Annotated in this window: 56 protein-coding genes and 1 pseudogene (1 of these 57 cut by a window edge); 41 read left to right on the top strand and 16 right to left on the bottom strand. The window is 56.6% G+C overall.

All coding sequences use genetic code 11. The features are described 5' to 3' along the window. From BN871_RS07980 to BN871_RS07945, 8 genes and pseudogenes are all read left to right on the top strand, one after another. Positions 1-183, top strand: the 3' end of a protein-coding gene (locus BN871_RS07980) for a DUF4385 domain-containing protein (protein WP_048745283.1). The gene continues 294 nt to the left of window position 1, outside the view; the window shows 183 of its 477 coding nt (coding positions 295-477); its start codon lies beyond the left edge, outside the window; its stop codon occupies positions 181-183. A 34-nt stretch (positions 184-217) separates the two neighbouring features. Continuing rightward, positions 218-541, top strand: a complete 324-nt coding sequence (locus BN871_RS07975; RefSeq protein WP_048745282.1) for a thioredoxin family protein — start codon at positions 218-220, stop codon at positions 539-541. A 236-nt stretch (positions 542-777) separates the two neighbouring features. Next, positions 778-1,506, top strand: coding sequence for an amino acid ABC transporter ATP-binding protein (locus BN871_RS07970; protein ID WP_021878449.1), 729 nt, complete (start codon positions 778-780; stop codon positions 1,504-1,506). 28 nt (positions 1,507-1,534) lie between these two features. Next, positions 1,535-2,392 (top strand): glutamate ABC transporter substrate-binding protein, encoded by an 858-nt coding sequence (locus BN871_RS07965; protein ID WP_021878450.1) that lies wholly within the window; start codon positions 1,535-1,537, stop codon positions 2,390-2,392. Between the two features lie 4 nt (positions 2,393-2,396). Further along, positions 2,397-3,050, top strand: coding sequence for an amino acid ABC transporter permease (locus BN871_RS07960; protein ID WP_048745281.1), 654 nt, complete (start codon positions 2,397-2,399; stop codon positions 3,048-3,050). A 21-nt stretch (positions 3,051-3,071) separates the two neighbouring features. Continuing rightward, a pseudogene (locus BN871_RS07955) lies at positions 3,072-3,710 on the top strand (amino acid ABC transporter permease); the annotation flags it as partial. A gap of 171 nt (positions 3,711-3,881) precedes the next feature. Next, positions 3,882-4,643, top strand: coding sequence for a TSUP family transporter (locus BN871_RS07950; RefSeq protein ID WP_021878454.1), 762 nt, complete (start codon positions 3,882-3,884; stop codon positions 4,641-4,643). 25 nt (positions 4,644-4,668) lie between these two features. Then, entirely contained in the window at positions 4,669-5,466 is a 798-nt protein-coding gene (locus tag BN871_RS07945; protein ID WP_048745280.1) for an alpha/beta hydrolase family protein, read from the top strand. A 202-nt stretch (positions 5,467-5,668) separates the two neighbouring features. Here the strand turns inward: BN871_RS07945 and BN871_RS07940 are convergent, their stop codons facing one another. The 4 genes from BN871_RS07940 to BN871_RS07925 all read right to left on the bottom strand — a co-directional run bounded on the left by BN871_RS07940 (position 5,669) and on the right by BN871_RS07925 (position 9,060). Then, a complete protein-coding gene (locus tag BN871_RS07940) occupies positions 5,669-6,157 on the bottom strand; it encodes a C40 family peptidase (protein WP_048745279.1) in 489 nt (162 codons plus the stop codon). A gap of 265 nt (positions 6,158-6,422) precedes the next feature. Further along, positions 6,423-7,463 carry an ATP-binding cassette domain-containing protein gene (locus BN871_RS07935; RefSeq protein ID WP_048745278.1) on the bottom strand — a complete coding sequence of 347 codons (1,041 nt, stop codon included), beginning with the start codon at positions 7,461-7,463 and terminating at the stop codon, positions 6,423-6,425. 17 nt (positions 7,464-7,480) lie between these two features. After that, positions 7,481-8,290: an ABC transporter permease gene (locus tag BN871_RS07930; RefSeq protein WP_048745277.1), complete on the bottom strand. Its 810-nt coding sequence runs from the start codon at positions 8,288-8,290 to the stop codon at positions 7,481-7,483. Next, complete coding sequence (locus tag BN871_RS07925; protein ID WP_021878458.1) at positions 8,287-9,060, bottom strand: ABC-2 family transporter protein; 774 nt, start codon at positions 9,058-9,060, stop codon at positions 8,287-8,289. The genes BN871_RS07930 and BN871_RS07925 overlap by 4 nt, the downstream gene beginning before the upstream one ends. Positions 9,061-9,231: 171 nt before the next feature. Here BN871_RS07925 and BN871_RS07920 point away from each other — a divergent pair, with 171 nt between their 5' ends. Then, positions 9,232-10,095, top strand: coding sequence for a DUF421 domain-containing protein (locus BN871_RS07920; protein ID WP_048745276.1), 864 nt, complete (start codon positions 9,232-9,234; stop codon positions 10,093-10,095). A 37-nt stretch (positions 10,096-10,132) separates the two neighbouring features. Here BN871_RS07920 and BN871_RS07915 read toward each other — a convergent pair whose 3' ends face one another. Then, positions 10,133-10,948 carry a YhcN/YlaJ family sporulation lipoprotein gene (locus tag BN871_RS07915; protein WP_069202510.1) on the bottom strand — a complete coding sequence of 272 codons (816 nt, stop codon included), beginning with the start codon at positions 10,946-10,948 and terminating at the stop codon, positions 10,133-10,135. Positions 10,949-11,404: 456 nt separating this feature from the next. On the opposite strand from BN871_RS07915, the gene coxB reads away from it, so the two are divergent. The 7 genes from coxB (at position 11,405) to BN871_RS07880 (ending at position 17,947) form a co-directional block, all read left to right on the top strand. Further along, positions 11,405-12,445 carry a cytochrome c oxidase subunit II gene (gene coxB, locus BN871_RS07910; RefSeq protein ID WP_048745275.1) on the top strand — a complete coding sequence of 347 codons (1,041 nt, stop codon included), beginning with the start codon at positions 11,405-11,407 and terminating at the stop codon, positions 12,443-12,445. A 34-nt stretch (positions 12,446-12,479) separates the two neighbouring features. Beyond that, positions 12,480-14,369 (top strand): cytochrome c oxidase subunit I, encoded by a 1,890-nt coding sequence (gene ctaD / locus BN871_RS07905; RefSeq protein WP_048745274.1) that lies wholly within the window; start codon positions 12,480-12,482, stop codon positions 14,367-14,369. Next, a complete protein-coding gene (locus BN871_RS07900; protein ID WP_021878464.1) occupies positions 14,366-14,986 on the top strand; it encodes a cytochrome (ubi)quinol oxidase subunit III in 621 nt (206 codons plus the stop codon). Before ctaD ends, BN871_RS07900 begins: the two co-directional genes overlap by 4 nt. 3 nt (positions 14,987-14,989) lie before the next feature. Beyond that, positions 14,990-15,307 (top strand): cytochrome C oxidase subunit IV family protein, encoded by a 318-nt coding sequence (locus BN871_RS07895; RefSeq protein WP_021878465.1) that lies wholly within the window; start codon positions 14,990-14,992, stop codon positions 15,305-15,307. A gap of 237 nt (positions 15,308-15,544) precedes the next feature. After that, the gene (ctaG, locus tag BN871_RS07890; protein WP_048745273.1) at positions 15,545-16,450 is read left to right on the top strand and encodes a cytochrome c oxidase assembly factor CtaG; all 906 of its coding nucleotides are present in this window, start codon (positions 15,545-15,547) and stop codon (positions 16,448-16,450) included. A 48-nt stretch (positions 16,451-16,498) separates the two neighbouring features. Then, positions 16,499-16,963, top strand: a complete 465-nt coding sequence (locus tag BN871_RS07885; RefSeq protein WP_048745272.1) for a DUF420 domain-containing protein — start codon at positions 16,499-16,501, stop codon at positions 16,961-16,963. A gap of 24 nt (positions 16,964-16,987) precedes the next feature. Further along, complete coding sequence (locus tag BN871_RS07880) at positions 16,988-17,947, top strand: carbohydrate kinase (RefSeq protein ID WP_048745271.1); 960 nt, start codon at positions 16,988-16,990, stop codon at positions 17,945-17,947. A 142-nt stretch (positions 17,948-18,089) separates the two neighbouring features. Here BN871_RS07880 and BN871_RS07875 read toward each other — a convergent pair whose 3' ends face one another. Further along, positions 18,090-19,751: an alpha-keto acid decarboxylase family protein gene (locus BN871_RS07875; RefSeq protein WP_021878469.1), complete on the bottom strand. Its 1,662-nt coding sequence runs from the start codon at positions 19,749-19,751 to the stop codon at positions 18,090-18,092. 219 nt (positions 19,752-19,970) lie between these two features. Here BN871_RS07875 and BN871_RS07870 point away from each other — a divergent pair, with 219 nt between their 5' ends. The 7 genes from BN871_RS07870 to BN871_RS07840 all read left to right on the top strand — a co-directional run bounded on the left by BN871_RS07870 (position 19,971) and on the right by BN871_RS07840 (position 28,272). After that, positions 19,971-20,687 carry a hypothetical protein gene (locus BN871_RS07870; RefSeq protein WP_021878470.1) on the top strand — a complete coding sequence of 239 codons (717 nt, stop codon included), beginning with the start codon at positions 19,971-19,973 and terminating at the stop codon, positions 20,685-20,687. 38 nt (positions 20,688-20,725) lie between these two features. Continuing rightward, a complete protein-coding gene (locus tag BN871_RS07865; RefSeq protein WP_021878471.1) occupies positions 20,726-21,115 on the top strand; it encodes a GntR family transcriptional regulator in 390 nt (129 codons plus the stop codon). After that, complete coding sequence (locus tag BN871_RS07860) at positions 21,112-22,113, top strand: ABC transporter ATP-binding protein (protein ID WP_083436313.1); 1,002 nt, start codon at positions 21,112-21,114, stop codon at positions 22,111-22,113. The genes BN871_RS07865 and BN871_RS07860 overlap by 4 nt, the downstream gene beginning before the upstream one ends. Positions 22,114-22,248: 135 nt before the next feature. Continuing rightward, positions 22,249-23,151 (top strand): ABC transporter ATP-binding protein, encoded by a 903-nt coding sequence (locus tag BN871_RS07855; protein WP_021878473.1) that lies wholly within the window; start codon positions 22,249-22,251, stop codon positions 23,149-23,151. Beyond that, positions 23,144-24,463, top strand: coding sequence for an ABC transporter permease (locus BN871_RS07850; RefSeq protein ID WP_048745270.1), 1,320 nt, complete (start codon positions 23,144-23,146; stop codon positions 24,461-24,463). Before BN871_RS07855 ends, BN871_RS07850 begins: the two co-directional genes overlap by 8 nt. A 35-nt stretch (positions 24,464-24,498) precedes the next feature. Continuing rightward, on the top strand, positions 24,499-24,711 hold the full coding sequence (locus BN871_RS07845; RefSeq protein ID WP_021878475.1) for a hypothetical protein: 213 nt from the start codon (positions 24,499-24,501) through the stop codon (positions 24,709-24,711). A gap of 453 nt (positions 24,712-25,164) precedes the next feature. Beyond that, positions 25,165-28,272 (top strand): S-layer homology domain-containing protein, encoded by a 3,108-nt coding sequence (locus BN871_RS07840; protein WP_048745268.1) that lies wholly within the window; start codon positions 25,165-25,167, stop codon positions 28,270-28,272. A gap of 145 nt (positions 28,273-28,417) precedes the next feature. Here the strand turns inward: BN871_RS07840 and BN871_RS07835 are convergent, their stop codons facing one another. Continuing rightward, a complete protein-coding gene (locus BN871_RS07835; RefSeq protein WP_048745267.1) occupies positions 28,418-30,049 on the bottom strand; it encodes a sensor domain-containing diguanylate cyclase in 1,632 nt (543 codons plus the stop codon). 337 nt (positions 30,050-30,386) lie between these two features. On the opposite strand from BN871_RS07835, the gene BN871_RS07830 reads away from it, so the two are divergent. From BN871_RS07830 to BN871_RS07785, 10 genes are all read left to right on the top strand, one after another. After that, positions 30,387-32,030 carry an AraC family transcriptional regulator gene (locus BN871_RS07830; RefSeq protein WP_232312901.1) on the top strand — a complete coding sequence of 548 codons (1,644 nt, stop codon included), beginning with the start codon at positions 30,387-30,389 and terminating at the stop codon, positions 32,028-32,030. A gap of 168 nt (positions 32,031-32,198) precedes the next feature. Beyond that, entirely contained in the window at positions 32,199-33,140 is a 942-nt protein-coding gene (locus BN871_RS07825) for an iron-hydroxamate ABC transporter substrate-binding protein (RefSeq protein ID WP_021880143.1), read from the top strand. Positions 33,141-33,437: 297 nt separating this feature from the next. Next, positions 33,438-34,670: a methyl-accepting chemotaxis protein gene (locus BN871_RS07820; protein ID WP_198158023.1), complete on the top strand. Its 1,233-nt coding sequence runs from the start codon at positions 33,438-33,440 to the stop codon at positions 34,668-34,670. 184 nt (positions 34,671-34,854) lie between these two features. Next, a complete protein-coding gene (locus tag BN871_RS07815) occupies positions 34,855-36,483 on the top strand; it encodes a thiamine pyrophosphate-binding protein (RefSeq protein WP_048745266.1) in 1,629 nt (542 codons plus the stop codon). A 36-nt stretch (positions 36,484-36,519) separates the two neighbouring features. Next, positions 36,520-36,861 (top strand): hypothetical protein, encoded by a 342-nt coding sequence (locus tag BN871_RS07810; RefSeq protein WP_048745265.1) that lies wholly within the window; start codon positions 36,520-36,522, stop codon positions 36,859-36,861. Positions 36,862-36,886: 25 nt separating this feature from the next. Next, on the top strand, positions 36,887-37,870 hold the full coding sequence (locus tag BN871_RS07805; RefSeq protein ID WP_021880137.1) for a 3-oxoacyl-[acyl-carrier-protein] synthase III C-terminal domain-containing protein: 984 nt from the start codon (positions 36,887-36,889) through the stop codon (positions 37,868-37,870). A 275-nt stretch (positions 37,871-38,145) separates the two neighbouring features. Then, positions 38,146-38,985 carry a DUF6345 domain-containing protein gene (locus BN871_RS07800; RefSeq protein WP_127510289.1) on the top strand — a complete coding sequence of 280 codons (840 nt, stop codon included), beginning with the start codon at positions 38,146-38,148 and terminating at the stop codon, positions 38,983-38,985. Between the two features lie 16 nt (positions 38,986-39,001). Then, the gene (locus BN871_RS07795; RefSeq protein ID WP_048745263.1) at positions 39,002-40,003 is read left to right on the top strand and encodes a hypothetical protein; all 1,002 of its coding nucleotides are present in this window, start codon (positions 39,002-39,004) and stop codon (positions 40,001-40,003) included. A gap of 85 nt (positions 40,004-40,088) precedes the next feature. Further along, a complete protein-coding gene (locus BN871_RS07790; RefSeq protein ID WP_048745262.1) occupies positions 40,089-40,421 on the top strand; it encodes a hypothetical protein in 333 nt (110 codons plus the stop codon). Between the two features lie 31 nt (positions 40,422-40,452). Beyond that, positions 40,453-40,941 carry a TlpA disulfide reductase family protein gene (locus BN871_RS07785; protein ID WP_048745261.1) on the top strand — a complete coding sequence of 163 codons (489 nt, stop codon included), beginning with the start codon at positions 40,453-40,455 and terminating at the stop codon, positions 40,939-40,941. Positions 40,942-41,226: 285 nt separating this feature from the next. Here the strand turns inward: BN871_RS07785 and BN871_RS28280 are convergent, their stop codons facing one another. From BN871_RS28280 to BN871_RS07775, 3 genes are all read right to left on the bottom strand, one after another. Continuing rightward, on the bottom strand, positions 41,227-41,379 hold the full coding sequence (locus BN871_RS28280) for a hypothetical protein (RefSeq protein ID WP_021880133.1): 153 nt from the start codon (positions 41,377-41,379) through the stop codon (positions 41,227-41,229). 98 nt (positions 41,380-41,477) lie between these two features. Further along, on the bottom strand, positions 41,478-41,888 hold the full coding sequence (locus BN871_RS07780; RefSeq protein WP_021880132.1) for a GNAT family N-acetyltransferase: 411 nt from the start codon (positions 41,886-41,888) through the stop codon (positions 41,478-41,480). A gap of 36 nt (positions 41,889-41,924) precedes the next feature. After that, positions 41,925-42,410, bottom strand: a complete 486-nt coding sequence (locus BN871_RS07775; RefSeq protein WP_048745260.1) for a tetratricopeptide repeat protein — start codon at positions 42,408-42,410, stop codon at positions 41,925-41,927. Between the two features lie 187 nt (positions 42,411-42,597). On the opposite strand from BN871_RS07775, the gene BN871_RS07770 reads away from it, so the two are divergent. The 4 genes from BN871_RS07770 to BN871_RS07755 all read left to right on the top strand — a co-directional run bounded on the left by BN871_RS07770 (position 42,598) and on the right by BN871_RS07755 (position 47,004). Then, positions 42,598-43,518, top strand: a complete 921-nt coding sequence (locus BN871_RS07770; protein WP_083436311.1) for a M15 family metallopeptidase — start codon at positions 42,598-42,600, stop codon at positions 43,516-43,518. A 267-nt stretch (positions 43,519-43,785) separates the two neighbouring features. Next, the gene (locus tag BN871_RS07765) at positions 43,786-44,901 is read left to right on the top strand and encodes an extracellular solute-binding protein (RefSeq protein ID WP_048745259.1); all 1,116 of its coding nucleotides are present in this window, start codon (positions 43,786-43,788) and stop codon (positions 44,899-44,901) included. A 4-nt stretch (positions 44,902-44,905) separates the two neighbouring features. Continuing rightward, a complete protein-coding gene (locus BN871_RS07760; protein WP_048745258.1) occupies positions 44,906-46,597 on the top strand; it encodes an iron ABC transporter permease in 1,692 nt (563 codons plus the stop codon). After that, a complete protein-coding gene (locus BN871_RS07755) occupies positions 46,594-47,004 on the top strand; it encodes an ABC transporter ATP-binding protein (protein ID WP_053086955.1) in 411 nt (136 codons plus the stop codon). Before BN871_RS07760 ends, BN871_RS07755 begins: the two co-directional genes overlap by 4 nt. A 73-nt stretch (positions 47,005-47,077) precedes the next feature. Here the strand turns inward: BN871_RS07755 and BN871_RS07750 are convergent, their stop codons facing one another. From BN871_RS07750 to BN871_RS29605, 5 genes are all read right to left on the bottom strand, one after another. Continuing rightward, positions 47,078-49,063, bottom strand: a complete 1,986-nt coding sequence (locus BN871_RS07750; protein ID WP_048745257.1) for a hypothetical protein — start codon at positions 49,061-49,063, stop codon at positions 47,078-47,080. Between the two features lie 115 nt (positions 49,064-49,178). Continuing rightward, on the bottom strand, positions 49,179-50,021 hold the full coding sequence (locus tag BN871_RS07745; protein ID WP_048745256.1) for a sugar ABC transporter permease: 843 nt from the start codon (positions 50,019-50,021) through the stop codon (positions 49,179-49,181). Continuing rightward, positions 50,021-51,310, bottom strand: coding sequence for a sugar ABC transporter permease (locus BN871_RS07740; RefSeq protein WP_048745255.1), 1,290 nt, complete (start codon positions 51,308-51,310; stop codon positions 50,021-50,023). The genes BN871_RS07745 and BN871_RS07740 overlap by 1 nt, the downstream gene beginning before the upstream one ends. A gap of 191 nt (positions 51,311-51,501) precedes the next feature. Next, positions 51,502-51,993 (bottom strand): extracellular solute-binding protein, encoded by a 492-nt coding sequence (locus BN871_RS29610; protein ID WP_269745409.1) that lies wholly within the window; start codon positions 51,991-51,993, stop codon positions 51,502-51,504. A gap of 28 nt (positions 51,994-52,021) precedes the next feature. Then, the gene (locus BN871_RS29605; protein WP_053086953.1) at positions 52,022-52,861 is read right to left on the bottom strand and encodes an extracellular solute-binding protein; all 840 of its coding nucleotides are present in this window, start codon (positions 52,859-52,861) and stop codon (positions 52,022-52,024) included. Positions 52,862-53,253: 392 nt separating this feature from the next. Here BN871_RS29605 and BN871_RS30190 point away from each other — a divergent pair, with 392 nt between their 5' ends. Then, on the top strand, positions 53,254-53,523 hold the full coding sequence (locus tag BN871_RS30190) for a helix-turn-helix transcriptional regulator (RefSeq protein WP_021880791.1): 270 nt from the start codon (positions 53,254-53,256) through the stop codon (positions 53,521-53,523). A 24-nt stretch (positions 53,524-53,547) separates the two neighbouring features. On the opposite strand, the gene BN871_RS07730 is transcribed toward BN871_RS30190, so the two are convergent. After that, entirely contained in the window at positions 53,548-54,432 is an 885-nt protein-coding gene (locus BN871_RS07730; RefSeq protein WP_048745254.1) for an AraC family transcriptional regulator, read from the bottom strand. Between the two features lie 174 nt (positions 54,433-54,606). Here BN871_RS07730 and BN871_RS07725 point away from each other — a divergent pair, with 174 nt between their 5' ends. From BN871_RS07725 to BN871_RS30185, 3 genes are all read left to right on the top strand, one after another. Then, entirely contained in the window at positions 54,607-55,485 is an 879-nt protein-coding gene (locus tag BN871_RS07725) for a sugar phosphate isomerase/epimerase (RefSeq protein ID WP_232312900.1), read from the top strand. After that, on the top strand, positions 55,485-56,318 hold the full coding sequence (locus BN871_RS07720; protein WP_232312898.1) for a phytanoyl-CoA dioxygenase family protein: 834 nt from the start codon (positions 55,485-55,487) through the stop codon (positions 56,316-56,318). Before BN871_RS07725 ends, BN871_RS07720 begins: the two co-directional genes overlap by 1 nt. 334 nt (positions 56,319-56,652) lie before the next feature. Beyond that, positions 56,653-56,946 (top strand): transposase, encoded by a 294-nt coding sequence (locus BN871_RS30185; RefSeq protein ID WP_021880794.1) that lies wholly within the window; start codon positions 56,653-56,655, stop codon positions 56,944-56,946. Positions 56,947-57,439 lie beyond the last annotated feature (493 nt).

Below are 57,439 nucleotides of genomic sequence, written 5' to 3'. Positions count from 1 at the left end.
GCCAATCATCGGAGCGGCCGCAAGTACGACCCGGAGACGGGAAAGGAATTGCCGCGGGAAATCGACGAGGTTAAGGCCCGTTCCGCAGCTATTTTCAAGGAAGCCTGGGATTCAGCCCGGAAAGACCCGGATTATATTCGAATGAAGCAGGAGCATATAATCAATTACGAGCAGGAAGGTTAGGCTTTCTGTCCCAAAGGAAGGCAGGAAAGAACGGATGGCTTTGACGGAAATGAACGAAAACACCTTCCTCGCGCTTGGGCGCATCCACCGCAGGGAGGCTCTTTTCTTTTCGACGCCCTTATGCGGAACATGCCGGGTGGCGGAGAGGCTGCTGGAAGCTGCCGCTTCCATCGGCGGCACGGTGCCGGTGAGCAAAATCAATATCAACTTCGCTCCGAAGCTGCGCGAGAAGTGGCAAATCCGAAGCGTGCCCGCGCTTGTCATTCTGGAGAACGGCCAGCCGGTCGAGACCGTCTATGCGATGCAATCGGCGGCAGCGCTGTTTATGAGGCTGAAGAAACCGGGTATAGAGGCTTAATGGAAGAACCTGGGCCTAAAGGGCTAAAATCTTTTCTTATTCATGGGAAAATATCTTTCATGAGTAAGAATTCATTTCTTTTTGTAACCGCTTGCTATGACATGGAGGAGAAAATTTTCGGCATATAGTTCAAAATGAGCAGATTATAAGTTATGATAGTTAACATATTCTTATTGAAAAAAGCGTAACAGCACGATCAGCCTCTTACTTTCACTTTATCGGAACGGAGGTATGCCATGATTTCTTTCCGGCAGGTCAACAAGCACTTCGGGAATTTTCATGTCCTTCAGGACATCAGCCTCGATATCGCCGAAGGCGAGGTCGTCGTCATCATCGGGCCTTCCGGATCGGGCAAAAGCACGCTTCTGCGCTGCATCAACCGGCTGGAGGACATCTCGGACGGCGTGCTTGAGGTGGACGGCGCGGCCGTGCATGACAAGGGGACGGACATCAACGCTCTCCGCCGCCGCATCGGCATGGTTTTTCAGCATTTCAACCTGTATCCGCATCTCAAGGTCATCGACAATATTACGCTCGCTCCGGTGAATGCCGGAGGGGTAAGCAAGGAAGAAGCGCGCAAGACCGCCAAGATGTATCTCGAAAAGGTCGGAATTCCCGACAAGGCGGAATCGTACCCGTCCGAGCTGTCGGGCGGCCAGCAGCAGCGGGTTGCCATTGCCAGAGGCCTGGCCATGAAGCCCAAGATCATGCTGTTCGACGAGCCGACCTCGGCGCTGGATCCGGAGGTCATCGGAGAGGTGCTCAGCGTCATGAAGCTGCTTGCCAAGGAAGGCATGACAATGGTCGTCGTTACCCATGAGATGGGCTTTGCCCGCGAAGTGGCGGACCGGGTCGTGTTCATGGACGGCGGACGGATCGTCGAGGAAGCGAAGCCGGCGGACTTCTTCGAACGTCCGCAGCAGCCTCGCGCCCGCGACTTCCTGAGCCGGGTCATCAACCACTAAACCAGACAAAGAAAAGGGGAAACGGACAATGAAGAAAAACAAGCTTTGGGGCGCAGGCGCGTCTCTGCTGCTGGCAGTTGCCCTCGTGGTTTCCGGATGCGGCGCGAAAAACGACAACAATGGAGGCGGCTCCGCAAGCAACGGTTCCGCTGGAGGCAGCGAGGAATCAGGCGTCATCAAGGATATCAAGGACCGCGGCAAGCTCATCGTCGGCGTCAAATACGACACGAAGCTGTTCGGCCTCAAGGATACGGCTTCCGGCAACGTCGAAGGCTTCGACATCGACATCTCCAAGGCGATCGCCAAGAAGATCTTCGGCGACGAGAGCAAGATCGAGCTCAAGGAAGTAACGAGCAAGACCCGCATCCAGATGCTCGACAACGGCGACATCGATCTCATCGTCGCGACGATGACGATTACCGACGAGCGCAAGAAGCAGGTCGACTTCTCCGACGTGTACTTCAAAGCCGGCCAGTCGCTGCTCGTCAAGCAAGGCAGCCCGATCACAGGCCTGAAGGACATCACGAAGGATTCCAAGGTGCTTGGCGTCAAAGGAGCGACTTCAATCAAGAACATCGAAGACAAGGTCCCGGGCTTGCGCGTGATGCAGTTCGAGAATTACCAGGAAGCTTTCGCCGCTCTGAAGGCGGGCAAAGGAGATACGCTCACGACCGACAACGCCATTCTGTACGGCATGGCCAAGCAAGATCCGGGCTACACGGTCGTAGGCGGCACGTTCACGGATGAGCCTTATGGCATCGCCGCCAAGAAAGGCAATACCGACCTTGTCGCTCTGGTCAACGAAACGCTGAAAGAAATGAAGGACAGCGGCGAATACGCCACCATCTATGAAAAATGGATAGGCGAGAAGCCTCCGACGGAGTAGGCCTATGCTGGACTTCTCGGTACTGACCAACAACATGGACGATTACCTCGAAGGATTCAAGTATACGATCTATGCCAGCCTGCTTGGGCTGGCAGGCAGTTTCGTGCTCGGCACGCTGATCGCTGTGTTCCGCATTTCGCCTTTTGCGGCTCTTCGCGGCTTCGGCACGGCTTATGTGGAATTTTTCCGCAATATTCCACTGCTTCTGGTCGTTTTCCTTTTCTATTACGGTCTGTCTTCGTTTGGGCTTCAACTGGATGGGTTTACCTCCGGAACTCTGGGACTTATGGTATACACGTCTTCCTTCATTGCCGAAGCGATCCGTGCCGGAATCCAGTCCGTACCGGCAGGGCAGATGGAGGCAGCCCGCTCGACGGGATTGACGTACGTTCAGGCCATGAGATTCATCATTCTGCCTCAGGCAGTCCGTATCGTAATTCCGCCGATCAGCAACCAGTTCCTGAACTTGGTCAAAAACTCCTCCATCCTGGGAGTATTCGCCGGATTGGATCTCATGTATTTCGGCGATCAAGTAAATCTGGACACTTACGATGCGGTCAGCACGTACTTGTTCGTAGGAATGTTTTATCTTATTTTGACTTTTCCGCTTGCCTATGCGACCCGCGTATTGGAGCGGCGGATGGCCAATGCGGCTTAGGTCGGGAGGAGGACGCGACATATGGACTTTGGAGGCGCCTATTCCTGGCATAATCTGCGATTTATACTGGAAGGCTTCGGCTATACGCTGAAACTTGCCTTTGTTGCTATAATATTGAGCTTTGTTCTGGGCGTTGCGAGCGGAGTCATCCGTTACGCGCGAATTCCGGTTTTGTCGGCTATCGTCGGCGCGATTGTAGAGACACTCCGCAATTTGCCGCTGCTGCTGCTCATTTTGTTTGCCTATATCGCGCTTCCCCAGATGGGCATCAAACTATCGATTTTCTGGGCGTCTGTATTGGCACTGACGGCATTCGAGGCTGCGATGATTTCCGAAATTGTCCGCAGCGGGCTGGCGTCTGTCCATAAAGGACTGATTGAAGCAGCGCGCTCCTCGGGTCTCACGTACATCCAGACCCTCCGGCATATCATTTTGCCGATAGGTCTTCGCCGGATGGTTCCGCCTACAGTCAGCCAGTTCATCTCGCTGCTGAAGGACACGTCACTGGCCGTCATTATTTCCGCGCCGGAGCTCATGCACAATGTAGGCATTGTGAGAGGCCAGCAGGAATCATACTTCTTCCCGGTTATCTTCCTCGCCGCCCTCCTCTACTTCCTCGTCAACTACGGCCTCTCCCTGCTTTCCAAGCGATTGGAAGTGAACGAGGGAGCGCGCCGCAAGCCGACCGGAAAGAAGGCGGGGCCGGGAGCGGGAACCAAAGCAGCTGCAGAAGCCTGAACATCCCGACGGGGCATGGACATCCATGCCCCGTTCGCTTTACAATGAACTCACTTGCCGTCCACTTTATGACAAACGGGGTCGAAAACATTCATGACAGGGGACATCTTCGCTTTAGTGGCGGCCGGGGGTTTTCTGGCCGCATTTGTCGATTCTGTCGTCGGAGGCGGAGGCCTCGTCTCCGTGCCCGTCCTGCTGACGGCCGGACTGCCGCCGCATCTGGCGCTCGGGACGAACAAGCTTGCCGGCACGATGGGCTCGCTTACGAGCACGCTTGCTTTCATGCGATCCGGCAAGGTGGAGATGAGTGTCGTCAAGCGGCTGTTCCCGCTGACACTCATCGGCTCAGCATGCGGCACGCTGCTCTTGCAAGCGGTGCCATCCGCATGGCTGAAGCCGCTTGTCGTGGTGCTGCTGCTGGCCATCACCGTATATACGCTGCTCAAGCGCAGCTGGGGCGGCGAAGGCGTTTACCGCGGCAGCCTGACACGCCGGGCGGGCCTGCTGCTGGCTGCAGCGGCTCTGCTCATCGGCGGCTACGACGGCTTTTTCGGACCCGGAACGGGATCGTTCCTCATCTTCGCCTTCCTTATGGCAGGGTTCGACTTCGTCCGAGCGGCGGGAAATGCCAAGGTGCTCAACTTCGGCAGCAACATCGCCAGCCTCATTACGTTCGCAGGCCTGGGAAGCATCGATTGGACAATCGGCCTGACGATGGGCGTCTTCATGGTCGCCGGCTCGCTCGCCGGATCCCGGCTCGCCATCCGCCAGGGAGCCAAGTACGTTCGGCCCCTGTTCATTGCCGTCAGCTCGTTGTTGATCCTCAAGCAGATCTGGGATCTCGCATCCCGCTAATCTATCGATGAAGGGAAGTCTTTCGATGGCACTTATCCAATGCGATTTTTTCTCCGACGTTCTCGGCTTGTCCTGTTCCATGAACGTAATCCTGCCGCAGCAGACGACCCGTCAGATCGGGATGGAAGGAAAGGCGGGAGAAGGCGGCCGCTACCCGGTGCTGTACCTTCTCCATGGCCTTTCGGACGACCATTCCATCTGGCTGAGGCGCACATCCATTGAACGGTATGCAGCCGGACTCGGCCTTGCCGTCGTCATGCCGGCCGTGCATCGCGGCTTCTACACGGACATGCATCGCGGCGGGCGGTACTGGACCTTCGTAAGCGAGGAGCTGCCGGAGCTCGCCTGCCAGTTCTTCCCGATCTCGCGACAGCGGGAAGACAGCTTTGCAGCCGGCCTGTCTATGGGCGGATACGGAGCGATGAAGCTGGGCCTTGCGCGCCCGGACCGTTTCGCGGCCGTCGCCAGCTTGTCAGGGGCGATGGACACCCGCCGCCGATACGATCAGGGCGTGACGGAACGTCAGGAGATCGAGAATATATTCGGTCCGGAGGAGCAGCTTCCCGGCAGCATCAATGATCTGTTCCACTTGGCGGAGCAGACGGCGGCGCTCCCGGCGGAGCGGCAGCCGATGCTGTATCAATGCTGCGGAACCGAGGACTTCTTGTATGAAGAGAACGTCGAGTTCAAGGAGCATGCTCTTCGTCTCGGCCTGCCGCTTCATTATGAGGAAGGACCGGGCGAGCATGAATGGGGATATTGGGATGCGGCGATCCAGCGCGTGCTGGCGTGGCTCCCGCTCAAGGAAGAAGCGCGCTCGTAGGAGCGCGCTTTTTTTCATGGGAAGCCGGCTTCCACGGATTGCCTGCAACCGTAGAGCCCGGAGATGCGTCAAAGGTAACATAGAGGAAAAAGACAATGGGCAGACTGCTTCTGTGCGCATTGTGATCCCGCAGCATTTCCTCGGGAAGACGAAAAAAGCTCCCCGAAGGGAGCTGATCGATCCGGCAGCGGCCGAGCTTGTCCTAGAGGACGCGGCGAGCCGTGTTGTAGTGGTCTTTCCACCAGCCGGAGTTGATGGTACTGGTCGTGACGCCCGGCTTGCCGTAGGTGTGAACGATTTTGCCGCCGCCGATGTACATGCCGACATGCGTTACAGGAGAGTAGAAGAAGACGAGATCCCCGGGCTTGAGATTGCTCTTGGAGACGTAGGTGCCGACCTTGGATTGCGCTTTGGACGTACGCGGAAGCGTGATGCCTGCTTTCTTGTAGGCGTACTTCATCAAGCTGGAGCAGTCGAAGTACTTGGTCGTGCTGGTCGAAGCGCCGAATTTGTAAGGAGTGCCCATCTGCGCTTTGGCGGCATTGATGACGGTCGTGGCTTTCGAGGAAGCCGATGCGGTTGCCGCCTCTGCTTTCGGTGCCGACAGGAGAGCGCCTCCGGAAATGGCGATGCTAAGTGCAATCGCAGCGGCTGCGATTTTTTTTGTAAGTTGGTTGAGGTTGTATTTCATGATGTATGATTCCTCTCTTCTTGTGGAAGTATTGGAGCGGCTGATCAATTCCGCATAAACACCATAACACAGCTGAAAGCTGCCAACCCTTTCCTCTGAGACCTAAGAACTAGATTTCATGCGGCTTTCTGGCCTTTTGTGAGAATAAAATGAGAAACCTCTCATATCGGTTTAAGCCTTCTTTCAGCTGGCTTTAAGCCCGAAAAGGCGCCAAGCAGACCGGTTTCCGGTTTGCTTGGCGCCTTTGTCATCCTTTCCTTCCGCGTTAGTAGAGCTTATGGACGACATCCTCGAATTCCGGCTCCCTCATCCGGATATCTTCCAGCTCCCCGTACTTTTCAAGCTCACGAAGCACCTGGACGCTGCTGGAGGTTTTCAGATCGCATTCAAGGACGAGCGTACGGTCTTCAAGGGATTTCAGGCGGATGCCGGCAGCAGCTGGGGAGAGCGGCTCCGGACCATGAAGTCCGCCTGCCGCCTCCGTGGCGCTATCGCCCAGGCTTTGAAGCTCGCCGGCCGCGGCCGCGGCGCTCTCCGCCTGCCGGAAGGTCACCTCCATGACGGCGGGCAGCCCGATGCGGGCCCGCAGCTGCGCGATGCCGCCATCATAGTCGAGCTTGCCTTTGCTGATGACGAGCACCCGGCCGCACAGCTGCTCGATATCGTCCATATCATGCGTCGTAAGAAGGATGGTCGTCCGCATCCTCTCATTAATATCGCGCAGGAGAGAACGGATATCCCGCTTGGATGCGGCATCGAGGCCGATCGTCGGTTCATCCAGAATGAGAATGGACGGCTCATGCAGCATCGCCGCCGCCAGATCGCCTCTCATCCGCTGGCCGAGCGACAGCTTGCGGACCGGCGTGTCCATGAAATCCGACAGGCGCAGCAGGTTCTCAAGCTCTTCGATCCGGTCTTTTTTCCGTTCGGGGGTCAAGCCGTACATAGCGGCCAGAATATCGTAGGAATCGCGCAGCGGCAAATCCCACCACAGCTGGGTGCGCTGGCCGAACAGCACGCCGAGCGTGCGCGCGGCTTCCTTGCGCTTGCGGTGGGGATTGATTCCCCCCAGCCTGACTTCTCCTTGGGTGGGATGCAGAATTCCGGACAGCATTTTGATGGTCGTGGATTTGCCGGCTCCGTTCGGACCGATGAATCCGGCGAATTCGCCTTCAGGAATCGTAAAGCTGATGTCCGAAACGGCCTGTTTCGGAATGGAGCGGCGGCTGAACAAGCCGCGCCGCTTGGCCGATGCATCCGGGTCCGGCACCCGGAATTCCTTTGTAAGTCCGATCGCCTCGATCATTTCCATTCTCCTTTTCTTCATGAGCCGGTGCTTTGATAGCGCGACAGGCCGAATTTCCACAGCTTCAGGGACAGGAGGAGCATCGCTCCCGATACGGCGACGCTGAGTCCGAGCGTCCAGGCGCCATGGGTGCCGCGAATGATATAGAGAGCGGGCATATAATTAATGAAGGCGACCGGAATAAGTCCGGTAAGCAGCCCCTGCAGCCAGCCTGGATAAATGGTGAGCGGATATTGGGCGGCAGTTCGGGCAGCGTCTTCGGTGAGCACCTGAAGCGCATCGATCCGGGTCAGCCAGAACCCGGACGAGGCTGTCAGCAGTCCAATTCCGAACATAAGGACGGCTCCCGATGCGATAGCGAGTACCGTCAGCGGGATTGCGGTCCAGATGGCGGGATCGTCTTCAAAGATCGCTCCGAGAGAGATGGCGAGCATGGACGCGCCGAGCAGCGTCTCGCCGAATCTGGGAGAGAAGTTTTGCGTCATCAAGATCAGCAGCACGGGCGCCGGGCGCAGCAGCAGTCCGTCGAGATCGCCGCTGACGAGGTATTTCTCCAGATGATGGACATCCGATGCGAAGCTGCGGTACATGGCTTTGGACAAAGTGATTACGGCATACAAATAGCCGGATTCTGCGATGCTCCAGCCCTGAATCGTGCCGAACCGGTGAAGCACGACAGCAAGCAGCGCGAACTCGACCGCATTGATCATCGCCGCGGCGGCAGTGCCGACCCAGAAGTTGAATGTATACTGCATCCGGCTTCGGAAGCTGGAGCGGATCAGAATGCGGTACATAGTCATGAATCGGCTCCATTCGGCTCGGTTCATCCGCCTTGCACCTCCACCCTGCGCCGCATGAAGCCGGTGACGGCCAGGCAGGCGAAAGTGAGCACGACGGACCAGATCAGCGACGGATAGATGGCGGCGATGCCGTCGTAGCCAAGGTAGATCCGGCTCGGTATGTAACTCAGGCTGGGGTAGAAAGACCAGCGGCTGATCCATCCCAGCCAGCCGGGCAGCCACTCGATCGGGATCAGGAAGCCGGACAAGAGAGTGGAAAAAGCGTAGTTCAGCCACTGGAACCAAGAGGATTCCGTCGTCCAGAGCGCAGCTGCGCCGATGAGATAGTGAACGCAGATGGAGAGATAGGCGGCGCAGACTACGGCAGCCGCCGAGGCAGCGGCGGCAGGCAGGGCAGGGAGCCGCAGCGGAACGGCGAACAGGTAGACGATGTAGATCGGCAAGCTTTTGTACATGGCCTGGTAAGCGATCTGTCCCCATTCCCTGCACATCAGCTGGTAGAACAAATGCACCGGCCTGGCGAGCTCGGTCGCGATCGCTCCGGTACGTACGAGCTGCGGAATTCCGAGGCCGTTGGAGGTGAAGGAAGTCACCCATAGGAGGCACTGGTTGAGGGCTACATAGGACACAAGACCGGAAAGCCCGTAAATTCCGAGATCCTTGGTCTCGCCGATTCCGGTCCATATCGACAGGTAGATGAAGCCGAACAAGGCGCTGGCAACGTTGTGAAGCAGATGGGATGCGCGGTATTGCAGGTTGCGGTTGAAGCTGGCGCGAGACAGCGCATAGAAAAGCATGAGTCACCTCAGTTCTTCAGATAAGGGGATATCCTCCAAATTAGGTGAAATGCGTAAGAGAGCGGAAGAAGATCATATACCAATACATGCTTTCGGCGCAATCCCTTTTTGACGCATTTTTCCGTATTCTCTGGACAACATAGGAAAGATACGGAAGGGAGGAGTCCAACAATGCCGCAATGGCTGGAAATCGTGTTTCGAACGCTCAGCTCGGTGGTGGTCATGTTTATCGTAACGAAGCTGCTCGGCAAACGCCAAATCTCCCAGCTTTCGTTGTTTGAGTACATAACGGGCATATCCATCGGCAATATCGCCGGCTATATCTCCATGGACACCGATACGCAATGGTATCTGGGGTTTGTCGCGATCGGCACTTGGTCGCTTATGTCGATCGGCATGGAATATGCCACAATGAAAAGCCGGGCTGTCGGCGGTTTTGTCGACGGAAAAGGAACCGTGCTCATCAAGAACGGCTCCATTCTCGAGAAGAACCTATTCAAGGAAAAGCTGACGCTCGACGAGCTTCTCGAACAGCTGCGAAAAAAGAGCGTGTTCAAGGTTTCTGAAATCGAATTTGCCGTGATGGAAAAAAGCGGGGAGATCAACTTGCTGCTCAAAAAGGAAAACCAGCCGCTGACGCCTTCCATGCTAGGCTGGAAAATGTCGAGGGAGCAGGAGACGCAAACCGTCATGATGGACGGTCAAGTGCTGCAGGAGCCGCTCAAGGAGACGGGGCTGGACGAGGATTGGTTGCGCCATGAGCTGGCCAAGCTCAAGGTGAAGCCGGAAAACGTGTTTCTGGCGCAGGTCGACGCCAAGAAGCAGCTGACGGTACAAACGGGTTCACTGGACGGCTCGCTCGAACCGAACAGCCTGACGCCCAGACAGCAGCTGCTCGCAACGCTGCAGCAGGCCAAGGCGGATCTGGATCAGTTCGGCCACTTCGCCCGCACCGACGAAGAAAGGGAGGCCCTTCTGTCCGGATCGCGCCAGCTGGATCAAGTCATCCGCCTCGCGCAGCCGGAGCTGAAGTGACGCTCCCCGTGTTGTTTCTATATTATATAGAAGCTTGTCAGCGATTCTGGCTGGCGCCGCCGGCGTCGCCGGGATTGCCGAAGCTTCCGGTCTCCGGATCGGAGCCGCTGTATTTGCCGATGATCGCCTTGCCGCCGTTTTTATCGGCCTTTTGCTTGATGATCTGCAGAGGAACGGGCATTTCGTTGCCGCCGGCAAAATGCTTCTGCACCAAAATGTTGAACGGCTCCACATAAGGGCTCAGATCGCTGCCGGCCCAGGATTCGCGGGAGTACTCGACGAATTGGTTCACCAGATCGCGATTGGCCGTAATGTGAACCTCCTGAACCGCAGGAGCGAGCTTGCGGACGCGCACGGCGATCGTCTGCTTCAGCTTGCTCGAGAGCTCGTTGTGGTCGTTAACCGAGAAATACGAATTGTAGGGTGTGACAAGCTGGCGGTTGTCCCACTTGTCGCTGCCGGTCTGATGGTTGTAAACGCCCTCCATCCAGCCGCCGTTGTTCTGCTCGCGGATGACCTTGCTGCCGCTGCGGACCGCATGGGTGGCTGTGCCGTCGAGCACGATCCCGACATAGGCGTTCTTGTCGGTCAGCATGACGATGGCTTGTCCGATCCCGTTGAGGCGGGTGACGTCGCGGGAGAGCTGAGAGCTGTATTCGAAGAAGCGGTTATGGTGCTGGGTGGAATCGGTGCCGAGCGTTCCGTACATCCGGCTTCCTTGCATTTTGGGATCGTTCTTCTGGCGGGTGCCGTAATTCTGGTCGCTGTTCTGGACATGCTGCTTGTAGCTGCAGCCTCCGAGCAGCAAGGATAAGATCAGGGCGGAAGCAAGTACACGTGATGGCTGTCTCATGAAGTGGGCCTCCCCTTTCGTTTGTGGCGAGTGCCTATAGGATTCGCCCCGGAGGAGTAAATATGCGGTCCCGGACCTATACATAATTGACCATGGGTTTGGTGAACAATGATAAGGAGGACAGGCGTTCAAACCATGAATTGGAAGCCTTTTTCGGTGTCCGAAGCTCTTTTTGACAGCTTTGAGAACAATTTGTGAACTCTCTGTGGAACATTGACAATTAGGGGCTTCAACTTTATATTTAATAAAGTAATTGACATGCAGGAGTTGCCATTTTTACAGCTGTGCATGAAGCATTTGCCTCAAGACGTACATAAGGAAGAGAAAGCGTTTCACCGGTTGAATCCGGGTGGTTTTCCAACTCCTACAATCGTTCCGTAAACGGATGACTGCCTTCCGGCGGTTCTCCGTTTTTGCTTGGGCAAATGCCGAAAACGTCAAAAGTGGGGTTGATGAATGATGAAACGGTGGCATCTTGCACGACGTCTCCTGCCGTTGCTCGCAGGAATGGCTCTGTTCCTATCGGCATGCGGACGGGCCGACTTGTCCACGCTGAGGCCGCAGGGTCCGGTGGCGCTCGAACAATTCAATCTGATGAAGCTCACCATCACGATCATGGTGCTCGTTATCGTGGTTGTTTTCGCACTATCCTTTTATGTAATCGTCAAATTCCGCCGTCGTCCCGGAGACAACAAGGTTCCGGTACAAGTGGAAGGCAACCACAAGCTCGAGATCATCTGGACCGTCATTCCGATCGTTCTCCTTCTGATTCTTGGCGTTCCTACGGTCCAGTCGGTATTCGGCCTGGCCAAGGATTATTCCAAGGACGACAACGCCGTACAGGTCATCGTGACCGGCCATCAATACTGGTGGGAGTTCGAATATCCTCAGTACGGAATCAAGACCGCTCAGGAACTGATGATTCCGACAGGCAAGACGATCTCCATCTCCGCCAAATCCGCGGACGTCATCCACTCGTTCTGGATTCCATCGCTTGCCGGCAAGATCGATACGAACCCGGGAAGCAACGTCAATAAAATGTACTTCAGCTCCAAGCATGACGGAGTCTACCTCGGCAAATGCGCCGAGCTGTGCGGACCTTCCCATGCTCTCATGGACTTCAAGGTGAAGTCCGTCAGCAGCGATTCCTTCGACCGCTGGGTAGCGGGAATGAAGGAGCCTGGACAGCTGCCGGCCGATGCGGCCATCAGCGACGTGTTCCAGAAGCAATGCCTCACCTGCCATGCGGTAGGCGACAAAGGCCTGCAGCTGTATCCGAACCTGACCAACATCGGCGACCGTGAAACGATCGGCGGCATCCTGGTCAACACGGACGATCCGAAGTATAAAAACGAAGGCTCGACTTACGACAACCTGAAACGGTGGATCTCCGATCCGCAAGCGGTTAAGCCGGGCAACTCCATGCCGAAGGTTGACCTGACTAAGGAACAGATCGACGGCATCGCCAAGTATCTGTCCGAATACAAGCAGAAGTAGCATTCACCTATCGGTATTGAAGGGGGTACCAGCCTTGGCTCACGCACATCCGGTCAAGCGCCATACCGGTCTCATGGACTGGCTGACGACTGTCGACCACAAAAAAATCGGCATTCTGTATTTGATTGCCGGCGGATTCTTCTTCCTGATCGGCGGCCTCGAGGCGCTGCTGATCCGGGTTCAGCTCTGGAAGCCGCTCAACAACTTCGTCGGCGCGGACACGTACAACGAGCTGCTGACGATGCACGGCACGACGATGATCTTCCTCGCGGCGATGCCTGTCATCTTCGCGCTCATGAACGCGATCGTGCCGCTGCAGATCGGCGCGCGCGACGTCGCCTTCCCGTTCGTCAACTCCCTCGGCTTCTGGACGTTCTTCTTCGGCGGCCTGCTGCTCAACATCAGCTGGCTGGCCGGCACCGTTCCGGATGCGGGCTGGACATCCTACGTTCCGCTCGCCAGCCCTACATATAATGTAGACAAAGGCGTCGACTTCTACGTTCTCGGCCTTCAGATCGCCGGTATCGGCACCCTGATCGGCGGCATCAACTTCCTGGTCACGATCATCAACATGCGCGCTCCGGGCATGAGCTTCATGAGAATGCCGATGTTCACCTGGACGGCATTCATCACCTCAGCCCTGATCCTGTTCGCTTTCCCGGCCCTTACCGTCGGCCTGGTCGCGCTTATGTTCGACCGGCTGTTCGAAGCCAACTTCTTCGAAGTGGCGGGCGGCGGCAACACCGTCCTATGGGAGCATATCTTCTGGATCTTCGGCCACCCGGAGGTTTACATCCTGATTCTCCCGGCTTTCGGGGTCATCTCCGAAGTCATCAGCACCTTCTCGCGCAAGCGGCTGTTCGGTTACAGCTCGATGGTATTCGCCACCGTCCTGATCGGCTTCCTCGGCTTCATGGTATGGGCCCACCATATGTTCACGGTAGGCCTGGGACCGGTAGCGAACGCGCTGTTCTCCATCGCAACGATGCTGATCGCGGTTCCGACCGGAATCAAGATCTTCAACTGGATCTTCACGATGTGGGGCGGCTCGATCCGCTTCACCTCCGCCAACCTGTTCGCCGTCGGCTTCGTTCCGACGTTCGTCATGGGCGGGGTGACCGGCGTCATGCTGGCCGCGGCTCCGGCCGACTTCCAGTATCATGACAGCTACTTCGTCGTTGCCCACTTCCACTACGTCATCGTAGGCGGCCTCGTGCTCGGCCTGTTCGCCGGCCTGCACTACTGGTGGCCAAAGATGTTCGGCCGCGCGCTGAACGAGTTCATCGGCAAGCTGACGTTCTGGACGTTCTTCATCGGCTTCCATCTGACGTTCTTCGTGCAGCATTTCCTCGGCCTCATGGGCATGCCGCGCCGGATCTGGACGTACCTGGACGGACTGGGCTTCAACACGATGAACCTGATCAGTACGATCGGCGCCTTCCTGATGGGCCTCGGCACGATCTTCTTCATCATCAACATCATCGTTACGGCTGCCAAGCCGAAAAACGCAGGCAACGATCCGTGGGAAGACGGCCGCACGCTGGAATGGTCGATCCCGTCCCCGGCTCCTGAATACAACTTCGCCCAGACTCCGCTCGTCCGCGGGTACGACGCTCTATGGAAAGAGAAGATGGACGGCAACGAAGGCATGTCGCCTGCGGAGCCGATCGGCCCGATCCACATGCCGAGCCCATCGATCCTTCCGTTCCTGATGTCCGTCGGCCTGTTCATCGCCGGCTTCGGGTTCCTGTACGCGAAGAACGACTGGAACAATGCATTTGTCTCCAACATCTTCGGCAACCATATCGTGGCTGGCCTAGGCCTCGCGATTACGCTGGGATGCATGGTCGTCCGCTCGCTCAAGGACGATCACGGCTTCCACATCGAGCCGGAAGAAATTACGGGCAAGGGGGTTAAGGCATGAGCGCACATTCGCATCTAGACGGCAAGCTGCCTCATGAACCGGAACGCGCGACCCTCGAAGGACGCAACAAGGTTCTCGGATTCTGGCTGTTCCTTGGAGGAGAGACGGTACTGTTCGGCACTCTCTTCTCCGCCTTCCTGGCGCTTCGCGATCAGGTCGGCGACGGCAACCCGACTTCTCAAGAGCTGTTCAAGCTGGCCACGGTGGCGATTGCTACCGTCATCCTGCTGACATCCAGCTTGACGAGCGTATTCGCCATCCAGGCGATGCACCGCGGCCAAGTGAAGGCGATGCAGAACTGGCTCATCGTAACCGTCGTGCTCGGCCTTGCCTTCCTCGGCCTCGAGGTTTACGAGTTCATCGAGTACACGCATGAAGGCCATCAGTTCAGCACCAGCGCCTTCAGTTCCTCCTTCTATACGCTGGTCGGCTTCCACGGAGCCCACGTCGCGCTCGGCGTCGTGTGGATCTCGCTGCTGATCGGCCAGGTTTACCGCAAGGGCCTGACCGTCGTCACCGCGCCGAAGGTATATGTCGCCGGCATGTACTGGCACTTTATCGACGTCGTCTGGGTATTCATCTTCACCGTCGTTTATTTGATGGGAAAGGTGGGGTAACGAATGTCCAACCATACGACCCATTCCGAAGAGCCGGCCAAGCGCCACAAGCATGAAGGTCCCAAGAAGCATATCATTGCTTATGTCTTCTCGATGCTGCTTACGCTCGTTGCTTTCGCTACCGTCATCGGCGGCGAAATCAACACCTCCTTCATCTACATCCTGCTCATCATCATGGCGATCATGCAGGTCATCATCCAGATGGGCTTCTGGATGCATATGAAGGACCGGGGACATCTGTTCCCGATCGTAGGCATCCTTACCGGCGTGTTCGTTGTGTTCACGATCGTCATCATGGCGGAATTCTGGACCTGGTGGTAATCCGGTTCATCTATACCAGAACGAAAGGGGAGAGTCTTAACCGACCTCCTCTTTTGTTGTTTTCCATGTGTTTGGACGGTCCTGCCGTCCGGCGCCCGACGAGGAAGAAGTTCTCAATATTGCCTTTTGCTTTGACGTCCCCAATCAAGTAAGCTTAGCTTATCCGTGTCCGCTGCCATGCTGCTCATGGCCGGATGCAGCGGGCCGCAACGCGGCCGAAAGAAAGGAGACCGCTTCATGCTCGGACTTGAATATTTCAGCTTCCGCGCTCTCTGGAGTCCCTGGCTGCTGTTTCTGACGATCGCTTTGCTGATCGGATATTTCTATCTCATCGGCCCTTGGAGGCTGAAGCATTTCCCGAATGAACGGCGGGCAACGCCATGGCAGCAGCTCATGGCCGTCTCGGGAATCGTGCTGCTGTACATAGCCCAGGGCGGACCGATGAATCTGCTGGGCCATCTCATGTTCACTTTTCATATGGCCAATATGTCCATTTCCTATCTGATCGCTCCGCCGCTCATCATTTTGGGCATTCCGGCTTATGTATGGAGATTCACATTCGGCAAGCCTTTCTGGAAGCGGTTCAGCAGGTCCATGAACCCGATCTTCACGCTGGTGCTGTTCAATGTGCTGTTCTCCTTCTATCACATCCCTGCAGCGCATGATTACATCATGACCAACTATCTGCTGCATGAGTTCTACTATTTCGTGCTGCTCGTCACAGCGATGATGATGTGGTGGCAGATCACCTGCCCGGTGCCGGAATGGAGCCGGCTCAACGGCTTGCGGAAGATGGCGTACGTATTCGCCAGCGGCGTGCTGCTGACTCCGGCCTGCGCGCTCATTATTTTCGCAGGCGAGCCGATGTATGCCGTCTACAACGATCCGAACGTATGGGCGAAGGCGATGAATTACTGCGTCGCCGGCAACACCCAGCAGCTGCTCAGCCAGTTCCAGGGGCCAGCCTTCTTCAATTTGATGGCTCCTGCAGAGGATCAGCAGCTGGGCGGCATCCTGATGAAGCTGGTTCAGGAAATCATGTACGGCTGCATTCTGGCTTACATTTTCTCGCAATGGAACCGTCAGGAAAATGCGGAGTCGGATGGCGACCTGCGCGGAACGGGACCGGCGGGAACGGTTTAAACCTCGCGATTGCTTCGCGGTTATTTTCGGATTGGAGTGGGGATCAGCTTGGACAAGTACACGATTTTTCCGACCATCAGCACCTTTTTCATCGTACTGAGCGCGATTCTGGTCGCAATCGGCTGGAATCTGGCCATCAAGCGCCGCCTGGAATCGCACAAAAAAATGATGCTTGCCGGGGCGGTCGCCGCCCTGATCTTCTTCATCATCTATACGTCCAGAACGCTTGTCATCGGCAACACCGACTGGGGCGGTCCGGACAGCCTCAAGCCGTACTATCTCGTGTTCCTGCTGTTCCATATCGTGCTTGCCACCGTGGCAGCCGTCTTCGGCATTACGACGATCGTGCTCGGCTACAAGCAGAAGTTCGCGCGCCATCGGCGGATCGGGCGCTTCACATCGGTCATCTGGTTCATTACGGCCATTACGGGAACCGCCGTATACATCCTGCTGTACCTTATGTATCCGGGCGGGCACACGAAGCCGGTATTTCACGTTATTTTCGGCTGGTAAGCCGCAGAATCGAGGAGGATACGGATGTCGACGGTATTTACGATCGGGGAAGCCCTTATTGACTGGATTCCGGAGCAGAGAGGCGTGGAGCTGAAGGCAGTCGGCGGATTCAGCCGAGCGGCGGGAGGGGCACCCGCCAATGTCGCCAGCGCGGTGTCGCGGCTTGGCGGCAGCAGCGCATTCATCGGCAAGCTTGGCGAGGATGCCTTCGGCGACTTCCTGGTCGAGACGCTTGCGGAAGCCGGCGTGGACGTCACCAGGGTGCTCAGGACGAGGGAAGCGAATACGGCGATGGCTTTTGTCAGCCTGAAGGCGGACGGCAACCGCGATTTCAGCTTTTACCGCAATCCGAGCGCGGACATGCTGCTGGAGAAAGACGAGATCGGAGATTGGTTCGAGCCGGGAGATCTCCTGCATTTCTGCTCGGTAGACCTTATCGAGGCGCCGGTCAAATACGCGCACAGGGAAGCGATTTCCAGATGCCGCGAAGCCGGGGGAATCGTCAGCTTCGATCCCAATGTAAGGCTGCCGCTGTGGAAAAGCCCGGAACAATGCCGCCAGGCCATTCTGGAGTTCCTCCCGATGGCCCATCTCGTGAAGATCTCGGACGAGGAGCTGACGTTCATTACCGGCATCTCCGAAGAGGAAGAGGCGCTGAAGTCTCTGTTCGCCGGCGATGTCAGGCATGTCATCTATACCCGCGGCGCGGCGGGAGCGACGTGGCTGTCCAAGGACTTCCGCGTCGAGGTTCCGGGCCATGCCGTAAGCGTCATCGACACGACAGGCGCAGGCGATGCCTTCATCGGCTCGCTGCTGTACGGCGTTCAGCGCCAACCGGACTTTCTCGGCGGCATCGAGGCGCAGACGGCGAGAGAGCTGCTCGCGTTCGCCAATGCAGCCGCAGCGATTACGACGACGCGTCCTGGCGCGATCGCCGCGCTGCCGACGGCCGCAGAGGTCAACGACCTGCTTGCCGCGAAATGAAGGTTGCCGCAAGGCATCGCCGTCAGCCAAGAAGAGGCCTGCAGCCGAATAAATCGAGGCGGCGGGCAACGATCCCGCTTTCATGCCTGCAAAAAAACCAGACTGTCCAGAGCTTTCCGGACGATCTGGTTTTTTTTCTTGATCAACGGTTCTTTTTTTGCGCTTCGAGAATGGCTCTGGTTTTCACAAGGAAAGGCGGAGCATCCATGGGATTGCCGGGTATGAGCTCGATCATGCACAGCCTGGAACGGCATTCCGCTGCTGCCTGCCGCATGGCATCTCGGAGCTCGGCGACGGTTCTGGCGGTCGCGGTGAAGGCGTCTCCGCCGAATGCTTCCGGCAGCTTGGAGAAGTCCCATTTGGGAATGACATTATAGCCGGGATTGACCGCATCGACATTCAAATAATTCTCCACAACATACAGGCCGTTGTTCAGAATGAACAGGATCGGCTTGCACTGATGCTCCAGCATGGAGCTTATCTCCTGCGCCGTCAGATGGATGGAGCCATCGCCCGTGAACAGCAGCACCCTCCGGTCCGGCGCGGCGATGCAGGCTCCGAAGGCCGCCGGAGTGGCATAGCCGATGGCTTGCCATCCCCCCTGGGCCACGTAGGTGACGTTTCGGGGCAGCTTCAACTGGGACATCCCGTCGAACAAGGTGCCGGTCTCCACGACGACGACATCTCCTTCCTGGATGAATTGCTGGAACAGCGGATAGTAGTTGGCTGCCGCCAGGTCATCATCCGGCTGTCCCTGCGGAAGATCATAGGGAAAGGCCGCAGCGGGAACGGGAGCGGCCTGTACGATCTGGAGCTGCATGAGAGCATCCATCATATCCGGGGCTTGGATGCCGGCATACAAGGCCTCTCCGATCCGGACGTTGTCCGGGTTGATTTGAATCGTCTTCGCAAAGTCCAGCTTGGCCGTGAAGCTGGCCGTGTTGGTGTCGGCCCAGACGAGACCGACAGCAATGACGCAATCCGCATTCTCTACGGCTTGGCGGACGGATTCCTCGCCGCAACCCGCGGAGTACATGCCGATATAATTGGGATGGGTCTCGTCGAACGAGCCTTTGCCGTACACCATCGATGCTGCGGGAAGATGGAGCTTTTCCGCCAGAAGCCGGACGGCATTCTCCAAGCCGTATCGCAGCACCTTCACATCGGTCAACAGCACCGTACGGCTGCTCCCCTTCAGCAGCCGGCCCGCATGGGCCGCCGCCTCTGCGAGGGAGGAAGCCGTTGTTGCCGGTGCGGGCCAAGATTCTGCATGCGCATGAATCGGCTTGGTTATCAGGTCGTTTGGAAGGGTCAAATAAACGGGCTTTTTTTGAGTCTGGGCCATGTGCAGTGCTTTAGGAATTTCATAAGAGGCGTTTTCAAGGGTAATAGCCGCAGCATAGGCGGTCAAGGATTCATAGACCTTCCGGAACGTATCGAAATTCCCATCCATCAGGGAATGATGCATGAGTTTATGAGCGGGCTGGTCCATAGAAGGCGGAGCGCCGACGATGTGCACCACCGGAACGGATTCGCTGTTCGAGCCGGCGATGGCGTTGCAGGCGCTGAGCTCGCCGACCCCGAAGGTGGTGAGCAGGGCGGATATGCCCTTCAAGCGGGCGAAAGCATCGGCGGCATAACCGGCGTTCAGCTCGTTCCTGCAGCCGATGAAGCTCAGCTCGGGATGGCGGCCAAGCTCGTCCAGAATGCTGAAATTATAATCGCCTGGAACCCCGAATACGTTGGATATCCCGGCTCGGCTCAGGCAGCTGAACAGGAACGCCCCTAATGTTGGCTGATTCAAATCCTATTCCTCCCTATAGGTTTAGATAAAGGTTAGTTTGTCATCCTGATGGTTTTGTATGTGGCTGGACGACAGCAAAGCGAAATGGGACCAATTTTGGAACGAGTCGGGGAAATGAGACCTGTTCCAAAATTAGGTATTGACTAAAACTGGAATCAGTGTGTATAGTGTATATAAAGATATACACAGTATATACACTGTGTGGGGGGAGGAACGCTCTTGAGCACCTGGCAAGGCGCCAAGCTGCTAGTCAAATACGATTGGATGTCGATCGGGTACGGGTGGTTGTTCAACATCGCGATGCTGTTCTACTTCATCGTGACGACAACGCCATTGATCACGCAGCTCCGTGATCTCGAGCTTGTCGATTCGAGCTCATGGGCGATCGACTTCATCATGCTGGCCATCATACCGGTCCTGGGATTTTTCATGAACATGACGACCATCGGCAACTGGAAGCAAGCCAAGGTCGCACGCAAATTGGCCCGATTCAGACTGCTGCCGATCAGCTACCGCCAGATCGCCGTCGGACGCATCCTGACGATGGTTACCATCCTCGCACCTTCGCTGCTGATTTATTTCGGAACGCAATATGTCCTTGTTTATCACGATTTCCTGACTCCGCTGCAATTTTTGAACTTCAGCCTGCAATGGTTCGGCTACGGCATCGCGATCGGCTGCTTTTATGCTTTTCTGGAGCTCGGGTTTACAGGGAAAGCCTACTTCTGGTCCTGCATCATCATCATGTTTCTGATACTAGGCGTCGCGATTTTCCTGGCTTTCAACCGATATGCGCTGGTTATCCATCAGCTGAAGGCTGTGCAGGCGGGCGACTGGACCTTGGCAGCAATCATGCTTGCAGCAGCAGCGGTGTTTTTCGCGGGTATCATCGGGCCGATGGCCAGGCGGCTCAGCCGCCGCAACCTGCTGGGGTAAACCCGGCTTGAACGTTTTCTATTTAGGGGGGTGCAGCCGTGCGGCTACCCATTCATATCAACGAGCATAGCGCCGAGCCGCTGTACCACCAGATTGAATCCCAGCTCAGGTCGCTGATCATGAGCGGCCAGCTGGAGGAGAATACGCTGCTGCCCTCCAACCGCGAGCTTGCCCAGAATCTGCAATGCAGCCTCATCACGATCCGCAGGGTGTATCAGGATTTGGAGGCGGAGGGCTTGCTCCGTACGAAGCAGGGAACAGGCACCTTCGTCGCCAAGGTCGATGTCGAAGCCGGCGCCAGGCAGCGGCTGGAGGCGGTAGAGGCGGCCGTCTCGGCTGCGGTGGACGCCGGAGCAAGCGCAGGCCTCGGCCGTGCCGAGCTGGAGAGCATGCTGCGCGAAGAGCTGAAGCGGAGGAAGATGACATGACGAACCGATCGGAGGGAAACCGGGTGAGTACAGCTGTTCGAAATGCGAAGGTGACAGCGGATAGAGGAACACAGCCGGACGTCGTTGGAAGCGTACCGGCCGCAAGCTTCTCGGGCGTGCTGCTGAACCGCAGCCGGTTCCGGCTCGGTCCCCTGGATCTGGAGCTTCCGGCAGGCTATGTGACCGCGATTGTCGGTCCCAACGGCTGCGGCAAAAGCTCCACCTTCCGACTGCTGCTTGATCAGGCTCGCCCCGATGCAGGGGAGATCACGATGCTGGGCGAAGCGGTCGGCAAAGGAACGGACGATACGGAGCTCAAGCGCAGGATCGGCTACGTCCCGGAAGAAGACGACAAGCTCGACGGCAGGCTGCGCGGCACGGCCAAGGCGGACTTCGTCCGTCAATGGTATCCCGGATGGGATCGCAACGAATTCGAGAGAATGCTGAGGCAATTCGAGGTGGATCCTTCGCTGCGCCTGGGGAAAATGTCCAAAGGCATGCGCCGGAAATACGAATTGGCTCTCGCCATGGCGCACGGTCCGGAGCTGCTGCTGCTCGACGAGCCTTCATCGGGCCTGGATCCGCTGGCCTGGCGCACGATGGTCGACGAGCTCCACCGGTACATGGACGGAGGCAGCCGGACGATCGTCATGGCTACGCATATCATCGACGAGGTGAAGCGGCTGGCCGATTATATCGCCATCATGGATTCGGGCCGGATCATCGGCATGTACGAGAAGGATGAATTGCTGGGATCCTGGCATACCTTTTACCTATCCTCCCCAGAAGGCGCTTCGCCGGGCGACGTCGCCAGCGCCGCCGCTGCGATGCCCGGAATCGTACGGGTCGAGGAGGCGGGAGGAGGCACCTGCCGCGTGGTCACCTCCAGAGCTTGGGAAGCGGAGCAGTGGTGCCGCCAGCAAGGATATCTCATCAGCGGCCAGAAAGCGCTGGAGCTGGACGATATTCTGGATGACCTGATCCGGCAGAAGCGTTAAGCGATAAGGAACACAAATCGGATCCAAGCATGAGCAACAGGAAATCAACCCGCAAAGCGAAGCCTAGATTGCAGGCGATGCCGAAAAAGGCAAACGTCTGGACAGCATTTCAAGACGAACAGGGGGAAACAAGAAGTGAAACCGCTCATTGTGGAACGAGTCGTCAAGCAATATGCAGACAAAACCGCCGTCAACGGCATCAGCCTGGAGGTGGACCGCGGAGAAATCTACGGCTTGCTCGGCGCCAACGGCGCGGGCAAAACGACGACGATGCGGATGGTGCTCGGGCTGATCTTTCCCGACGAGGGCCGGATTCTGTACAACGGCAAGCCGTACACGAAGCAGCAGCTCAGGGACATCGGCTACCTGCCGGAGGAGCGAGGCCTCTATCCGAAGGTCAAGGTCAGCGAGCAGCTGGTCTACCTTGCCCGGCTGAAGGGAATGTCGGCGGCGGACGCCGACAAAAGCCTCAAGACGTGGCTGGAACGCTTCGGAGTGCCGGAGTATTATGACAAGCGCGTGGAAGAGCTGTCCAAGGGCAACCAGCAGAAGATCCAGTTCATCGCGACGATCATCCATAGGCCGAAGCTGATGATTCTGGACGAAGCGTTCAGCGGACTCGATCCGGTCAACGTGGAGCTGCTGAAGTCGACCGTCAAGGAGCTCCGCGATCAGGGAGCATCGATTCTGTTCTCGACGCATCGGATGGAGCATGTCGAGGAGCTTTGCCGCAACATTACGATTTTGCATCGATCGAACGAGGTGCTCAAGGGCAGCCTCAAGGAGATCAAGAACCGTTTTCCGAAGGAGAGAGTCATGCTGGCAGCGGACGGAGAGGTCTCCGGACTGGAGGAGCTGCCAGGCGTTCTCGGCGTCAAGCGGCATGAGCATGCCTACGAGCTGCGTATCGCGGACGAGGCTTCCGGGCGCGCGGTATTGCGTCATGCGATGCAGCAGAGCGACGTCACCCGCTTTGAGATCATGGAACCGACTTTGAACGAAATCTTTATAAAAACGGTAGGTGAAAAACATGAATGAGTTCTGGACGGTCACCGGCTTTACGTTCCGCAACAAGGTCAAAGGCAAAGCCTTCCTTATCACGACGCTCATCCTGGTCCTTATTCTATCGCTGGCCATCAATCTTCCCTACATCATCTCGCTGTTCAAATCCGGGGGCTCGGACAGCCCGAAGACGATCGGGTACGCCTCCATGCAGAGCGACCTGGCGCAAAGCAGCGTGACCCCGACTCTCGTCGGCGATTGGGTCAAGGAATATTTCGACTCCCAGCCGGCAGGCCAGCGGAAGCTCAAGCTGGAGAAGATCGATGGAGGAGCGAATGCGGCTTCGGCGGAGGCCGCTCTCAAGAAAGCGTTGACCGACGGGAAGATCAGCGGCTACATGCTGCTGGAGCCGAGCAAGGAGACCGGCTTCTACTCCGCTCTTTTCAAATCCGAGAAGATGCTCGACAATTCCGCGGTCGATGAATTGAAAACCGCGCTGCAGATCGTCAAGGCGAATGCCGCCGGCCTTACGGCTGAGCAGAAGACGCTGCTGTATGCGCCGGTCGACGTGAAGGCGCTGCAGATATCGGCGGATGGAACCGCCGAGGATGCCGGCCGCACGGCTTCCCAGCAGGGCGTCAACATGGGCATGGTCTATGCGGTCCTGTTCCTGCTCTTCATGTCGATCATGGCGACGGGCCAGGTCATCGCGAGCGAAGTGACGACCGAGAAGAGCTCCCGCATCATGGAGGTGCTGATTACGAGCGTGTCTCCGCTGAACAGCATGTTCGGCAAAATCTTCGGCATGTTCCTGGTCGGCCTGCTCCAGATCGCGATCTATGTGGCGGCAGTCCTCATCAACATCCAGATCCCGACCAACAGGGAGGCGCTCGGCAATCTGGATATCCATCTCAGCGACGTCAGTCCGGACCTTCTCCTCTTCGCTCTCCTGTTCTACCTGACCGGCTATTTCCTGTTCGCAACGCTGTACGCGGCCGTCGGCTCCCTGGTCAGCCGTACCGAGGATCTCGGCCAGGCGGTCATGCCGCTGACGTTCGTGTCTCTCGCCGGGTTCTATCTGGGCATCTTCAATCTGGCGAATCCCGACAGCATGCTGGTCAAGGTGACTTCGTTCATCCCGTTCTTCTCGCCGTATGTCATGGTTCTGAGAGTAGGCGTAGGCCATGTGGCGACATGGGAGGTGCTCGTCTCGCTCGGCATCATGCTGGTCAGCATCTACGTGTTCGGCTGGCTGTCCGCCAAGATCTACCGTACCGGCGTCCTGCTCTACGGCAAGCGTCCGAGCATCAAGGAGCTGCGCAAGGCGATGAAGGCTTATAAAATCTAGCTTCAGGGATCGGACACGGGAGGGGAATGAAGAGCATGGCAAATACGAACGGACAAAAAAGAAGCGAGAAGAGCAGCCAATTGGGCTATCTTCTATTCTTCTCCTCCATGCTGTGCCTGCTGGCCGCCACGATGGATGCCGACGGATCTTCGCTGAAGCTGGGAGTCAAGCTGGCGGCAGGCATTGTCGGCGCGGTCGTAGCCGGAGCAAGCCTTCATCAATTCGGAAAAATTCGGCGAGGACAATAACTCGTTGGGGTCGATAGATTGATCCGGGCTTCCGGATTGATGCCAGAGCACAGGTTCTTGTGAACGAAAGAGAGCGGAATACCGAAATCAACACGATATAACCGGCCTCAGAGGCCGGTTTTTTTGTTGTTCTACTCCCTTCGAGCATGTACAGTTTACAGCCGGTAAGACACGGGAGAAGCGAATCCTCCGCTTCATGAGACGGTGTGGATGCCCGCTGTTGAACGGCATAGCTGCAAAAAAAAGTGCCTTTGTTGCGGAGAAATTCCGATAGCTGCCTTCCGGCGGGTGTCATCTCCGTGATAAAAAGGGATATCTGCACGCCTTTTCGATCAAAATCATTTATCTTGCTTAAAGATTTACCGATAAATACAATAGTTTAAGTGTGCTATATTCATCTGCTGCGAAACCTTATTTTCTGGGAAATAACCATTTGAGGAGATCAAGATAAAAATGAGTTTTAAAGCCAAATCATTGTCTATCCTGTCGACGGCCGCGTTGCTCAGCGTTCTGGTACCCCACGCTTCCGCACAAGAATCTTTGACCGATATTACAGGCAGCTATGCCAAAGACGCCATTAATAAGCTTGCCGAAATGGGGATCATCAACGGTATCGGCGACGGCAAATTCGACCCGTCCGGCACGATAAAGCGGCAGGACTTTGCCATTATACTGGCAAAAGCTCTCAAGCTGGATCTTGGCAGTCCCCCATCAAAGGCTACCTTCAAAGACGTCCCGAACGGCAATTATGCTTTTGCCGCTGTAGAAGCAGCGGTAAAGGCAGGTTTGTTTAAAGGCATGGGCAATGGGGCCTTTGGCGCCAGCCTGAGCCTCACCCGTGAGCAGATGGCAGTTACATTTATTAATGCGCTGGGTGTCGACAGCAGCGGAAAAGGCCAGCATTTACCTTTCTCTGATGCGGCTTCCATTTCCAGCTGGGCAAAAGACGCGGTTGGCGCTGCAGTTGAACTCGGCCTCATCGCGGGAAATCCCGACGGCACGTTCAGGCCGGTCAATGAAGCAAGCCGCCAGGATGCAGCCCTGGTCACTTCCAAGTTGCTGACCCGCCTGGAAGAACAGCCAAAGCCATCTGCGACACCAACGCCGATACCAACACCAACACCGACACCGACACCAACGCCAACACCGACACCAACGCCGACACCAACACCGACACCGACATCGACACCAACACCGGCACCAACAACACCAACACCAACGCCAACACCAACACCAACACCAACACCAACGCCAACGCCAACACCAGATCCAGCCGACCAGGCAGCGGCCGATCTGGTGAAAGCCCAAATCGCCGCCTTGCCGGCAAAAGAGGCCATCACTCTGGCCGACAAAGCAGCTGCAGCTCAAGCACGAACGGCCTATGAAGCTCTGACTGCAACTCAGAAGATACTTGTAGGAGATATCGCCCGCTTGACGGATGCAGAGGCGGCTATTGCGGCGCTGGAAGCGCAAGCAGCAGCAGACCAGGCAGCAGCCGATCTGGTGAAAGCCCAGATCGCCGCCTTGCCATCAAAAGAGGGGATCACTCTGGCCGACAAAGCAGCTGCAAGTCGAGCGCGTACGGCCTATGAAGCTCTGACCGCAAACCAAAAGGCGCTTGTAGGAGCTATCACGCGCCTGACGGAAGCGGAGGCGGCTATCGCGGCGCTGGAAGCGCAAGCAGCAGCAGACCAGGCAGCGGCCAATGTGGTGAAAGCGCAAATCGCCGCCTTGCCGGCAAAAGAGGCTGTCACTCTGGCGAACAAAGCGGCAGCAGCTCAAGCGCGAACGGCCTATGAAGCTCTGACCGCAGCCCAGAAGGCGCTAGTAGGAGACATCACGCGCTTGACGGAAGCGGAGTCGGCTATTACGGTGCTGGAAGCGCAAGCAGCAGCAGACCAGGCAGCGGCCAATGTGGTGAAAGCGCAAATTGCCGCCTTGCCGGCAAAAGAGGCTGTCACTCTGGCGAACAAAGCAGCAGCATCTCAAGCACGAACGGCCTATGAAGCTCTGACCGCAACCCAAAAGGCGCTTGTAGGAGCTATCACGCGCTTGACGGAAGCGGAGTCGGCTATTGCGGCGCTGGAAACACAGGCAGCAGCAGATCAGGCAGCTGCGGATTCTGTGAAAGCCCAAATCGCCGCTTTGCCGGCAAAAGAGGCTGTCACTCTGGCGAACAAAGCGGCTGCAGCTCAAGCACGAACGGCCTATGAAGCTCTGACCGCAACCCAGAAGGCGCTTGTAGGAGACATCAACCGCTTGACGGAAGCGGAGGCGGCTATCGCGGCGCTGGAAGCGCAAGCAGCAGCAGACCAGGCAGCGGCCAATGCGGTGAAAGCGCAAATCGCCGCCTTGCCGGCAAAAGAGGCTGTCACTCTGGGCGACAAAGCAGCAGCAGTTGCAGCACGCACGGCCTATGAAGCTCTGACCGCAACCCAGAAGGCGCTTGTAGGAGCTATCACGCGCTTGACGGAAGCGGAGGCGGCTATTGCGGCGCTGGAAGCGCAAGCAGCAGCAGACCAGGCAGCGGCCAATGCGGTGAAAGCGCAAATCGCCGCCTTGCCGGCAAAAGAGGCTGTCACTCTGGGCGACAAAGCAGCAGCAGTTCAAGCACGCACGGCCTATGAAGCTCTGACCGCAACCCAGAAGGCGCTTGCAGGAGCTATCACGCGCTTGACGGAAGCGGAGGCGGCTATCGCGGCGCTGGAAGCGCAGGCAGCAGCAGACCAGGCAGCGGCCAATGTGGTGAAAGCGCAAATTGCCGCCTTGCCGGCAAAAGAGGCTGTCACTCTGGCCGACAAAGCAGCAGCAGCTCAAGCACGAACGGCCTATGAAGCTCTGACCGCAACCCAGAAGGCGATTGTAGGAGATATCACGCGCTTGACGGAAGCAGAGGCGGTTATTGCTGGCCTCGAGACCCTTACAAGCAAAGTGTTGACCACTTTTGATTTCTCTACCGTTTATGCTGCTCAAGCCAGGGGAGAAAGCAAAACGATAACGTCAACAAATTTCCAAGCGAACCCGAAGCATTTCACGATAAGCGACGGGAAGATCACCATTCCGGTTGACCTGACCTGGAACATTCCGTTGAACGGATTCACTACAGGACAGGTGGTAGGCTCGGCGGTAGACAGCTTTATCCAGGACTACTGCAATGCGCATGGAATCGACCTTGGTAACCGGACCTTAGGCGGGATGGGGTTTGAAGACACCTTCTTCATCACTACCTTCAAAACCGGATCTTCCGCTTCGATTACATTGGGCGGAAATGATTGGTCCTTCTTCTTCCAAAACAATCATTACACCGGGACGGACGAGGACAGCTCCAAAAACCGTACGTTCACCATCGGCGACGGCGCAGCAACGGCAACGATTATGCTGGATTGGAATTATGCCGACATGGCTGCCTTGGTCAGTGATCTGAATAATCAGCTGAACGCGGCATCCGTAGCCGCTATCGCCGTAAAAGTAAACGAGAATCAATTCAAGCTCGTTCCGAGCTCCTCTGATAAAACCATAACGGTTTCGGGAAGAGACAAAGATGTACTGTTCGGCAATTAAGAGGTTAATGGCCGAATAACAAGATGAATAGCAGGCTGCATGATCGTGCTCCTTCAGCTGTTCATCACGGAGCTCGGCCGCAGGACGGAAATAGAGAGAAGCCGCATACCGGATCGGTATGCGGCTTCTCTCCGTTTTCAAAAGGCTAGCCTTCCTTGCCTGCGAAGGTCACTCTGTTCTTTCCTTCGCGCTTCGAGCGATACAGAGCCTCGTCGGCTTTGCGGATGACCGAGATCGGATCCGGGTCGTCATCCGGCCATCGGGCTGCGCCTACGCTGCAGCCGATTTCAATGGAATGGCCATCAATCAGCAAGGGTTCATTGATGGCCTGGATAATCCGGTGCGCCAGCGCGGTGCCGCCGGCTTCGGAATCGTTTGCGGAGGTGTAGAACACGGCCAGGAACTCGTCGCCTCCCAGGCGGACCGCAAGCTCTCCAGCACGTATGCAGGAACGGATTCTAGCCGCTGTCTGCTGCAGGAGCAGATCGCCGACTTGATGGCCGTACTGGTCGTTGACCAGCTTGAAGCCGTCCAAATCCATGTAGAGAAAGGTCAGAACCTTGCCGCTGCGGGCAGCGGCGACCGCGTGGTCCAGATACGAATCCAGCGCGCGGCGGTTGGGAAGTCCCGTAAGCTTGTCCTGATGAGCCTGATTTTCCATCTCATCGAGCGCAAGCTCGGTCTTCGTCAGGTCCGTGACCAGGTGATGGAGGGTTTTCGACAGAATTTCAATGTCGCGGATGCCTTTATGGATCGGAATCGCCGAATGCTCGCCCCGGAGCAAGCGCTCGGCGGCAACCGTAATCCGTTTCAACGGGCGAGCGGCCATGCCGGCGGTGAACCACCCCGCTATCGCGAACACGAGGGCGGTCAATACCCCGATCCCAATAATGAAATGCCGGATATCATCTACGGGAGCGTAGGCGATGTCGATCGGCTGCCTGATGATGACGGTCCATCCAAGTCCCTTGTAGTTCTGATGCCCGTCTCCAAGCGCGTACCCCGTCAAATAGGTTTTGCCGTCGCTCCAGCGTTCCTTCGAATAGCCGTTCTTGCCGGCTTGAGCTTCCGACAAGCTGTTCAGCACCAGCGGCTTGCCCACCATGGAGGAGGGGCCGATGAGAACCGTATCGTTGTTTCGGCTGACAACCAGAATATCTACTTTTTCTTTATGTTCTTGCAAGGGATGCAAAATAGAGGCTTCGATCTCGCGGGCCCAGGCCCAGCTGAGATGAGCCGCCAGCACCCCTTGAACGTTCAAGGCCTTGTCGTAGATCGGCAGGCTGATGTCGACAAACTGCATCGGCTCTCCGGTCGGATTGGGAAGAAGCTTGCCCAGCAGGACCGCCTCATGGACGTCTCCGATGAACTTCCCTTTTATCCCTTCCTGAAAAACAGGACGCTGAGCGATGTTGCTGCCCGTCAAAATCCCGTCGGTGGATGCGATGACCGTTCCCTTCGGGTCCAGATAGCCTACCCAGGTAAATGAAGGCAGGCTTAATTTCAATTGATCCAGCAAAGCTCGGATTTGCTCCGGGGAGCCGGGATGCTGCAACGCTTCCAGCTTGCTCAGCACATCGAGCTCACCCGAGCGTGACCACATGAAGGAATCCAGTTTATCCGCCATCTGATAGGATGTTTCCGATAGGGACTGGCCGATCTGGGATTCGATTTCAACGGTTGTTTTGCTGCCGATCGACCAGCTCAGCGCTCCGGTCAGCAGAATGATTACGGCGGCGAGCAAGACGGCGAAAATGGATCGAAGCGAATAAGACATCGGTAGGATTACGTTCCTTTCTTGGCGTATGCTGTCGTAAGGGATACGATGGACCTGCAGCACCGCAGTTTCAATCATCAGGCATGTCCTCGAAGAGAGAGCGAGCTCAGGAAAACGAACAAGACAGGCGATGACAGCCCCGCCGATTCGGCAGCTTCATCTTCTCCTTCCTTATATCGGTTAGGTACAATGGACATTATAGCGCATGCTTTTCCAAGGTAGGCTCCGAGCCGGCAGGATTCCGCTTCTCCGTCCGTCTGCACATCGGTCGTCCAAGCGGGCATAGTAGAAGCAAGAGATGGGCTTGTTTACACTTTTTTCTTATGGAGGCATTGGGGTGGATAAAGTTGTGGTCCCGGAATGGGTGGAGTCCCTTTTTCCGTTCTATACATTCGACAGCATCCAATCGCTCTATGGCAGCGCGAATCTGCCGATCGGGCAGAGCTCTACCGCATTGGTCGCCATCGCCGGCGGCAAAGGCATCTTCAAGGCCGGCGATCGCAGCGGCGAAATTGCGGAAGGGAGCATCATTCTGCTTCCACCATGCAGCGAGGCCGCTCTGATTGCGGACCGTCTGCAGCCGCTCCATGCCTATACCCTCTCCATCGGCTCCATGGAGCCGAAGCAGCTTGCAGAGGGAATGATGCGCAAAAGCGATATCGCCTCCAATTCAGAGGTTCGCTTCTTTCCCTGCGAGCCGGAGATGGCTGCCCTTGTAGAGGAGCTGTACGTCCATCGTTCTCCGGAAAGCGAAGCCCGCCATGTCCGCAATCAGATCGTCTTCCACCAGCTCGTTCTCATGCTGCTCGAGCGGCAGCATTCCAGGGAGGCGGCAAGCCTGCAGCCGTCCATGGAACGAAGCCTGGCTTATTTGGAGAATCAATACAGCGGCAGGATGACGCGAGACGCCTTGGCCGAAATCGCCGGAGTGAGCTCGTCCCATTATTCCATTCTGTTCAAGCAGCTGACCGGCTTCTCCTTCAATGAATACTTGTCGCGCCTTCGCGTTCATCGGGCCAAGGAGCTGCTCCTGAGCGGCTCGGGCACGCTGAGAGAGATCGCGCTCAGGGTCGGCTACAAGGACGAGTTCTATTTCAGCCGGCGGTTCAAGCAGCAGACGGGAATGCCGCCCTCTGCCTACAATCGGATGCCTTTGCGGCGAGCAGCCGTCATGCTGACTCCATACGCCAGCCACCTGCTGCTCCTCGGGCTGGAGCCGGCCGTCCTCATATCCGACAACAGCGAATACGTGAACGCGGAAGGGGTTCAGCAGCCGCAAGCGATGCTGTTCATTCATGCCGACAGCTCCGTCGAGCAGGTGAGGTCGGCTTTGCTCGCCCATGACATCGAGCTGATCATTGCCGACAGCCGCCATCTGGACGAGCATGGGCTGCATGCCGCCCAGCTGCGTGTCGCCGCCCCGATTGCGGAGATTCCATGGATGGGGGTCGGGTGGAAGGAGCATCTCCGTCTTATCGCCCAGGTAGTCAGGCGAGCCGAGCAGGCGGAGCGATGGCTGGCTGAATTCGAGGAGGAGGAACAGGCAGCCCGTGCACGGATACAGCATAGCGGAGCGGCTGGCGAGACGATCACGATAGTGGTGGTCAAGCCGGATAAACTGCTCGTATACGGAGCCCGCAATGTCGGATATGTCCTCTACAGCTCGCTTGGTCTGCAGCCGCCAGCCAAGATCAAGCAGGAGATGAATCGCCTCGGGGAACAATTCCATTCCATCCCTATTGAGATTTCGCAGCTTGCGGACTATGCGGGCGACCGGATTATGGTCATCGTGTTTCCGGATGTCAAAGGGTCGACGGCGCATTCCGAAGCGGTGCTGGGCTCTTCCTATTGGGAGGAGCTTCCCGCTGTACGCCGCAATCGCGTTCACTTTCTGGAGAAGGATGACTGGGTGCCGTACAATCCGGTATCGATTCGATTGCAGCTTCGGCGGGCGGAGGCGCTTTTTACGGGCAATCAATAGTCCAAGCTGTTTTCGTTGCCGGCAATCAATAGTCCAAGCCCATTTCCCAACAAAAAGGCATGGCTCGAAAACCAATGCATCTCTATAATAACTCATGTAAATGAGAATGATTTTCATAATCATTACTTGGCTGTGTAGAGATCGCATCTAAAGGGAGAGAGTCATGTCATGAAAAAGCTTTCCGTTCTATTTGTCCTTGCCTTTGTTGTTCTGCTGAGCGCCTGCGGCGGCAATCAAGCCAACGATGCCGACGCCGGAAGCTCCCCGGCTCCCGCAGCGCCGCCCGCATCGGAAGCGGCAACCTTTACTTATCAATCCGAGAGCGGACCTGTCGAGGTTCCGACTCATCCGCAGCGCGTCGTCGTGCTTACCCGGTTCCTGACGGGCAACGTCATGATTCTCGGCGTACCGCTGGTCGGCGTGGACCAGATGTCCATGGACAACCCGAATTTCGCCGGCAAGCTGGACGGGGTGGAAGCTGTAGACGAAGAAAGCCTTGAAAAGATTGTGGAGCTGAACCCGGATCTCATCATCGGGCTCTCCGATATTAAAAACATCCATAAATTCAAGGAAATCGCCCCTACGGTCACCTATACGTACGGAAAGGTAGACTTCAAGCAGCAGCAGCTGGAAATCGGCAAGCTGCTGAACAAAGAAAAGGAAGCCCAAGCCTGGGTAGACGACTTCGATGCCCGTACGAAGAAAGCCGGAGAAGAGATCAAGGCGAAGATCGGCGCCGATGCGACGGTCTCGGTCATCGAGACGTTCAACAAGCAGCTCTATGTCTATGGAGACAACTTTGGCCGCGGAACCGAAATCCTCTATCAGCAATTCGGCCTGCATATGCCGGAGAAGGTCAAGGAAGCGACGAGCAGGGACGGCTACTTCGCCGTATCGAATGAAGTCTTGAGCGATTATGTCGGCGACTATGTCATTTTCAGCAAAAACGCCGATGAAGACAATTCGTTCCAGACGACGGAAACGTACAAGAACATTCCCGCTGTCCAAAATCAGCATGTCTTTGAAGCGGACGCAAAAGCGTTTTATTTCAACGATCCTCTGAGCATGGAATATCAGCTGGACTTTTTTATCAAGCATTTTCTCGGCTAAGCTCGGCACCATGGATCTTAGTTCCGAACCGGCCCTTCCGGCCGGTTTTTTTTGGTTCGGCTCCGCATGAGAAATTCGGGGCGGCGGCATGGAAAAAAAGCGGATTTCGACAAAAATCGTTCAAATTTGCCATGAAGTTAAAGAATGCATCGTTATATTCCGATATGTGTAATGTTTGCAGTCGATCCGCCGGGAGCGGAAAGGAGCATCGTCATCAACGAAAGCTCAACAAGCAACCTAGCATTCAGGCGGGGAGCAAACAGGCAACCATAGTCAGTAAAGAAAGCGGGCATGATCATGAACAATCCGTTTACGGCCGGAAGGCCTCTGGCGCTTGCGTTTGCCGGGTCGGCCGCACTGATCGGAGCGGCATCGGGTATCGTCCATTTCGCCGTGCTGTCGCTTGCGGGCGCAAGCGGCCGCAGCGCCGCATGGGGCGGAATGCTGACCTTTGTCCTGGTTCTTGCGGGAGCGGCTGCATTGACGGCGCTCTCGCCGAAGATTCGCCGCCGCTTCGGCCTGGAGCCGGCAGCAGGCGAGGCCGAGGCTGCGACTTCTGCGCTGCAGGAACAGGAGCAGTCCCAGAGCACGGAGCGCATCCTGTCCTTGGCCAAGGAAGCGGCTGCCGCTTCCGGTTCGCTCGTCCGGGACAATGAGTTCTGCAAAGACCTGGTGGAAGGAATAACGGCTTCCATCGAGCAGATCTCGCTCGGCAACGAGTCCATCGCAGTGGAATCCAGAAACAATATGGCCATGCTGGAGGAAGTCACGAAGGGGATGGAGCATATCGCGAACTCCTCGATGTCGCTTGCAGAGGAGACGGCTGTCGTAGCGGAGACCGCCGACCAGGGAGCCGCAGTCATCGACAATGCGGTATCCCAGATGAATGTCGTCTCCGAGCATGCGGCGGCTTCCTCGGAAGCATTGTCGGGAATGAGCGGCTTGAACGAGGAGATCGAGAAGATCGCCCATGTCGTGAGCCAGATTTCCAGCCAGATCAATCTGCTTTCCCTGAACGCGGCGATCGAGGCTGCCCATGCGGGCGAATTCGGCAGGGGCTTTTCGGTCGTTGCCAGCGAGATTCGCCAGCTGGCCGAGCAGTCCTCCTCTTCGGCCCGGGATATCGCCAAGACGGCTGCGGATATTCGAAGCTATTTCCGGCGTTCCTCCGAAGCGATGACCCGTTTCAACGCGGAGCTGCAGTCCGGGGTGAGCAGCGTGAACTCGGCCGGACAGGCTTTCCATGAGATCGTCGGCCTGACGGGAAGCGTATCCGAAAAGGTTCAGGAAATATCCAGCGTCACGCAGCAGATCAACGCAAGCACGGAAGAAATTTTGACCTCCGTCCGCGGAACGTCGGAGAGCACGGAAGTGGCGCTGGCCGGTTCCAAGGAAATCTCCATGTCCGCGGAGGAGCAGCTGGACGCCATGTCGCAGTCGCTCGATTCGGCACGTCTGCTGAGGCAGCAGGTGCTGGCCATCCAGGAAGAAGCATCCCGCCATGCGGCTGATCCTGAAGCAAACGGATGAAAATGGGCAGCATTCAACACTTGCCGAAGAAGGCCGTTCCTTTCATGGAAGAGCAAGGGGCCGCCGGTCCGGCGATCGCGGCCTCCATCGGAGGCCTGCATGAGCCTGCTCCGGCGCAAGCCGCCAATGGAAACGGCTAGCCGCTTTTTACAGAGAAGATTTATAGAATCGGAGAGTGGATTCGATGAAACTCGCAGAAGCCATGCTGCGTTATTTGAAGTCTGCAGGAGTCGAGTATCTGTTTGGAATTCCGGCCGGCATCATCGGACCGATCTATGATTCGCTCATCGACGTGGGCATCAAGCCCGTCATCGCGAAGAACGAGGCGGGATCGGCCTATACGGCGGCCCGTTATTCCAGCACTTCGGGAAGGCTGTCCGTATGCGCCGGAGCGGGAGCTGTAGGCGTCAGCAACATGATGAACGGCATTGCGGACGCGAAGCGGGCCAAAGCCCCGATGCTGGTCATCGCTGGCGGCATCAACCGCTGGCAGATGGGCAAAGGAGCCATCCAGGAGCTCGATGGAGAACAGATGGTGAAGGGTGTCACCAAGTACAGCGCGACGGTGCTGCGCGAGCAGGATGTGCTGGAGGAGCTGGACAAGGCGGTGCGGATCGCTCTGACTCCTCCTTGCGGTCCGGTGTACCTGTGCATTCCTATCGACATCCAGCGCTTGGATCTGGACGTTCCTATTCCCGAAGCGCCGGCTGCAGCCGAGTTCTCAGCTCCTCTGCCGGACCCTGCCTCGCTGGAGCATGCGGCTGAGCTGATCCGCTCCGCAAGCAAGGGGCTGATCATGGTCGGCCGCGGCGGGCGCGGCTTCGGCGACGGCATCAGGCAGCTCAGCGAGAAGCTGCAGTGGCCCGTAATTACGACGCCGGCCGGCAAGGGAATCGTTTCGGGAGATTTTCCTTTGAATCTGGGCAACTACGGGTTCTCCAGCACGGAGGCAGCCAGCCGGTATGTGAATTCCGCCGAACCCGACTGCGTGCTTGTGCTGGGCAGCAGCCTCGGGGAAGCCTCGACCTGCAACTTCAACGACGTGCTTGTCGCCGGACGGAAGGTCGTCCATGTGGACCGCGATCCTTCCGAGCTCGGCAAGGTGTTCCATACGGACGCAGCCGTATGCGGCGATCTGAAGGAGGTTCTTCCTTATCTTCTGGAGGCTGTTCCGGCCGCATCCATCCGGTACATTCGGGAGGAGCCCGTCAACGCGCCTTACGAGCTCAACCATACCGGCATGTCTCTGCGGCTGTTCCTGGAAAACCTGAAGCGCACCATGCCGTCGGATACCCGCTATGTATGCGATATCGGGGAGTTCACCAACTTCGCGCTGAAGTACATCCATGTCCCGGACGGGGGAGACTTCGAAATCAACCTCGATTACGGAGCGATGGGCTCGGCAATCTCCGGAGCGCCCGGACTGGCCCTCGCCGATCCGTCCCGGCCGGTCGCCGTCATCGCAGGGGATGGGTGCTTCTTCATGAACGGGATGGATATTCTGACCGCCAAGGAATATCGGATTCCCGTCGTTTACTTCATCATCAACAACGCGATGCTGTCTTATGTGGAGAGGGGCCAGCAGTTCCTCTTCAGCCGCTCCATCCCGGATTACAAGCAGGAGCGCATCTCCATCGCGGCCATGATGGAAGCCGCCGGGGTACGGTCCATGTCGGTCGGCAGCATCGAGGAGATGGCGTCGATTCCATCCTTCCTCGAAAACCTGGACGGTCCGTGCCTCATCGAGGTCATTACCGATGGAACCGAGCCTGCTCCGATTCTGGACCGGCTCAAAGCGCTCGTCGTCAACTGAATTCAACTAAACTCGCCAAGAAAGAAGGATACCGAAATGGGTAGCTTCAATATTGATCTGGATAAAACGAACAAGATTTTCAACGCGCAGGTAGAAGGAACGTTCTCTCCGGAGGACGGCATGAAATCCGTGGAGGCGTACAAGGCCACCATCGCGACGATCGATACGTCCGAGTACGAAATCCGCATCGACTGCACGCTGCTCAATGTCTCGGCTCCAAGCTCGCTGCCGATTCTAGAAGGCTGCTTTGCGCTGTACAAGGAAGACGGCTTCAAAAAGGTTTCTCTCCTGCTTGCCAAAAATCCGGTGCTCAAAATGCAGCTCGGACGCGTCGCTCGCGGAGTAGGCCTGGAAAACTGCGAAATCACCGAAGTCTAAATCCGATCCAGAGGAGGCAAAGCCAATGACAGCCGTCCGAATCCGCAGCCTGGAAATCTACCATCCTTCCCACGAAGTGGACAATGAGTACTATATCGAGCGCTTCCGCCAGTCCGGCGTCGAAGTGTCGGGCTTGCTGAAGGCGCTTGGCCGCGAAAAGCGGTTTGTCATCGACAGCCCGGAAGAAAATACGTACACGATGGCGCTGGAGGCATCCCGCAAGGCGCTTGCCGCCGCCGGGTTGGCTGCCGAGGACCTCGATCTCATCATCTTCTCCTCCCAGACGCCGGAGTATCTGCTTCCGAGCAACGCTCTCAAGCTCCATAGCGGACTTGGCGGCAGCAAGCAGACGATGTGCTACGACATCAACGCGAACTGCGCAGGCATGCTGGTGGCGGTCGAGCAGGCGAGCCGCACGATGCTGAGCAATCCCCGCATCAAGCGGGCGCTCGTCGTCGGAGCGGATCACTTCTCCGTCCACAGCCCTCAGGAGCCGGTGTACCATTCCAACTTCGCCGATTCCGCGGCTGCCGTCATTCTCGAATCCCAGGAAGGAAGCGGCGGCTTCATCGATTCGCTCTATCAGACGGACACGGCGGTCATCGACAATTCCCTGTTCCCTGCCAATGGCCTCTCGAACCTGTATCGCGGGGACGCTGCCGAAGCCCAGGTCCGATTCACTCCGTTCGACGACTCCGTATGCGTCGATTCCGCGGTCGATTCCCTGCGCGAGCTGATGGAAAGCAACGGAATCCGGGACGTGGAGGTTGGCGCTTATCTGTTCTCCCAATTCTCGGTCGGCAACGTGAAGCTCGTCTCGGAGCGGCTCGGCATCGACGGCTCCAAGGTCGCTTATGTCGGGGACAAATACGGCTACACCGCCAGCAACAGCCCGTTCCTTGCCCTGCATGACGCTCTGCGGGACGGCAAGATCAAGCGCGGCGACTATCTGGTGTTCTGGACGGTCGGCGCAGGCTGGCAGAACGTATCCATGCTGATGGAATACTGATTCGTTATTCTTGTCTTAAAAAAGCTGTCTCCTTGCCGAAAGGCAGGGGGACAGCTTTTTGATTTGTCGTACAGGATGAATCCGCTATGGCCAGAGATGAAGTGACAGCATCATTTAATTTATAAAAAAGATATTTATACAGAAATAATATTAATGTGAAATGATTTTTTTCTCCTAAATAGAAATTAGTAATTTTTTACTATTTCCATGAACAAAAAAGATTGATAGGATAAAATTGCTTTAAATTCCAAATAAAAGAAATGAGAGGTGCAATTGTGAAAAAGAAGATAGTCATCCCGGCTCTGCTGGCTGTATCGATGGGATCATCTTGGGCGACCGGAGTTGCCGATGCGAAATGGACGCATGGGTACAGCGGACAAAGCGCCTATCAGAGAACGGGCAGCTGCGCGTACGGCGATCGTGCCGGAGGAGAATATGTGCAAGCCTTGCATGATGGCATGGTAGGCAACAATCTTGCCGACACAGGCACCGTTTATAGGGATAATCAATCCTGGTCCAGCGATTTGACGGGTTCCTTTGCAGACTCCAAGCAATTTTTCGCTTTTGCGGGACATGGACTGGATGCGAATGCCATCGGCAATGGAAAGGGAGCAGCCTCGCATTTCTATACCTTGAATTCCTCCACCCAATTTCACTCAAGCCACTCTGATGATGCGGCAAACGCGCAGTGGGACGAAATCAGATGGGGGAGCAACGGATTGAGGTGGGCAACGATGTACCAATGCAACTTCCTGCGGAATCTGGGTTCGACGGCCAACGATACCAAGATTCTGAATATGTTCAAAGGAATGCGGCTCATGATGGGTTTTGCGAGCATTATGTACCTCGACTCTCGCGAAGGGGGCAGGTATGCGGCCAGGATCGGCGCTGGATGGACTCTCAAGGACTCCTTCTTCGATGCGGCGGCTTACTATCAGCCGGCTCTCAAGTACGGCGAAACAAATCCGACTGGAAAGGTTATCGCAAGAGTTGTAGGCCCTACTTCCCTCGGGGGAGACAAATGGGACAGCTCTACGGGCGCAGGCCTTTCCTTCAACGGCAGCAATGCAAGTTCGTTTACCACTTGGACAAAAGAAATTACTATAAATCCTTAAGGAGGGAAAACCATCGATGAAAAAGCTCATCATTTCGGCAACCGCGCTTGGCGTTCTCGCTTTTGCAGGATATTCGTTGTCCGTTGAAGGCAAGAGCGAAGAAAAGCTGCCCGAATTGTTCATTCCGGGGATGGGGCAGAGCGTGGCGAACGACTTCAAGCTGTCGCTTGAATCCATGGACAGTTCCGAGCTCCCGGAAAAACAGCAGGTGTATAAATTCAAGAAGTTCAATATTACCCTTGAAGACGCCAGAAAAAAAGCAGCTCAATTCGATCCAAGCTTCGAGAAAGCGGCTCCCAAACAGAATGCTCAACTGAATTCGTATTCATTCGAAAATGAAACGGTATTAGTGGAAATAGAAAAAGATACTGGAAAGATGTACTACCAGGATAAGACTTATCCATCCGAAGTGGCGAAGAACATACCGAGCGATGAGGAAGCCGTTGCATCTGCAGAGGAATTTCTCGAGAAGTTCGGATGGCTGCCTGAAACTTTCGAGCCTGCGGGAGTGACGGCCAATACGATCGTTCCTGGAGATGTCAATTCCGAAACGGAAGCAGGAGACTATGTATCGACGAAAACAGTTCATTTCTACCAAAAGATCGATCAATTGCCAGTTCTCGGTGTTTCACGGATCATGGTAGAGGTTGGAGATAACGGGCAAATCGTATCGGCGAGAAAATATCACAAGGAAGTGGAGGCCTTTACGAGCTACGGCCTGAAATCAGTCCGGGAGGCCGCTCAAGACCTGCAGACGTCCAAAGGTGTCCACAATATCTCGGAGGACGCAAAAAACGTCGTTCTCGATAAGGTGGAGCTGGCTTATTACGAAGATCCGGCCAGATTGGATCAGCAGCCTTATTTGCAGCCCGTATATGTTTTTGAAGGAACCTATGATTATGAAGGAAAGAAAGTAAGCTTTTCCGGAGTTGTCCCGGCAGTCAGCAGCGGTTCTATTAAAGCCATGGATGCAGACGTTCCGCCAGCTGTAAGTTATAAGGAAAAAGAGGGGAAATAAGGTTTGAATCGAATGATGACGGTACCGCTAAAGGGGGAACGGAATTCCAGCGGCGGTCACCTTTTTTGGCACAGGAGGATGGAACTTGAAATCAAAGTGGAAGTTAGGCATGGCAGGGGCAGTTGTGCTCCTGCTCGCTGCCGCGGCATTATGGCGCTTGAACCCATGGCAATCGACGCTCCCTGCCCGTATCTTGGTTCCGCTGCCGGGCGTATCGGAGAACGGGAAGGTCAAGTGGACGTACGAAGAAAACAAAACCACTGCTGCTATCGATTCCCTCGTGCTCGTTGAAGACGAGCGGAACAAGCACTACCAGCCCGGTGATGAAATCAAGCTGATGAATACCGTTTTTGTGCTGAAGGAAATCAAAAAGGTTGGCGGAGACGAGTATGCGGCTGAGCTCATTCTCAAGAAGTAGCGCAGACGGAGGCCGAGGGAAGCGGCAGCGCATGATTCAGGGAGGCTTGCTGGCAGCTGTCCTTGTGTTGGCTATTTATGCCGTATACGATGCTTCCAGTTCCTCCGAAGAGGCTGCGGATGAGATCCTGCTGAAAGATAGGGCGGGAGGCGAGCATAACCTGAATCTATCGGACGGAAAAGTAAAGCTGATCAACATATGGGCTTCCTGGTGCGTTCCTTGCCAAAAGGAGATTCCTGTCCTGGACAAGCTGTTCCAGACATACAAAAAGGAAGTCGATTTCTATGCCGTCCATGCAACCCGGCAGGATACGGTCTATGAAGCGGTCAACTTCCAGCTGAAAATGAAGATGAAAACGCCGGTTTATTTTGATGAAAAAGGCGAGGCAGAGGAGTACTTCAAGCTTAAGTCCATTCCGACGACGATACTGGTCGATCAAGACGGGAAGAAGCATTTTATTTATGGCCCTTTGGAAAAAACGGAAGTGGAAGGTTTGCTTGAAGCCTATTTATCCCGATAAGAGAAGCGGGTCCCAAATCGGAGGGATTTCAATATTTCCTCGGAAATAGGGCTCGATGAACGAAGCTCGGCGACTGTAGCGGTCAAGCGCTTGTCCCGTCCATGAAGCGAAGCGGCAGCCCCTCTAATCGGCCTGGTTAGAGGGGCTGCTTCTCTTCTAAGAGCTTGCAGGGAGAAGGGAACATCCGGCCAAGGCCCCTAAAGCAATAAAAGCCCTCAAAGGTAGGAGAGGACTTCGGCAGCACGGGATCAAGCCCGCATGAGCATTATTCGGGGGCGTCTTTGTTCAGGCTTGGGGCTGGAGAAGGTCCTGGTACGATTTGTACGCCAGAATGGCGACAATCAAAGATCCGATAAAGAAAAAAACGGATCCTCCCAGTGTAAACAATCTGCCGATCAGGGTGTATTTAGCATCATCGATCTGGGCAAGCTGGTTCATTTCTGTCCCTCCCTAGGCCATTTATCCTAGTGTATGCATCCCTGATCAATCGGTTCTGCTCCCAGCCTGAAGCGGCAGGCTGGGAACGAGCCTTCGCATTACAGGGAGTACTTCCTGTACATGCCGACGGAAGCGGGCTCCGTATAGGCAAAGCCGTATTGCTTGTACAAGCGGTCAGCGGGCACATCGGCAATGAGGCTTACGTAGGAGCCCTTCGGCGCATGGTTGTCCAGATACTCCGTCAAATGAGCCATCACGAGCTTGCCGAGTCCTTTCCCTTGATAAGAGGGCTCTACCGCGATGTCGACGATCTGATAGAAACAGCCGCCGTCGCCGATGATCCGGCCCATTCCGATCAGCCGGTCTTCATGCCGGAGAGATACGCAGTAGATCGAGTTCCGAAGTCCGATCGCAGCTCCTTCCGGACTTTTGGCGCTCAATCCTGCGGCCTTTCGGAGACGGATGTATTCTTCCGGGGCGGGAGCTGCATGGTGGACGGATGGATTCAGGGTTCATTTCCCCTTTCAATTTTTCGTAGATACGGATCAGCCCTTAAGCAGATCCTTGGCGGAGGATTCTATCTTGTGCCGATACCGGGGCAGATGGCCGGCGAGCGCGGCGAGCGCGATCGACGCCGCCTGGCGCTCTTCGCCGGCATCGGCCAGGCATAGGGCCAGGAAAGCCTGGACGGCGTCGTCCAGAGGATCGGACCCGCGCCGCTGCTCGGTAGAGAGCAGGGCGATCGCCTCCGGCAGCGCGCCGATGCCGCGCAGCAGGCTTGCGAGCTGAATGACGGCAAGCCTCCTGCGCTCTCCCTTCAATCCTCCCGATAGGGCGCGCCGGTACAGCGGCACGGCAAGATCGGACTGCCCGGCGTGCTCCAGGGAGGCGGCGCGTTCGAAGGCCGCTTCAGGACTGTCCTCGGGAAGCTCGGAAGCGAGCCGTTCCATTCGGGCGACGAGTTCCTCTCTGCTCAAGGCGTCTGCGGAGCCCCACAGCAGCGCCACCCGTTTATCCCAATCATGAGGCATAAGGCATCTCTCCTTGGTCCGTTTCCTCTCCACTATTATAGGGCTTGACTTGACGGGAACCAAGCTTGCGCGCCTGATCGGGACGTTACATTTTCGGCGGAGTCGTATACAATCGGTGTATACGAATTCGGCAAAAAAAAGCGCAGCCGGACGTAAGCACCGGGAAAGAAGACAGAGGAGGAGCTCCATGCATTCGAAAGGAAAGAAGCTGCTGGCATGCTTGCCGGCCGCATGTCTGGCCATCCAGCTGACGGCTTGCGCCGCCCCGGCCGATGCCGTGGATTCCTCCGGCAGCGCCAGCCCCGCGGGGCTGAAGAACGGAGCGGACGAAGCCGGGCATGAGGCGGCAGCGGCTGCCCGTACCCCGGCCCCGACTGCCTCTGTTCCGGTGGATTCGAGCGCGCCGCAGCCATCGAGTGTCAGCCCGCAGCCTTCCCCCGCCGGCAAGGCCGCGCCCGCCAAGCAAGGAGTGAAGCCAGTGGCAGAGAAAAAGCATCGGCTGCCGGAGGGCTTCGTTTACTTGGATGAAGTCATCCCGACGCTCAAATCCGATATCCGCTATTACACCGACTACAATTTCGTGGGAAGAAGGCTGGACGGCTATAAGGCGCCATACGCCATCCTGTCCGAGCAGGCGGCCCAAGCGTTGAAGGCGGTCAGCGACGATCTTGCCGTGAAAGGACTCGGACTGCTGGTCTACGATGCCTACCGCCCGGTCAAGGCTGTCCAGCAGTTCATGTCCTGGTCCAAGGATGGGGACGATACCGCCATGAAGGACGTCTTTTATCCACAAGTGGACAAGGCCGACGTGTTCAAGCTTGGTTTCGTATCCTCCCGTTCGGGGCATTCCAGGGGCAGCACGATCGATCTCACGACCTACAGCCTGAAGACAGGCAAGCCGACCGACATGGGCAGTCCTTTCGATTTTTTCGGGGAAATCTCGAGCCACGCTACGAAGCAGATCGGAGCCGTCCAAGCGGCTAACCGGGCCGTTCTCAAGAAAGCGATGGAGAAGCGCGGCTTCCACCCCTACAGCAAGGAATGGTGGCATTATACGCTCGAAAAGGAGCCGTTTCCCAAGAAATATTTCGATTTCGACATTGAGTGACGAGAGGTTCGATGCGGCGATTTTCCCGACGCTGCAGGCATTCATTTAACGCAGGAACTGACGCAGTGGAAACGAAGCGATTCCCATGCCCGGCTTGACCAACCGGTGGTGGGGATCGCTTTATTTATTTTCGGGGAAACAAAAAAATCTATGATCCCATCCAATTTTATCGAATTTATTTAATGAAACCTTTTCTTGCCGTTGACGGCTACCTGACACAGGTCTTATATGCTTAGAGCATCAAGACATTGATCAGGAGGATGTTCGATGACAACCATTGTCCGCCGCAAGCGCGTTACCGCCCTTCTCGCCCTGTCGCTCTCCCTCGCCTTATCCGCATGCGGAGCCCAGAATGCGTCCCGGAATGCAGCCGGCCCGGCTGCAGAAGGACAGGCTCCGGCCAACACGGAAGCCTCGGCCGCTCCGGAAGCTTCGACGGAGCCGTCCAAGTCGGACGAGCCGCTCGTCGTCTACCTGAACGACTTCGACGAGATCATCCAGCCGATGTTCGAGCAGGCGACCGGCTACAAGCTGGAGCTCGTATCCGGCAACGGAGCGGAGCTCGCATCCCGCATCGAAGCGGAGAAGGGCAATCCGCATTGGGATGTCGTCTGGATGGATTCCATGCCGATGATCGACCAGCTCGGCAAATCCGGCCGCCTGCTGGAGGGCTGGACGCCGGCCGACATCGGCAACCTGACGGACTTCGCCAGCGGGCTCGTTCCGGCGAGCGGAGCCTACTATCCGACCGGCGCCCACGCCGCCGCAGTCATCGCCTACAATACGAAAGCCTTCACGAAGGACACGGCTCCGAAGACATGGGCCGATCTGACTGACGCGAAGTTCAAGAATACGCTGGGCATGGCCGACCCTGCTGTCGCCGCTCCTGCCTATCCGTTCGTCTCCTGGTTCTTCCAGAACCAAGGCATGGACGCCGCGAAAGGGTATTTCGACAGCCTGTTCAAAAACGGCATGCATGTGTATCCGAAGAACCCGAACGTCGCCAAAGCGCTGACCGGCGGAGAGATCAAAGCGGCTGCCCTTCAGGAAAGCAACGCCTACGCGCTGAAGAACAAAGGCGAGCCGGTCGACATCATCTGGCCTGCCGAAGGAGCTCCCGCGTCGGTGCGCGTCGCCGCCATCCAGAAAGAGACGAAGCATCTGGAAGCGGCCAAGGCGTTCGTCGAATTCCTGCTCGATCCGAAAACGCAGCAGGAGCTGATCGACAAGGGCGAGGAGAGCTACTTCGAGCCGTCCGCCAAAGGAGTGAACGCCAAGGCCGACCGCGCGGCGGATGCCAAGCTTGTCGTGGCCGAAGCGGCCTGGGCCGGCGAGAAGGAAGGCGAGATCAAGCAGTGGTTCGCGGACAAAGCGGTGAAATAAAGGGATGAAGTTCATACCGAGTCAAGGCAACAGGACGGGCTGGCTGATGCTGGCCGTCCTGTTCGTCCTCATCCTGCTGCCGCTGCTCGCGGTCGTCGTCCAGGTGCTCTTTCCCGGCATTTTCTTCGGCACCTTGAAGATAGGCGATCTTTCCCTGCTGCTCGACATCTTCAGACGTCCGCTATGGTACGCCTCGCTCAAAAACTCGGTCCTGCTCGGCCTGGGCACGACGGTTCTGGCCACGCTCCTCGGCGGAGCGCTGGCTTTTGCCCGTTCCCGCTGGGCATTCCGGACGGCCAGGCTGCTGGACGTATCGGTATGGCTGCTGCTGATCACCCCTTCCTTCATTCTGGCTCAGGGGTGGGTCATGTTCGCGGCTCCGGACGGCCTCGCTTCCCAGTGGCTGGGCTGGAACGGAGCGACCCGAATGGTGTTCCAGCCTGCCGGGCTGATCGCCGTCATGACGCTGAGCAAGTTCCCGCTCGCCTTTCTGACGGTGAAGGCGGCGCTGGAATGGAGGGTCGAGAGGCTGAGCGACGCGGCGCGGCTGTCGGGCGCTTCCCCATGGACGGTGCTGCGCACCGTGGAGCTGCCGCTGCTGCTGCCTGCCATCTGTTCGGGAGCGATGCTGGTGTTCATGGACACGGTCGGCGACTTCGGCCTGCCTGCCTCCATCGCAGCGGTGTTCCGCTTCCCGACGCTGCCCTATTCCATTTATTCCGCGCTGTATACATCGCCGATCCGCTTCGACATGGCCGGGGCGCTGTCGTTCTATCTCGTGCTGCTGATCGCGCTCGCGATGAGCGTCCAGCTGTACGCCATGCGCAAGTCGCGCTTCGACTTCCTCTCCTCCCGCGCGGTCAAGTCCGAGCCCCGCCGTCCGGCGAAGGGCGGCGCTCTGCTGGCGCTGGGCAATGCCGCCTTCCTCGCGGTCGCCATCGGCATCCCGCTCGGCTCCAATCTGCTGATGTCGCTGCAGGGCGACTCCGCCGGCGGAGGGTTCACCCTGGAGCATTACCGCGCTCTGTTCCGGGATGGCGGGCGGCTGGCGCAAGGGCTGGCCCATTCCCTCGAAATCGCGCTCGCCGCGGCGGCCATCGGACTTGTCGTCGGCTTCCTGACGGCATATGTCCTGAACTATACCCGCTTCAAGCTGAAAAAAACGATCGACGTCCTGTCTCTCGTCTCGCTGGCGGTGCCCGGCATCGTGCTCGGCATCGGCTACATCTTCATCTGGAACCAGGCCTGGCTGCAGCCTATCGGACTGCTTCTGTACGGCACGCCGTGGATTCTGGCGCTCGGCGGCGTCGCCGGAGCCATCCCGGTCATTACCCGCATCATGGCGGGAGCGATGGCCCAGGTGCCGGAGCGGCTGCTGGCCGCGGCGCAGCTGCAGGGAGCCGGCTTCTCCCGCCGTCTGCGCACGGTGCTGGCGCCGCTCGTGAAGGGCGCGCTCCTGTCTGCCGGACTGACGGCGTTCGGCTCCAGCGTCTTCGATCTGGCGCTGTCCTCCGTGCTGTACCCGCCCAACTACATGACGCTTCCGGTCGTCATCAACAAAGCCTTCGAGGACCTCCGGTTCGGCTACGCGTCGGCGGCGACGCTGACGGGAGCCGGGCTCGTCGTCCTGATCATTCTGAGCGTGGACCTGCTGGCCAGAGGGACGCGCCGAAGTTCAAGGAGAACGACTTCATGACATCGATACTCGAGATCAGGCAAGTAGGCAAATCGTACGGCAAGCAGGAGGTGCTTGGGGGCGTCGACCTGACTGTGCAGGCAGGGGAAATCATCAGCGTGCTCGGCCCGTCCGGCTGCGGCAAGTCGACGCTGCTGCAGCTGATCGCCGGCCTTCAGCAGCCCGACCGCGGCGAGATCCTGCTGCGCGGCAAGGTGGCCGCCTCCCGGTCCGGCATGCTGGCGCCGGAGAAGCGCGGCATCAACATGGTGTTCCAAGACTATGCCCTGTGGCCCCATATGACGGTGTTCGAAAATATCGCCTACGGCATGCGCCGGGGCAAGCAGGACCAGACCGCGATCAGAGCTTCCGTGGCGGAGCTGGCCGCGCTCCTGACCACTGAAACACCCCCTTGTTTCAATTGGTAACCTTTTATTCGTATACCTTTTACATACGTTGGCCGAATGCGGTTGGTTTCGCTTAAATTCGGCGCAAATACCGCTATAAGTAGCTGTATGGCGTGTMTGCGTAAAGAGCCGCTCCTCCGGACTTGCTCGTCAAGCGGATCGCCCCGTCGGGCAGCTGTGCCGGAGCGCCGCCTCCCGTGCCGGTCTCGCTTGCCTTCACCGGGATGAATTCCCATTTCGGGCTGCCCCAATCCCGGTTCACCGGGCTGTACTCCGCCGCCTTAAGCTTATGCTCGACGTTCAGATAGCCGGATGCTTCGGCTGGGCGGGTGTCCCCCGCGCTGCGGATCAGCTTGAACCCCTGATGATCCAGGACAGTCCATGCCGCCGAATCCATGTCGCCTTCCGGGTCCGCTACCCGCACCGATTCTCGAGAATCCGGCTTCAATCCGCTCAGCGTGACGTAATGGCCGGTCGCCCGGTTCACGATATGCTGCACGCCGTCCTTCGTCTCGATCAGCCAGTGCGCGCTCTCGTCGCCAGGCTGGACGTTGCCGTAAGCCAGCTTGCCGTCCTTCTCGAACAGATAGAGCTGCAGCCAGTCGTTGCGGATCTTCACATAGGGAGTCAGCTCCTCGGCCGGACCTTCAGGCGCGGGAGCCTTCACCAGCCAGCGGGCGCTCCCCCAGGAAGGCTGCGCCCAGTTGTTGCCATGCGCATAGCCGTCCTGGCTCTGCACGTTCAGATACGCATCTCCATCGGAAGCGGCCTGGAAGGTGGACTGTCCGGACTGGACATCGCCGCTGCCGTCTCTGCCCGGAGCTTGAATCCAGCTCGTCAGCAGCGGATCCGCCGCTTGCGGCGAGGCCGCAGCGAGCGCGGCTCCCCCCTTCAGCTCCGTCTGCTGCATGTAACGGCCCGTCTGCACGTTGCGCAGCCGGACGGCCGTTCCAAAGTCTTCGACGATCCATTGGGAGGAAGCATCGGAATAGTCCGGAGCGCCGTAAGCGATCAGACCGTCCTGTTCCTGCAAAAAGCTTCCCTTCCAGCTGTCCTGGAGCCGCTTGGCCGCGGAATCGGCCGCCGGCTCCAGCCTCCAGGAGGAGCTGCCCCAGCCCGGCTGCGCCCAGTCGCTGATCTGCGCATAGCCGGTCTGGCTCTGGACATGGAGCAGGTAAGAGGATTTCTCGCTGCTCGCAATCGTATAAAGCCCGGCGGCGCCTCCCTGCTCCTGAATGGAGAAATCGCCGGCCGTCGAGGCATCCGGCAAGTCCGAGCTTTTGACAGGATCGTTGAGACGATCTCCATCGTTGCCCGAACGGTTCAGCACATGGCCGGTCGCCCGGTTCACGAATCTTTTCGATCCCGGCGTCACGCCGTCCACGACGAACCACTGGGAAGAAGCGTCGTTCAGCTCCGGCGTGCCGTATTTCGCCTGACCGGCTTCCTCATAGAGGACTTTCCCCTTCCAGCCGTCGACCAGCCGAACCGGCTCCTGGTCATGACCCGGCTCTACCTGCCACAACGCCGAGCCCCACCCCGGCTGCGCCCAGTCGCTCACCTGCGCATAACCGTTCAGCACCTGGATGTTGACGAGCTGCTTCGGGCTGCCGGGTATGGACAGATTGACATATCCGGGCTTGCCGGCTGCTTCCGTCACCTCCCACTGGGCCGAAGCCGCATCGCTGCCGAGAGCGGAGCTGTTGAGATTGTCATGCGGATCCGATGCCAGCTCCCGGTTCAGCAGATGGCCGGTCGCCCGGTTCACGAGCAGCTGCGAGCCTCCTGCGCCGCTCTTGATTTCCCACTGGGAGGCCGGGTCGTTCACCGCCGTGAAGCCGTAGCGGACTTGTCCCTCCGCTTCGTACAGATAAACGCCTTTCCATTCATTTTTCAGCCGAACGTAGACGGAATTGGAACCATAAACCGAATCCGTTGCGGATGCGGCCGCCTCATATCCGGAATCCTTTGCTGCCAGGTTCAGGTCCGCTTCCGCCGCGCGCGCTCCGGAAGCCATCGCCGGCAGGAACAGCAGCAAGCTCAGAAGCGCGGCCGTAAGCCGCTTGAATCGGAATGCCATGTCATATCCCCTTTCGTCATGATTGCGCTTTCTTGCCCCTACAAAAGAAAAGCCGCCCAATCATGTCCAAGACAATCAAGAGTGCAGCTTTTCTTTCGTTGCCCGTTCGGAGAACTCAGCCCTTCGTCGCTCCGTCCGCGAGGCCGGAGATGAGGAAGCGCTGCAGCAGCAGGAACACGGTGGCGATCGGCACGGCGATCAGAATCGTGCCCGCCGCGAAGATCGTGAAGTTGTTGGAGAACTTGTCGTTGATGAAGTTGTACAGCCCGAGCGCCAGCGTGTACTTCTCCGGCGAGCGGAGGATGATGCGCGGCGTCAGGAAGTCCATGAACGGCGCCATGAAGGTGAACAGTCCGACGACAGCCAGGATCGGCGCCGTCAGCGGTATCAGAATCCGGAAGAATACGGTCAGATGGCCCGCCCCGTCCATCGTCGCCGATTCGTCGAGATCCCGCGGAATCGTATCGAGATAGCCTTTGACCAGGAACACGTTCATCGGCAGGCCGCCGACGGCATAGATCAGGATCAGGCCGGTGAACGTGTCCAGCAGGTTCACCAGGTTCAGCAGCAGGTAGATCGCCACCATGCCCATGAGCACCGGGAACATCTGGAGCAGCAGGAACGTGTAGATGCCGTACTTTCGGCCCGTGAAGCGGAAGCGCGAGAACACGTACGCCAGCAGCGAGACCATCGTCACGGAAGCGACGGCGTTGCATACGGCCACGATGATCGTATTTTTGTACCAGAGGCCGTAATCGCTCTGCGGATCCGTGAACAGCCACCGGTAATGCTCCAGCGACAGATTGTCCGGAATCAGCTTGGCGCTGTAGAGGCTTGTGCCCGGATTCAGCGAGATGCTGACCGCCCATAGGAGCGGATACAGAATAACGGCGAACATGATCAGAACAACGAGATAGATGCCGGATACTTCCAGCTTGGATCTTAGCGTGCGTCCCATCAATATCCCTCCTCACGGAATGACCGCGTCTTCCGGAACTGATAGAACGCGAATGCCGCGACGATAAGGCCCATGATGATGCTGATGGCGGCGGCCATTTTGTAGTTGTTGTCGGTGAAGGTCAGGTTGTACACCCAGGAGATGAGAATGTCGGTCGCTCCCGCGCTTTGGCCCGGCACCGCCGGTCCTCCCTTGTTGAACAGGAAGATGATATTGAAGTTGTTGAAGTTGAATGAATACTGCATGATGAGCAGCGGCGCCGTGGCGAACAGAATATGCGGCAGCGTGATGAAGCGGAACTTCTGCCAGCGGCTGCCTCCATCCACTTCGGCGGCCTCGTACCAGTCCTTGGAAATGCTCTGCAGCACGCCTGTGAACAGCGTGAACACGTACGGGAAGCCGAGCCAGATCTGGATCAGGATGATCGCGACGCGGGCCCAGGCCGGGTCCGTCAGCCATGGAACCATCAGGCCGAACTTGCTCATGATCTGCATGTTGATCGCTCCGAAGGTATCGTTGAACATGGCGGCGAACACGAGCGCGGTCATGAAGGAAGGAACCGCCCAGGGCAGGATGAAGATCGTGCGGATCAGTTTTTTGAAGCGCACGCGATTGTCATTGACGAGCACGGCGAGCAGCATCGCCAGTCCGATCTGCAGCGAGGTCGCGACCAGCGTCCAGACGACCGTCCAGGTGACGACGGAGACGAGGCTTTGCGTCCAGATCGGGTTGGTGAACAGCTCCTTGAAGTTGATCCAGCCCACCCAGTCCAGCAGCTTCGCCGGCGGGGAATTGTACAGGCTGTAGTTCGTGAACGCGAGCGCGACCATGAACAGCAGCGGGAAAATGACGACCATCGCCAGCAGGATGAAGCTGGGGACAACGACGAAGTACGGGAAGCCTTTGTCGTAGCTGTCATGGAAAGCCTGCCTTACGGATGGAATGCGCTCGCCGTCCTGGCGGCGGACCGCATCCCGGTAAGCATCCTTGATATTGAACGCATAGCTGAACAGAAGCACGATCGCAAGCAGCACGGATAGAATTCCCTCCGTCAGCAGCGTTCGGGAATCATCTTGATTCGGATCGTCGCCCAGCGTGATGAGCCCTTCGATGCCGTGCACCGTCCATGCGCCGATCGATGCCGCGAGCGACAGCGCCAGCATAAGGAACAGCACGCCCTTGATGAAGCGGCGGTTGTACAGCTGGCCCAGGCCTGGAATGATGGACAGCGCGGCTGCCGCAGACGGAGAAGGCAGGGGACCGGCCTTCGGTTGCAATGCTTTCTGCATGGTTCCTTCACCTTCCAATCCTTGCTCTTTATATAGGGGTCCGCCCAAAATAGCGGAGTCGATTCAAAAGGAAAAGCCCGGGGGCCGCGCCGGTGAGCGCCAGCCCGCGGGCATCGTGGTCGTGTAATCCCGCCGTGCCTTGACGGCCGGCGATGATTTCGTGTGGAACAGGATCCGATGGCGCAGGCTTTTTATTTGCCGGACATCGCCATCTTGTCCTGGACTTGCTTCACAGCGTCATCCAGCGATTTCTGCACATCCTTGCCTTCGGAAGCGAATTGGAGCGCGTTTTTCATCGGATCCCATACATAATCAAGCTCAGGAACCGTCGGGAACGGCTGGCCGAATTGGACCTGCTCCGTAAAGCCTTTGACGAGCGGATCGCTGGTCAGCGCGGCATCGTTCAGAACCGCGGTTACCGGCGGAACCTGGCCGGTCTTTTTGTAGTATTCCAGCGCGTTTTCCTGATTGGTGATGAATGCCGCCAGATCGGAAGCCCATTCCGGAGATTTGGAGAACTTGGAGAGCATCCAGCCCTTCACGCCGATGAAGGAGGTCGGGTGCTTGCCGTTTTCCAGCGTCGGGAGCGGAGCTACCGCCAGGTCGTCGCCGAGCTGCTTCTTGTAATCCGTAATCGCCCAAGGTCCGTTGATGACCGCGCCGACTTTGCCGGATCCGAACAGGCCGCCGACGATGTCGCCGTTGACGCCTTTAGGCAGATAGCCTTTTTTTGAACCAATCCTGGATCAGCTGAACGCCTTTGACGGCGCCTTCCTTGTTGAGGCCGATGTCGTTGACATCGTAGCCGCCTGCGTCGGTCTGCTTGAAGATGTAGCCGTCGTTGCCGCCCATGAACGCCCAAGCGTAGTAGAAGTTGATGCCTTCGAACAGGAAGCCGTACGTCTGCTTTTTGGCATCCGTCTGTTCCTGAGCCAGCTTCTCCAGATCGGCGATCGTCGCCGGCGCCGTAGGCACGAGCTTTTTGTTGTAGAACAGCGCGTACGTTTCCGTTACGAACGGCAGGCCGTAGAGCTGGCCGTCCTGGCTGAGCGCCTTGAGCGCTTCCGGCGTGTAGGAGTCGAGCACGGCCTGCTCGGCCTTGACCGGCTGCACGAGGCCTTTGAGCACCAGGTTGCCGATGCCCGGCTGGTAGAACAGGTCCGGACCTTTCCCGGCAGGACCGTCCAGCGAGAGAATCTGCTGCTGGTCGTTCATTTTGACCGGCTTGACGTTGACCTTGATGCCGGTTTTCTCCGTGTATTTCTTCGTAATATCCGTAATCGTGGCCACGCTGTCGGCGTTGTCGTCCGGCCAGATCGTAAGCTCGGCCGGCTTCTCCGGCATGTTGCCGGCATCGGCGCCTGCGTTGTCGGCTGCGCCTGCGTTCGCCGCTGTGTTGGCAGCCGGCTCCGTTGCCGCGCCCGTATTTGCGGCGCCCGTATTTGCGGCACCTGCATTGTTTTCCGCGTTGTTGCTGCTGCCGCATGCCGTAAGCCCCGTCAGCGCGATGGCCATAACCAGCGCCGCCGCAGCGGTTTTTTGCTTCTTCATCTCTGTATCCTCCCCGGTTCTAGTCGGTTGGTTTCGCTTGCTGATGTCATTGTAGGACTTTAGGGGGAGGCCCAACTACCAATGTAATGACATCAAACGCCAAGATTGTGACCTTGTAAAAGGATGGGTTTAAATTGAGACATCGGAGCGATAGCGAAAGCGAGTTGCAGCTTAACTCATTTAATGGCCGCTTAAGAAAAAAGGCTGTAACCCGGGGTTACAGCCCTTTTCCAAACTCTATTTGGGGATCAGGAATATCGAATAATTAACTTCGGGCAATGCGTACCCATAGGATCTTGTTCAAACATAAGCGTGAGCTTAATGAGCGAAATCAAAAGGTATATAAACTGAAGGGGGTCATCTCGTATATTCATGAGCATTAGTAGAACAAGATATGGATTCATACGCTAAGCCAATTAGCCGGGTATAGCGACTATCATTTTATCCGCTTCTTCAAACCATATACCGGTTTTACTTGTATACAATATATCAATAGAATTCGGTTAGAAGCAGCATCTCGTATGCTAACTCACACCGACCTGTCCGTGACAGCGATAGCGATGGAGTGCGGCTATGACAATGTTTCCTATTTTATCCGTACGTTCAAGAAACTTCACAAGGCGTCTCCTGACAAATACAGAAAAGCTATGAACCAATTATGAATCCCATCCTACCGTTTCAGTAAATCATTCTTTCTTGCAATCGTTGCGAAATTGACCTGGAGCGATGCCAAGCTTCTTCTTAAACGTCTTTGAGAAGTGATGGATATCGGAAAATCCGCAATAATCCGCTACCTGCTTCTGGGTCAATTTGGTATTTTGCAGCAGCTCGCAAGCATGGTTGATTCTCATCTCCAGCAAATATTGATGTGGCGTCATTCCATACTGCTGCTTGAACAAGTCATGAAAGCGGGAATGGGATAAATTTGCGCGCCTAGCCATATCCGCTACGCTTAAGGGTTCATTAAGATGAAAGGAGAAATAGGATGTAATCCAGTTCAGCGTCTGCGGCGAGGTCCGCTGCGACTGTTTCCTCTCCAGCACGTCCTCCATAAGCATAATGACCAGCTCGGTAAGTCCTGCCTGTGCCTTCAACTGCATAAGCGGGTCGCGATCCTGCCAGAACTCCACTACTTGCAGAAACGTATCGCGAAACCTTGTGCTGTTTTTTGGCTTTAGCTTGACCGGAACTTCAACCTGCAGCATTTCATCAAGCCTTGGCTGCATGAGATGCAGATAGGCGCTCAATTCCACTTGACCGGCGCGCGTGGGAAAGCTTTGCTCCCGGTCAGCAGCGTAAAACACATCAAAATGCGCAAAGGGCGTTACCGTATTCACAATTCCCTCCAGATCATTCAGGCTGTTGGGTTGAATAAAACAAAACTCCCCCTTATGAAATTCATACAAAGTCCTGTCTACCCTGAAGTTGCATGTCCCCTCCTGAACATAAATCAGCAAATAATCGAGCAGCCGCCTCTCCGGCATGCTCCATGGTTTTCGCACAGCGTAATCACATTCTCTGATATAAGGCACAATCGGATGTTTATTCAAATACTCCTGTAAAATTTGCATCAATATCCTCCTGATGCTGCTCGTGTTTTACGAATACTATATCAGACCAGCATGTGCAACACAGTAGGTATTGACAAAAACAGTTGAATCTTAGACAAAGCCAAACGTATGGCCGTTAATTACAATAAGGCTACATCAAATCATTAGCTCTGGAGGGAGAGATGAACGATTTCGTTGAAAAGAGCGAGCAATGGCGCTTCAACTAAGCCTTGCATGGAGCTGCATCAGGCCATGTGGTCCATGAAGCTGTATGGCGACAACGGCAAGGAATGGTCACTCGAGCAGAAATTTGACGAAATGGCCAACGCCGGCTTTACCGGTATTTTTGGAAGCTTGCCCGAGCGTGAAGATGAGGCTCTGTGGCGCAGGCTGATGCAGAAGCACCCATTCAGCTTCGGACTGGAGACCTTTCCATCGAGCGGGCTACAGCTTAAAGAAGCCTTGCTGAAAGCCCAGGATTACAATGTCATGTATGTTAATGCACAGGTAAAAGATTCATTTACCATCAACAGAGAAGCCGTCGATTTAATCAAGGAGCTTTACGAGACAGCCGCACATTTTAACGTACCCTTTTTCATAGAAACGCATCGCGGCCGAATTACACAAGATTTGCTGCGTACAACAGAGTATGTGAGGGCAGTTCCTGAAATGGCCTTAACGATCGATCTATCCCACTATATACTTGCCGGTGAAATGAACAGCTTCGAGCTTGCTGAACCTTACTTCGCCGAGCTGCTGATGCGAACCGGATCGATTCATGGACGTGTAACGAATGGGCAGCAAATTCAAATTCACTTGGAAGAACAAGCCGAGCATCCGATCGTTGAGCATTTCCGGCGCTGGTGGAAAGCAGGCATGAGAAATTGGCTCACCCAAGCACAGCCGGGAGACGTGCTGCCCTTTGTGTGCGAGATTGGGCACCACTATTCGATCACACCTCAATTCTTGCCATCATCCCATTCGTCTGAGGAACTCTCGGATCGCTGGCAGCAATCGAAACTGCTGAAAAAATGGGCAGAGCAATTATGGATGGACCTGCAAAAGGAGGAATAATGATGAACGAAAACGTTTCAGCATTGCCGGAAATGAGTGATGCTTATTCGTTATCAAGTGGCCAAATAGAGGGTTATCAGGAGAATGGACATATTTTCTTAAAACAGGTTGCCAAGCCCGATGAAGTGAGCGTGTACGAGGAAATCATCACCGATTGGGTAATGAAGCTCAACTATCATGATAAACCGGTATCGGAACGTGATACGTATGGAAAAGCGTTTATTCAAATCGGCAATGTCTGGGAAAAAAGCGAGGCGGTCAAACGATTTGTCATGGCTAGACGGTTTGCCAAAATCGCAGCGGAGTTAATGGACGTGGACGGAGTCCGCATCTATCATGATCAGGCGCTCTTCAAGGAGCCTGGCGGCGGGCACACTCCATGGCATCAGGATCAAATTTATTGGCCGCTGGGTACCGACAACACCATTACGATGTGGATGCCGCTTGTGCCCATCCCGCAAGAGGTCGGCACCATGACCTTTGCTTCCGGTACGCACAAGCTGGGTTACGTGAGCAAGCAGGAGATTTCCGACGAATCCCATAAGACGTTAGGACAGTTCATTGAAGCCAAGCAAATCCCGCAAGTGAACTACGGCGGAATGTCAGCAGGCGACGCGACCTTTCATGCCGGATGGACGATGCATTCAGCCCCTGGAAACCCGACGGATCATATGCGCAAGGTTATGACCGTTATCTATATTGCCGACGGCGTTCGTATCGCCAAGCCGGACAGCAAAGCAAGGATGAGCGATATGCATCATTGGTTTCCGGGATGCAAGCCGGGCGAACTTGCAGCAAGCGCGCTTAATCCGCTTGTTTATAAAAAGTCGTAATCAAGCAGCTTCGTCATCCGTGTTGCCGTTTTGCCTGTGGACAGGCAACTCTTCAGGAGATAGCAGGTACGCTTGGCGTGGTTGATGCACAGTAAAATCTCGGCGTAATGCTGAAAAGGCATGTCTTCATGCCCGCTTCGCCGAGAAACGTGCTCAGCATCACCACAAGCTTTAAGAAGACGTTTTGTACGATATCATCCGCCATTTCGGCTTTTTCTGCGATCTTCGATAACGGCTCGAGGACTGCTGGCGGGTATAGAGGTAAACACAAAGGAACGGAGCATCTGCGCTCGGTTTCTTTATATGCGTACATGGTTAACTATTAGACTAGCCGATCCAGCGGTCATTTACAGAGCCAACGGCTAAGCTAACGTTCCCCGTTGGTTCAATCCTTGCTGATCTCAAAACCGTATACAACACGCTGGACCGTGAGCTTTCCCTGGCTGCTTTTGATCGTTTGAAGGACAAGCGGCAAAAGCGCTACCCAAAGGAAATCGTGTCGCGGGAAAACCAGCTGGATACGCTGCTGACGTTCTATTCGTATTCGCCTGAGATGCAGCTGGCTATCTACACGTCCAACCCAATCAAACGTATGAACAAAGTGATCCGCAAACGTTCCAGCCGATGAACAGCCTTACGAACAAGGAGGCGGTGGAGAAAATCTGTACCTAACGGCGAGCGAGTACGACGAGTATGATGATTATGACGAGTACGACGAGTATGACGAGTATGACGAGTATGACGAGTACGTAAGACAAGTACGACGAGTACGACGGAAAAAAGTCATTCGCGGTTGGCGAAACGGCCGTGAAGCAAAAAAATGAAGCAGATGTTTAACGATCGCTATCCCCATTAATCCGATTCCACGCACCTCAACTGGGAGTATCTTGCTGCTTGCACAAACTTCTTGACGCTACCCTGAGTGTTGGATTTAGACGATAAGTTCGTCTTATTCAACCCCGAATCGCCCTGAGCGATGGAATAAGACGATAATTTCGTCCTATTCAACCCCGAACGGCCCTAAGCGATGGAATAAGACGATAATTTCGTCTTATTCAACCCCGAACGGCCCTAAGCGATGGAATAAGACGATAATTTCGTCTTATTCAACCCCGAACGCC

Source organism: Paenibacillus sp. P22 (genome assembly GCF_000469945.2).
Taxonomy (GTDB): domain Bacteria; phylum Bacillota; class Bacilli; order Paenibacillales; family Paenibacillaceae; genus Paenibacillus_O; species Paenibacillus_O humicus.
The sequence above is the reverse complement of the archived record's forward strand: the minus strand, read 5'-3'. Positions and strand labels throughout refer to the sequence as shown.

Excerpts from the sequence above, each read along its gene's own strand:
- BN871_RS07975 (WP_048745282.1), top strand. The coding sequence starts at position 218 with ATGGCTTTGACGGAAATGAACGAAAACACCTTCCTCGCGCTTGGGCGC.
- BN871_RS07970 (WP_021878449.1), top strand. The coding sequence starts at position 778 with ATGATTTCTTTCCGGCAGGTCAACAAGCACTTCGGGAATTTTCATGTC.
- BN871_RS07965 (WP_021878450.1), top strand. The coding sequence starts at position 1,535 with ATGAAGAAAAACAAGCTTTGGGGCGCAGGCGCGTCTCTGCTGCTGGCA.
- BN871_RS07960 (WP_048745281.1), top strand. The coding sequence starts at position 2,397 with ATGCTGGACTTCTCGGTACTGACCAACAACATGGACGATTACCTCGAA.
- BN871_RS07950 (WP_021878454.1), top strand. The coding sequence starts at position 3,882 with ATGACAGGGGACATCTTCGCTTTAGTGGCGGCCGGGGGTTTTCTGGCC.
- BN871_RS07945 (WP_048745280.1), top strand. The coding sequence starts at position 4,669 with ATGGCACTTATCCAATGCGATTTTTTCTCCGACGTTCTCGGCTTGTCC.
- BN871_RS07940 (WP_048745279.1), bottom strand. The coding sequence starts at position 6,157 with ATGAAATACAACCTCAACCAACTTACAAAAAAAATCGCAGCCGCTGCG.
- BN871_RS07935 (WP_048745278.1), bottom strand. The coding sequence starts at position 7,463 with ATGATCGAGGCGATCGGACTTACAAAGGAATTCCGGGTGCCGGACCCG.
- BN871_RS07930 (WP_048745277.1), bottom strand. The coding sequence starts at position 8,290 with ATGAACCGAGCCGAATGGAGCCGATTCATGACTATGTACCGCATTCTG.
- BN871_RS07925 (WP_021878458.1), bottom strand. The coding sequence starts at position 9,060 with ATGCTTTTCTATGCGCTGTCTCGCGCCAGCTTCAACCGCAACCTGCAA.
- BN871_RS07920 (WP_048745276.1), top strand. The coding sequence starts at position 9,232 with ATGCCGCAATGGCTGGAAATCGTGTTTCGAACGCTCAGCTCGGTGGTG.
- BN871_RS07915 (WP_069202510.1), bottom strand. The coding sequence starts at position 10,948 with ATGAGACAGCCATCACGTGTACTTGCTTCCGCCCTGATCTTATCCTTG.
- coxB (WP_048745275.1), top strand. The coding sequence starts at position 11,405 with ATGATGAAACGGTGGCATCTTGCACGACGTCTCCTGCCGTTGCTCGCA.
- BN871_RS07900 (WP_021878464.1), top strand. The coding sequence starts at position 14,366 with ATGAGCGCACATTCGCATCTAGACGGCAAGCTGCCTCATGAACCGGAA.
- BN871_RS07895 (WP_021878465.1), top strand. The coding sequence starts at position 14,990 with ATGTCCAACCATACGACCCATTCCGAAGAGCCGGCCAAGCGCCACAAG.
- ctaG (WP_048745273.1), top strand. The coding sequence starts at position 15,545 with ATGCTCGGACTTGAATATTTCAGCTTCCGCGCTCTCTGGAGTCCCTGG.
- BN871_RS07880 (WP_048745271.1), top strand. The coding sequence starts at position 16,988 with ATGTCGACGGTATTTACGATCGGGGAAGCCCTTATTGACTGGATTCCG.
- BN871_RS07860 (WP_083436313.1), top strand. The coding sequence starts at position 21,112 with ATGACGAACCGATCGGAGGGAAACCGGGTGAGTACAGCTGTTCGAAAT.
- BN871_RS07850 (WP_048745270.1), top strand. The coding sequence starts at position 23,144 with ATGAATGAGTTCTGGACGGTCACCGGCTTTACGTTCCGCAACAAGGTC.
- BN871_RS07845 (WP_021878475.1), top strand. The coding sequence starts at position 24,499 with ATGGCAAATACGAACGGACAAAAAAGAAGCGAGAAGAGCAGCCAATTG.
- BN871_RS07840 (WP_048745268.1), top strand. The coding sequence starts at position 25,165 with ATGAGTTTTAAAGCCAAATCATTGTCTATCCTGTCGACGGCCGCGTTG.
- BN871_RS07835 (WP_048745267.1), bottom strand. The coding sequence starts at position 30,049 with ATGTCTTATTCGCTTCGATCCATTTTCGCCGTCTTGCTCGCCGCCGTA.
- BN871_RS07825 (WP_021880143.1), top strand. The coding sequence starts at position 32,199 with ATGAAAAAGCTTTCCGTTCTATTTGTCCTTGCCTTTGTTGTTCTGCTG.
- BN871_RS07820 (WP_198158023.1), top strand. The coding sequence starts at position 33,438 with ATGAACAATCCGTTTACGGCCGGAAGGCCTCTGGCGCTTGCGTTTGCC.
- BN871_RS07815 (WP_048745266.1), top strand. The coding sequence starts at position 34,855 with ATGAAACTCGCAGAAGCCATGCTGCGTTATTTGAAGTCTGCAGGAGTC.
- BN871_RS07810 (WP_048745265.1), top strand. The coding sequence starts at position 36,520 with ATGGGTAGCTTCAATATTGATCTGGATAAAACGAACAAGATTTTCAAC.
- BN871_RS07805 (WP_021880137.1), top strand. The coding sequence starts at position 36,887 with ATGACAGCCGTCCGAATCCGCAGCCTGGAAATCTACCATCCTTCCCAC.
- BN871_RS07795 (WP_048745263.1), top strand. The coding sequence starts at position 39,002 with ATGAAAAAGCTCATCATTTCGGCAACCGCGCTTGGCGTTCTCGCTTTT.
- BN871_RS07785 (WP_048745261.1), top strand. The coding sequence starts at position 40,453 with ATGATTCAGGGAGGCTTGCTGGCAGCTGTCCTTGTGTTGGCTATTTAT.
- BN871_RS28280 (WP_021880133.1), bottom strand. The coding sequence starts at position 41,379 with ATGAACCAGCTTGCCCAGATCGATGATGCTAAATACACCCTGATCGGC.
- BN871_RS07775 (WP_048745260.1), bottom strand. The coding sequence starts at position 42,410 with ATGCCTCATGATTGGGATAAACGGGTGGCGCTGCTGTGGGGCTCCGCA.
- BN871_RS07770 (WP_083436311.1), top strand. The coding sequence starts at position 42,598 with ATGCATTCGAAAGGAAAGAAGCTGCTGGCATGCTTGCCGGCCGCATGT.
- BN871_RS07765 (WP_048745259.1), top strand. The coding sequence starts at position 43,786 with ATGACAACCATTGTCCGCCGCAAGCGCGTTACCGCCCTTCTCGCCCTG.
- BN871_RS07760 (WP_048745258.1), top strand. The coding sequence starts at position 44,906 with ATGAAGTTCATACCGAGTCAAGGCAACAGGACGGGCTGGCTGATGCTG.
- BN871_RS07755 (WP_053086955.1), top strand. The coding sequence starts at position 46,594 with ATGACATCGATACTCGAGATCAGGCAAGTAGGCAAATCGTACGGCAAG.
- BN871_RS07745 (WP_048745256.1), bottom strand. The coding sequence starts at position 50,021 with ATGGGACGCACGCTAAGATCCAAGCTGGAAGTATCCGGCATCTATCTC.
- BN871_RS07740 (WP_048745255.1), bottom strand. The coding sequence starts at position 51,310 with ATGCAGAAAGCATTGCAACCGAAGGCCGGTCCCCTGCCTTCTCCGTCT.
- BN871_RS29605 (WP_053086953.1), bottom strand. The coding sequence starts at position 52,861 with ATGAAGAAGCAAAAAACCGCTGCGGCGGCGCTGGTTATGGCCATCGCG.
- BN871_RS07730 (WP_048745254.1), bottom strand. The coding sequence starts at position 54,432 with ATGCAAATTTTACAGGAGTATTTGAATAAACATCCGATTGTGCCTTAT.
- BN871_RS07720 (WP_232312898.1), top strand. The coding sequence starts at position 55,485 with ATGATGAACGAAAACGTTTCAGCATTGCCGGAAATGAGTGATGCTTAT.